Source organism: Haloarcula japonica DSM 6131, assembly GCF_000336635.1.
In the GTDB taxonomy this organism is placed as follows: Archaea; Halobacteriota; Halobacteria; order Halobacteriales; family Haloarculaceae; genus Haloarcula; species Haloarcula japonica.
This window is the reverse complement of the sequence record NZ_AOLY01000003.1, coordinates 1-46,458: the sequence shown is the minus strand read 5'-3', so window position 1 is coordinate 46,458 and position 46,458 is coordinate 1. Positions and strand designations below refer to the sequence as shown.

General features: G+C 64.7%; 56 protein-coding genes and 2 pseudogenes. 27 read left to right on the top strand and 31 right to left on the bottom strand.

All coding sequences use genetic code 11. From position 1 onward, the window contains the following. The 3 genes and pseudogenes from C444_RS00790 to hisH form a co-directional block, all read right to left on the bottom strand. Positions 1 to 212, bottom strand: a pseudogene (locus C444_RS00790) (acetoacetate decarboxylase family protein); the annotation flags it as partial. After that, complete coding sequence (locus C444_RS00785) at positions 209 to 1,054, bottom strand: SDR family oxidoreductase (protein WP_004590215.1); 846 nt, start codon at positions 1,052 to 1,054, stop codon at positions 209 to 211. The pseudogene C444_RS00790 and the gene C444_RS00785, both read right to left, overlap by 4 nt. 20 nt (positions 1,055 to 1,074) lie before the next feature. Next, positions 1,075 to 1,722, bottom strand: a complete 648-nt coding sequence (hisH, locus tag C444_RS00780) for an imidazole glycerol phosphate synthase subunit HisH (protein WP_004590214.1) — start codon at positions 1,720 to 1,722, stop codon at positions 1,075 to 1,077. A gap of 171 nt (positions 1,723 to 1,893) precedes the next feature. On the opposite strand from hisH, the gene C444_RS00775 reads away from it, so the two are divergent. Beyond that, a complete protein-coding gene (locus tag C444_RS00775; RefSeq protein ID WP_004590213.1) occupies positions 1,894 to 2,259 on the top strand; it encodes a hypothetical protein in 366 nt (121 codons plus the stop codon). Positions 2,260 to 2,286: 27 nt separating this feature from the next. On the opposite strand, the gene C444_RS00770 is transcribed toward C444_RS00775, so the two are convergent. The 4 genes from C444_RS00770 to C444_RS00755 all read right to left on the bottom strand — a co-directional run bounded on the left by C444_RS00770 (position 2,287) and on the right by C444_RS00755 (position 4,364). After that, positions 2,287 to 2,874: a uracil-DNA glycosylase gene (locus C444_RS00770; protein WP_004590212.1), complete on the bottom strand. Its 588-nt coding sequence runs from the start codon at positions 2,872 to 2,874 to the stop codon at positions 2,287 to 2,289. An 89-nt stretch (positions 2,875 to 2,963) separates the two neighbouring features. Beyond that, the gene (locus C444_RS00765) at positions 2,964 to 3,407 is read right to left on the bottom strand and encodes a RidA family protein (RefSeq protein WP_004590211.1); all 444 of its coding nucleotides are present in this window, start codon (positions 3,405 to 3,407) and stop codon (positions 2,964 to 2,966) included. A 223-nt stretch (positions 3,408 to 3,630) separates the two neighbouring features. Beyond that, positions 3,631 to 4,182: an endonuclease dU gene (locus C444_RS00760; protein WP_004590210.1), complete on the bottom strand. Its 552-nt coding sequence runs from the start codon at positions 4,180 to 4,182 to the stop codon at positions 3,631 to 3,633. Next, positions 4,179 to 4,364, bottom strand: a complete 186-nt coding sequence (locus C444_RS00755; RefSeq protein ID WP_004590209.1) for a DUF5786 family protein — start codon at positions 4,362 to 4,364, stop codon at positions 4,179 to 4,181. The genes C444_RS00760 and C444_RS00755 overlap by 4 nt, the downstream gene beginning before the upstream one ends. 160 nt (positions 4,365 to 4,524) lie before the next feature. On the opposite strand from C444_RS00755, the gene C444_RS00750 reads away from it, so the two are divergent. Together C444_RS00750 and C444_RS00745 are read left to right on the top strand one after the other, a co-directional pair. After that, a complete protein-coding gene (locus C444_RS00750; protein WP_004590208.1) occupies positions 4,525 to 5,136 on the top strand; it encodes an MBL fold metallo-hydrolase in 612 nt (203 codons plus the stop codon). 50 nt (positions 5,137 to 5,186) lie between these two features. Next, positions 5,187 to 6,092: a hypothetical protein gene (locus C444_RS00745; protein WP_004590207.1), complete on the top strand. Its 906-nt coding sequence runs from the start codon at positions 5,187 to 5,189 to the stop codon at positions 6,090 to 6,092. Positions 6,093 to 6,142: 50 nt separating this feature from the next. Here the strand turns inward: C444_RS00745 and C444_RS20955 are convergent, their stop codons facing one another. Next, positions 6,143 to 6,292, bottom strand: coding sequence for a 50S ribosomal protein L40e (locus tag C444_RS20955; protein WP_004515982.1), 150 nt, complete (start codon positions 6,290 to 6,292; stop codon positions 6,143 to 6,145). 304 nt (positions 6,293 to 6,596) lie between these two features. Here C444_RS20955 and C444_RS00740 point away from each other — a divergent pair, with 304 nt between their 5' ends. Next, positions 6,597 to 7,670: an enolase-like domain-containing protein gene (locus C444_RS00740; protein ID WP_004590206.1), complete on the top strand. Its 1,074-nt coding sequence runs from the start codon at positions 6,597 to 6,599 to the stop codon at positions 7,668 to 7,670. A gap of 169 nt (positions 7,671 to 7,839) precedes the next feature. Here C444_RS00740 and C444_RS00735 read toward each other — a convergent pair whose 3' ends face one another. Beyond that, positions 7,840 to 8,355 (bottom strand): DUF367 family protein, encoded by a 516-nt coding sequence (locus C444_RS00735; RefSeq protein ID WP_004590205.1) that lies wholly within the window; start codon positions 8,353 to 8,355, stop codon positions 7,840 to 7,842. A gap of 87 nt (positions 8,356 to 8,442) precedes the next feature. Here C444_RS00735 and C444_RS00730 point away from each other — a divergent pair, with 87 nt between their 5' ends. Beyond that, entirely contained in the window at positions 8,443 to 10,104 is a 1,662-nt protein-coding gene (locus tag C444_RS00730) for a redoxin domain-containing protein (protein ID WP_004590204.1), read from the top strand. Next, on the top strand, positions 10,101 to 10,478 hold the full coding sequence (locus C444_RS00725) for a nuclear transport factor 2 family protein (RefSeq protein WP_004590203.1): 378 nt from the start codon (positions 10,101 to 10,103) through the stop codon (positions 10,476 to 10,478). The genes C444_RS00730 and C444_RS00725 overlap by 4 nt, the downstream gene beginning before the upstream one ends. A 27-nt stretch (positions 10,479 to 10,505) precedes the next feature. On the opposite strand, the gene C444_RS00720 is transcribed toward C444_RS00725, so the two are convergent. The 3 genes from C444_RS00720 to C444_RS00710 all read right to left on the bottom strand — a co-directional run bounded on the left by C444_RS00720 (position 10,506) and on the right by C444_RS00710 (position 13,234). Beyond that, complete coding sequence (locus C444_RS00720) at positions 10,506 to 11,216, bottom strand: class I SAM-dependent DNA methyltransferase (protein ID WP_004590202.1); 711 nt, start codon at positions 11,214 to 11,216, stop codon at positions 10,506 to 10,508. A 112-nt stretch (positions 11,217 to 11,328) separates the two neighbouring features. Then, entirely contained in the window at positions 11,329 to 12,711 is a 1,383-nt protein-coding gene (gene serS / locus C444_RS00715; protein ID WP_004590201.1) for a serine--tRNA ligase, read from the bottom strand. 79 nt (positions 12,712 to 12,790) lie between these two features. After that, positions 12,791 to 13,234, bottom strand: a complete 444-nt coding sequence (locus C444_RS00710) for a universal stress protein (protein ID WP_004590200.1) — start codon at positions 13,232 to 13,234, stop codon at positions 12,791 to 12,793. A 107-nt stretch (positions 13,235 to 13,341) separates the two neighbouring features. Between C444_RS00710 and C444_RS00705 the strand changes: the two genes are divergently transcribed. The 3 genes from C444_RS00705 to C444_RS00695 all read left to right on the top strand — a co-directional run bounded on the left by C444_RS00705 (position 13,342) and on the right by C444_RS00695 (position 17,249). Continuing rightward, the gene (locus C444_RS00705; protein WP_004590198.1) at positions 13,342 to 14,250 is read left to right on the top strand and encodes an MBL fold metallo-hydrolase; all 909 of its coding nucleotides are present in this window, start codon (positions 13,342 to 13,344) and stop codon (positions 14,248 to 14,250) included. A 35-nt stretch (positions 14,251 to 14,285) separates the two neighbouring features. Next, positions 14,286 to 15,233 (top strand): mechanosensitive ion channel family protein, encoded by a 948-nt coding sequence (locus C444_RS00700; protein ID WP_004590196.1) that lies wholly within the window; start codon positions 14,286 to 14,288, stop codon positions 15,231 to 15,233. Between the two features lie 111 nt (positions 15,234 to 15,344). Continuing rightward, on the top strand, positions 15,345 to 17,249 hold the full coding sequence (locus C444_RS00695) for a cation:proton antiporter domain-containing protein (RefSeq protein ID WP_004590194.1): 1,905 nt from the start codon (positions 15,345 to 15,347) through the stop codon (positions 17,247 to 17,249). Here C444_RS00695 and C444_RS00690 read toward each other — a convergent pair. Together C444_RS00690 and C444_RS22130 are read right to left on the bottom strand one after the other, a co-directional pair. Next, positions 17,246 to 17,698: a PaaI family thioesterase gene (locus tag C444_RS00690; RefSeq protein ID WP_004590192.1), complete on the bottom strand. Its 453-nt coding sequence runs from the start codon at positions 17,696 to 17,698 to the stop codon at positions 17,246 to 17,248. The two genes, C444_RS00695 and C444_RS00690, sit on opposite strands and share 4 nt — an antisense overlap. Positions 17,699 to 17,786: 88 nt before the next feature. Further along, positions 17,787 to 17,933, bottom strand: coding sequence for a hypothetical protein (locus C444_RS22130; protein WP_004590190.1), 147 nt, complete (start codon positions 17,931 to 17,933; stop codon positions 17,787 to 17,789). A gap of 260 nt (positions 17,934 to 18,193) precedes the next feature. Here C444_RS22130 and C444_RS00685 point away from each other — a divergent pair, with 260 nt between their 5' ends. Continuing rightward, positions 18,194 to 18,661, top strand: a complete 468-nt coding sequence (locus C444_RS00685; RefSeq protein ID WP_004590188.1) for an NUDIX hydrolase — start codon at positions 18,194 to 18,196, stop codon at positions 18,659 to 18,661. 111 nt (positions 18,662 to 18,772) lie between these two features. Here the strand turns inward: C444_RS00685 and C444_RS00680 are convergent, their stop codons facing one another. The 3 genes from C444_RS00680 to C444_RS00670 all read right to left on the bottom strand — a co-directional run bounded on the left by C444_RS00680 (position 18,773) and on the right by C444_RS00670 (position 22,174). Beyond that, positions 18,773 to 19,906, bottom strand: coding sequence for a thiolase family protein (locus C444_RS00680; RefSeq protein ID WP_004590186.1), 1,134 nt, complete (start codon positions 19,904 to 19,906; stop codon positions 18,773 to 18,775). Between the two features lie 109 nt (positions 19,907 to 20,015). Beyond that, entirely contained in the window at positions 20,016 to 20,486 is a 471-nt protein-coding gene (locus C444_RS00675) for a pyridoxamine 5'-phosphate oxidase family protein (RefSeq protein ID WP_004590184.1), read from the bottom strand. An 86-nt stretch (positions 20,487 to 20,572) separates the two neighbouring features. Continuing rightward, positions 20,573 to 22,174 (bottom strand): YegP family protein, encoded by a 1,602-nt coding sequence (locus C444_RS00670; RefSeq protein WP_004590182.1) that lies wholly within the window; start codon positions 22,172 to 22,174, stop codon positions 20,573 to 20,575. 118 nt (positions 22,175 to 22,292) lie between these two features. On the opposite strand from C444_RS00670, the gene C444_RS00665 reads away from it, so the two are divergent. The 4 genes from C444_RS00665 to C444_RS00650 all read left to right on the top strand — a co-directional run bounded on the left by C444_RS00665 (position 22,293) and on the right by C444_RS00650 (position 25,276). After that, positions 22,293 to 23,642: an ATP-binding protein gene (locus tag C444_RS00665; RefSeq protein ID WP_004590180.1), complete on the top strand. Its 1,350-nt coding sequence runs from the start codon at positions 22,293 to 22,295 to the stop codon at positions 23,640 to 23,642. 82 nt (positions 23,643 to 23,724) lie between these two features. Then, on the top strand, positions 23,725 to 24,000 hold the full coding sequence (locus C444_RS00660; protein ID WP_004590178.1) for a hypothetical protein: 276 nt from the start codon (positions 23,725 to 23,727) through the stop codon (positions 23,998 to 24,000). A 44-nt stretch (positions 24,001 to 24,044) separates the two neighbouring features. Then, positions 24,045 to 24,920 (top strand): MBL fold metallo-hydrolase, encoded by an 876-nt coding sequence (locus tag C444_RS00655; protein ID WP_004590176.1) that lies wholly within the window; start codon positions 24,045 to 24,047, stop codon positions 24,918 to 24,920. A gap of 62 nt (positions 24,921 to 24,982) precedes the next feature. Further along, positions 24,983 to 25,276, top strand: coding sequence for a hypothetical protein (locus C444_RS00650; protein ID WP_004590174.1), 294 nt, complete (start codon positions 24,983 to 24,985; stop codon positions 25,274 to 25,276). Between the two features lie 15 nt (positions 25,277 to 25,291). Here the strand turns inward: C444_RS00650 and C444_RS00645 are convergent, their stop codons facing one another. The 3 genes from C444_RS00645 to C444_RS00640 all read right to left on the bottom strand — a co-directional run bounded on the left by C444_RS00645 (position 25,292) and on the right by C444_RS00640 (position 27,487). Continuing rightward, a complete protein-coding gene (locus tag C444_RS00645; protein ID WP_004590173.1) occupies positions 25,292 to 26,242 on the bottom strand; it encodes a DUF5787 family protein in 951 nt (316 codons plus the stop codon). A 42-nt stretch (positions 26,243 to 26,284) separates the two neighbouring features. After that, positions 26,285 to 26,461, bottom strand: a complete 177-nt coding sequence (locus C444_RS22125) for a hypothetical protein (RefSeq protein ID WP_004590172.1) — start codon at positions 26,459 to 26,461, stop codon at positions 26,285 to 26,287. A 138-nt stretch (positions 26,462 to 26,599) separates the two neighbouring features. Further along, positions 26,600 to 27,487, bottom strand: coding sequence for a DUF7351 domain-containing protein (locus tag C444_RS00640; protein WP_004590171.1), 888 nt, complete (start codon positions 27,485 to 27,487; stop codon positions 26,600 to 26,602). A 287-nt stretch (positions 27,488 to 27,774) separates the two neighbouring features. Here C444_RS00640 and C444_RS00635 point away from each other — a divergent pair, with 287 nt between their 5' ends. The 5 genes from C444_RS00635 to C444_RS00615 are packed head-to-tail and all read left to right on the top strand — an operon-like array spanning position 27,775 to position 30,698. Then, positions 27,775 to 29,004 (top strand): translation initiation factor IF-2 subunit gamma, encoded by a 1,230-nt coding sequence (locus C444_RS00635; protein WP_004590170.1) that lies wholly within the window; start codon positions 27,775 to 27,777, stop codon positions 29,002 to 29,004. After that, positions 29,004 to 29,378 (top strand): hypothetical protein, encoded by a 375-nt coding sequence (locus tag C444_RS00630; RefSeq protein WP_004590169.1) that lies wholly within the window; start codon positions 29,004 to 29,006, stop codon positions 29,376 to 29,378. The genes C444_RS00635 and C444_RS00630 overlap by 1 nt, the downstream gene beginning before the upstream one ends. A gap of 3 nt (positions 29,379 to 29,381) precedes the next feature. Further along, on the top strand, positions 29,382 to 29,960 hold the full coding sequence (locus C444_RS00625) for a DNA-directed RNA polymerase (RefSeq protein WP_004516007.1): 579 nt from the start codon (positions 29,382 to 29,384) through the stop codon (positions 29,958 to 29,960). Continuing rightward, positions 29,960 to 30,157: a transcription elongation factor subunit Spt4 gene (gene spt4 / locus C444_RS00620; RefSeq protein WP_004590167.1), complete on the top strand. Its 198-nt coding sequence runs from the start codon at positions 29,960 to 29,962 to the stop codon at positions 30,155 to 30,157. Before C444_RS00625 ends, spt4 begins: the two co-directional genes overlap by 1 nt. Position 30,158: 1 nt before the next feature. Next, positions 30,159 to 30,698: a GTP-dependent dephospho-CoA kinase family protein gene (locus tag C444_RS00615; protein ID WP_004590165.1), complete on the top strand. Its 540-nt coding sequence runs from the start codon at positions 30,159 to 30,161 to the stop codon at positions 30,696 to 30,698. A gap of 24 nt (positions 30,699 to 30,722) precedes the next feature. Here C444_RS00615 and C444_RS21650 read toward each other — a convergent pair whose 3' ends face one another. Beyond that, positions 30,723 to 30,878 carry a rubrerythrin-like domain-containing protein gene (locus C444_RS21650; protein WP_004590163.1) on the bottom strand — a complete coding sequence of 52 codons (156 nt, stop codon included), beginning with the start codon at positions 30,876 to 30,878 and terminating at the stop codon, positions 30,723 to 30,725. Positions 30,879 to 30,967: 89 nt separating this feature from the next. After that, positions 30,968 to 31,999, bottom strand: a complete 1,032-nt coding sequence (locus tag C444_RS00610) for an RNA methyltransferase (RefSeq protein WP_049909001.1) — start codon at positions 31,997 to 31,999, stop codon at positions 30,968 to 30,970. 87 nt (positions 32,000 to 32,086) lie between these two features. Between C444_RS00610 and C444_RS00605 the strand changes: the two genes are divergently transcribed. After that, entirely contained in the window at positions 32,087 to 32,476 is a 390-nt protein-coding gene (locus C444_RS00605; RefSeq protein WP_004590159.1) for a DUF7473 family protein, read from the top strand. A gap of 222 nt (positions 32,477 to 32,698) precedes the next feature. On the opposite strand, the gene hisG is transcribed toward C444_RS00605, so the two are convergent. Together hisG and C444_RS00595 are read right to left on the bottom strand one after the other, a co-directional pair. Next, a complete protein-coding gene (hisG, locus tag C444_RS00600) occupies positions 32,699 to 33,547 on the bottom strand; it encodes an ATP phosphoribosyltransferase (RefSeq protein ID WP_004590157.1) in 849 nt (282 codons plus the stop codon). 69 nt (positions 33,548 to 33,616) lie between these two features. Beyond that, positions 33,617 to 34,759 carry an MFS transporter gene (locus C444_RS00595; RefSeq protein WP_049909000.1) on the bottom strand — a complete coding sequence of 381 codons (1,143 nt, stop codon included), beginning with the start codon at positions 34,757 to 34,759 and terminating at the stop codon, positions 33,617 to 33,619. A 213-nt stretch (positions 34,760 to 34,972) separates the two neighbouring features. Here C444_RS00595 and C444_RS00590 point away from each other — a divergent pair, with 213 nt between their 5' ends. The 4 genes from C444_RS00590 to C444_RS00575 all read left to right on the top strand — a co-directional run bounded on the left by C444_RS00590 (position 34,973) and on the right by C444_RS00575 (position 39,480). Continuing rightward, positions 34,973 to 36,271: an amidohydrolase gene (locus C444_RS00590; RefSeq protein WP_004590154.1), complete on the top strand. Its 1,299-nt coding sequence runs from the start codon at positions 34,973 to 34,975 to the stop codon at positions 36,269 to 36,271. Positions 36,272 to 36,409: 138 nt separating this feature from the next. Further along, positions 36,410 to 37,414 (top strand): hypothetical protein, encoded by a 1,005-nt coding sequence (locus C444_RS00585; protein ID WP_004590151.1) that lies wholly within the window; start codon positions 36,410 to 36,412, stop codon positions 37,412 to 37,414. Positions 37,415 to 37,458: 44 nt separating this feature from the next. Next, complete coding sequence (locus C444_RS00580; RefSeq protein WP_004590150.1) at positions 37,459 to 38,736, top strand: adenosylhomocysteinase; 1,278 nt, start codon at positions 37,459 to 37,461, stop codon at positions 38,734 to 38,736. A 288-nt stretch (positions 38,737 to 39,024) separates the two neighbouring features. Next, positions 39,025 to 39,480 carry an acyltransferase gene (locus C444_RS00575; RefSeq protein WP_004590148.1) on the top strand — a complete coding sequence of 152 codons (456 nt, stop codon included), beginning with the start codon at positions 39,025 to 39,027 and terminating at the stop codon, positions 39,478 to 39,480. Positions 39,481 to 39,617: 137 nt separating this feature from the next. On the opposite strand, the gene C444_RS22120 is transcribed toward C444_RS00575, so the two are convergent. After that, complete coding sequence (locus C444_RS22120; RefSeq protein WP_004590146.1) at positions 39,618 to 39,770, bottom strand: hypothetical protein; 153 nt, start codon at positions 39,768 to 39,770, stop codon at positions 39,618 to 39,620. 277 nt (positions 39,771 to 40,047) lie between these two features. Between C444_RS22120 and priL the strand changes: the two genes are divergently transcribed. Further along, positions 40,048 to 41,124: a DNA primase regulatory subunit PriL gene (priL, locus tag C444_RS00570; protein ID WP_004590144.1), complete on the top strand. Its 1,077-nt coding sequence runs from the start codon at positions 40,048 to 40,050 to the stop codon at positions 41,122 to 41,124. Here the strand turns inward: priL and C444_RS00565 are convergent. Continuing rightward, positions 41,121 to 41,330, bottom strand: a complete 210-nt coding sequence (locus tag C444_RS00565) for a DUF7472 family protein (RefSeq protein ID WP_004590143.1) — start codon at positions 41,328 to 41,330, stop codon at positions 41,121 to 41,123. The two genes, priL and C444_RS00565, sit on opposite strands and share 4 nt — an antisense overlap. A gap of 129 nt (positions 41,331 to 41,459) precedes the next feature. Between C444_RS00565 and C444_RS00560 the strand changes: the two genes are divergently transcribed. Continuing rightward, positions 41,460 to 42,107, top strand: a complete 648-nt coding sequence (locus C444_RS00560) for an SWIM zinc finger family protein (protein ID WP_004590134.1) — start codon at positions 41,460 to 41,462, stop codon at positions 42,105 to 42,107. An 18-nt stretch (positions 42,108 to 42,125) separates the two neighbouring features. Here the strand turns inward: C444_RS00560 and hjc are convergent, their stop codons facing one another. Further along, positions 42,126 to 42,644, bottom strand: a complete 519-nt coding sequence (gene hjc / locus C444_RS00555) for a Holliday junction resolvase Hjc (RefSeq protein ID WP_004590132.1) — start codon at positions 42,642 to 42,644, stop codon at positions 42,126 to 42,128. A 192-nt stretch (positions 42,645 to 42,836) separates the two neighbouring features. Between hjc and C444_RS00550 the strand changes: the two genes are divergently transcribed. Then, on the top strand, positions 42,837 to 43,796 hold the full coding sequence (locus C444_RS00550; protein ID WP_004590130.1) for a DUF4382 domain-containing protein: 960 nt from the start codon (positions 42,837 to 42,839) through the stop codon (positions 43,794 to 43,796). Between the two features lie 13 nt (positions 43,797 to 43,809). Here C444_RS00550 and C444_RS00545 read toward each other — a convergent pair whose 3' ends face one another. The 4 genes and pseudogenes from C444_RS00545 to C444_RS00530 form a co-directional block, all read right to left on the bottom strand. Next, the gene (locus C444_RS00545) at positions 43,810 to 44,421 is read right to left on the bottom strand and encodes a DUF7139 domain-containing protein (RefSeq protein WP_004590128.1); all 612 of its coding nucleotides are present in this window, start codon (positions 44,419 to 44,421) and stop codon (positions 43,810 to 43,812) included. A gap of 36 nt (positions 44,422 to 44,457) precedes the next feature. Then, the gene (locus tag C444_RS00540) at positions 44,458 to 45,354 is read right to left on the bottom strand and encodes an alpha/beta fold hydrolase (protein WP_004590123.1); all 897 of its coding nucleotides are present in this window, start codon (positions 45,352 to 45,354) and stop codon (positions 44,458 to 44,460) included. A 6-nt stretch (positions 45,355 to 45,360) separates the two neighbouring features. Next, a complete protein-coding gene (locus C444_RS00535) occupies positions 45,361 to 46,104 on the bottom strand; it encodes a DNA polymerase sliding clamp (protein WP_004516027.1) in 744 nt (247 codons plus the stop codon). 159 nt (positions 46,105 to 46,263) lie between these two features. After that, positions 46,264 to 46,458: pseudogene (locus C444_RS00530) on the bottom strand (copper-containing nitrite reductase); the annotation flags it as partial.

Below are 46,458 nucleotides of genomic sequence, written 5' to 3'. Positions count from 1 at the left end.
CGCTCAGAGATGTGTATAAGAGACAGGAGCACGACTGCGGCCCGGCTGGCCGTCGCTCGAACCGGCGTCAGCCCGTCGGGCAGCAGCGACTCGGCAACGTCGTATCGCGCCGGGAGCACCGCGCCGGCGACCGTCGCCTCGGTGACCAACGGGAGCGTCACCTCGTGGCCGGTCGAGAGCCGAACCCGGTCGCCGTCGGCCAGTCGCGTCATAGCCACCGCCCCAGCAACGAACTTATTCGGCCGAAGCCGCGGTGAATCGGGTCCTGAAGTCGCGCCGGGAGCCAGTGGGTCCACCGGACGAACGTGGCGAACGTGCCGACGGGGTAGCGGGCCTTCGGAGAGGTGTCGGTCGCTGCCGAAAGGACCGTCGCGGCGACGGCCTCTGGCGTCGTCGCCAGCGGCCCGCCGGTGAGGACCCAGCCGGTTTCGAGTGCGTCGTACGTCCGGTCATAGGTTGGCGTCCGATCCTCGTCGGGCAGGCTCCCCAGCGCGCCGTCGGCGAACCCCGTGTCGACCCATGCCGGTTCGACCAGCGAGACGTGGATGTCGTCCGCGCCGGCGACCTCGATCCGGAGCGCGTCGGTCAGGGACTCGACGGCTGCCTTGCCGGCCGAATACGCGCCGAGTCCCGGCGAGGCGGTGTGGCCCAGCACGCTGGAGACAGTGATGATGCGCCCGCCGTGTTCTCGCATTTCCGGTAGCACCGCCTGTGCAAGTCGGTGTGGCCCGTGGACCAGCACGTCGAACTGCTCGCGAACGTCGTCGCTGGAAACGTCCTCGACCGGACCGGCGACGCCGTAGCCCGCGTTGTTCACTAGGCAGTCGAGCCGGCCGGTCTCCGTGATGATTTGACCAACGACGGCCTCAATCTGTGCGTCGTCGGTCACGTCGAGTTCGAGACACCGACAGCGCTCGCGGATGGCCGCTGGAAACTCGCTCTCGACGTCCGTCGCGTAGACCGTCCAGCCGTCGTCGGCGAACGCCCGCGCCGTCGCCGCACCGATGCCCGACGCTGCGCCGGTGAGCAGAACGACAGAATCACCTGTAGACATACGAATCCCGAGTCCAGAACTCAGTGGTCGAGGCAGTAGTCGACGTAGTTCCGGAGGATGCGAAGCCCCGTCTCGCCCGACTTCTCCGGGTGGAACTGCGTGCCAAAGACGTTGCCGGCGTCGTTGGCGACGATAGAGGCGAAGTCCGTCCCGTAGTCCGTCGTCGCCACCGTCGCAGCCTCGTCGTCGGGGACGGCGTAGTAGGAGTGGACGAAGTAGGCGTGCTCCCCGTCGACGCCCTCCACAAGCGGGGGGTCTCGCGTCACGTCGAGTTCGTTCCAGCCCATGTGTGGCACGGTCTGGTCGCGGCTGAAACGGACGTTCTCCCCGGGAATGAGGTCCAGCCCCTCGGCGTCGCCCTGGCCTTCGTGGTCGGCCTCCTCGCTCGTCGTCAGGAGCATCTGCATCCCGAGACAGATTCCGAACAGGGGCTTGCCGGCCTCCGCCTGCTCGACCAGCGCCTCGCGGAACGGCCCGGCGTTGTCCATCCCTTCGGAGAAGGCCCCGACGCCGGGGAGGACGATACCGTCGGCCGCGTCGAACTCCGCCGGGTCCTCCGAGAGGGTGACGTCTGCGCCGGCCCGCTCCAGGCCGCGCGTGACGCTCCGGAGGTTCCCCAGTCCGTAATCGACGACGACCACGTCCGCGGTCGTCTGTCTGACACTCATGCGGGGTTGTAGGCGAACAGGGGCTAAGTGACTTCCTGTTCGAACAAGCCTTCGGCATGCCCACTGTCCGGTGGGAGGTGCCGCTTACAGTCAGACACCCGGAACTGAGGAGAATATCAACTATGAAAATAGGCCGCCCCTGTTTTATTGATATACCCCATAAGCCCGTTGATGGTCGATATTACAGGCGTTCTGCACGTCGATGGTAACGTTCTCATTGCTGAATTTCCAGAAGAAATGGAGATGACGGACGAGACGTTCGCGAAAGTCAATGAACGGTTCGAGGAACTCGCCTCACAGCCGGCGGTCGATACGCACATCTCAAATCTCCAGATGGAGGCGTCACTGAACGACGACGTATTCGCGCGAGCACAGGAGGCCGCTGAGGCGGGCAAGGAATTCGGTATCACGAACTGGGTCATCGTCTCCGAGGGGATCAAGAAGATGGCGCTCAAGAGCCAGGTCGGCGAGATCTCGGGTGTCGACATTTCGCTGGTCGACACGAAGGCAGAGGCGATGGACATCGCAGCGAACTAGCGGTCCGGAGCGCACTATCCGACTCTCTTAAAACTCGCCGAGTCGCGACTGACCGCTCTGGGCGTCGGTAAACTCCGCGGCAGTCGTCAGCGCGGCCTCGAACGTCTCTTTCTGGCTCGGGTCGTACAGCGTCGCCGCCGGGTGGACGGAGACGAGAACGCGACGCGGCTGGCCGGCGATAGCCACGTCGAACACGTCGCCCGCTTCGCCGGTGACAGCGACATCACGCCCTAGCAGGTGCTCGGCCGGCACTTTCCCGAGCGTCACGACGACTTCGGGGTTGATCCGGTCGATTTCCGTCTCCAGATAGTCGCGGCAGTTCGCGAGTTCGCCTGTTCGCGGGTCGCGGTTGTCCGGCGGGCGACAGCGCACGCAGTTCGTGATGCGCACGTCGCCGCGGTCGAGGCCGGCATCGCGCAACCCATCGTCGAGCACGTCGCCGCTCCGCCCGACGAACGGCTCGCCCTGTTCGTCCTCGTTCGCGCCGGGGGCCTCCCCGACGAACAGCAGGTCCGCGTCCGCGGGGCCGACGCCGTTGACGATGCGCGAGCGCGAGCGACAGAGGTCGTCACAGCGCTCACAGCCGACGACGTCGAGGCCGTCCATCTGCTCCATGCACCGTCGTTTGCACCGGGGGCTCTCAAACGCAGCGGTCCGCCGGCAGGCATTCGACCGAGGCCGACGGCGGAAGACGCTGGCCGCGACTACCGCTTTACACCGGTTGCTTCGATCTGCACCGCCGCGTCGTTCGGCAGGCTTGCAACGCCGACGACACTCCGTGACGGTCGCTGCCAGTCGAAAAACGCCGCGTACGCCTGCTTGACCGCTGGTAGCTGATCCATCTCCGTGAGGTACACCGTCGTCCGCAGCAGGTCACGCGGTTCGAGACCGGAGTCGGCAGCCATCGCACGAATCTGATCGAGTGCGGCCAGCGTCTGTTCCTGCACATCGCCGTTGCGAGCCGTGTCTGCGTCCGGAACCTGTCCGTCGAAGAATATGAGCTGACTGTCCTGCTGGCGCTTGCCGTACACGCTGTGCTCTGTCGACTGGTCTCCCTCGTACCGGATCACATTACTGTCGATGTTCGTCTGTTCGTTCGTTTCTGCGGGCTCTACAGCATTCCTCACCTGTGTCTTGCTCTCTGCCATTGTATGCATACAAACACAGTGCCAGCTAATCAGGGTATGTTTAGCTATTACTAACTGTAGGCAATGATGAGGCAGTAATAGCTATCAAAATGCTTTCGGGCCGCAGATCTAACTTAGCAATAGATAACTTTAGCTGTGGCTCCTGACAGAGGGGTCTCCGGCTTGTTCGACTATCTTGGTGGACTGTGTCATCCGTCGCCGGTCGGACGCTACCGCATCCGACTCACTCCATCTCGGCCAGTCCCCGCGCCGCCAGTCGGGCGACTCGGAGGGGTTCCGGACGGCTCCCCTCCGGCGTGAACGCCCGGACCACATCTGCGGCGGCGCTGTCGTCGATACCGACACTCCGAATGTACACCGTCTCGCCGTTCACCGACACCGGTCGGCGCTCCGGCTGGGCACGGTAGGTCGCCAGCCGGTCCTGTATGGTATCAGGGTCGTCGAACGCCTCGCGGATGGCCCCTTCGAGCCCTGGCGAGGACTCGAAGGTGACCGAGACGACCGGTAGGTCAGTGTGATGGTGAATCTGCCGGAGGTCGAGTACATTGAACCACGCTGGCGCGAGACCAGCCACCAGCAGGTAGCGGATGTCCTCGCGGTCCAGTCGGTCGACCATTTCACACACTGTCTCGGTCGCATCGCTCCCGCCGACCGTGGCAGTACTGAAAACAAAGCCGTCAGCCACGCGACTGGCGCGGACGACAGCGCCAGCGAACTGACTGGTTTCCGCCCGGTACGACTCCGCAACGCCGAGGGCCCGTGCCCCTGATTTCACGTGTTCTGGTTGTTCTTGATGTCTTCCAGTCTATCGAGTAGTTCGTCGTTCGACGCGGTGAACTCGTACTCGATGTCGCCCTCGTGGGCGTTTTCTTCAGCATCGAGGCCGTCCTCGTCCTCGAAGTCTGTGTCGTACTCCTGATTGTCTTGTTCCGATTCGTCGTAGCTCCCGAACCCCATGGTACGTGTACAACTATGACGTTCATAGTAAAAAATCACTCGCCGACTCAAGCGTGTTAGCGCGTTAACACGACGTTCTTCGGTCTCAGTCTCAGAACCGCCTGTAGTGACTGGCGGTCGGGACAGTACACTCAAGCGGGCCGCGCCACAGAAGTCGTGTATGGACGTTCACAACGTCACCGCCGAGGCCGAGACGTTCACCTGCAACGCCTATCTCGCGACCGGCGAGCGGACGACGCTGGTCGACGCCGGCGCGATGCGTGGCGTCGTCGACGTCATCCGCAAGCAGACTGACGCGCTCGATGCCGTCGTGTTGACCCACCAGCACGGCGACCACGTCCAGCGACTCGACACCGTCCTCGACGCCTTCGACGCGCCGCTGTACGCCTACGGCTCCCATCCGCGTCGGGACCACGCACTCGCTGACGGCGACACGCTGACGGTCGGCGACGAGGAGTGTGAGGTCATCTACACGCCGGGCCACGCCGACGACCACGTCTCGCTCGTCTCCGAGTCATCCCTGTTCTCCGGCGACGTGGTCGTCCACGACGACGGTGCGTTCGACGACGGCTCCTTCGGCCGCACGGACCGTCCCGGCCAGTCCCGCGAGCGCCTCATCGAGAGCATCGAGCGCATTCTCGACCGAATGCCGGCAGGTGTCGAACACATGTACTCTGGTCACGGCGGCGTCTTCCACGGCGACGTTCGCGAGGTCGTCGAACGTGCCCTCGAACGGGCCGAGCGCCGCGAGCCGAAATATCCCGACGAGTGACCACTCGAAACCGGCACAACGCTCTAGTGGGAGGGCCGATATTCGACGCCATGAACCAGCGACTTCTGACGGGGACGGCCCTGGCGCTTTCCGGCGTCGTACTGGCCGCTATCCAGGTACTCCACGGGATTCAGCAGACCCGGATTCCGGTGGCGGTCGCGGTCGATGCGCTCCCCTTTGCGGCGATGGGGCTGGCGGTAGCGTACGCGGGCGTCTGGCTCGCTCGCGACACGGCATTCGAGGGAGCCACGTCCCGAGTGGCTGCGTGGGCCGCCGGCGGAACCGTGACGTTCGCCGCCGTGGCAGCACTCCTGTTGTTCAGCCAGCGCGTGACGTCCGGGTCACTCGCCAGAGCGTCGTACCTGACGGTGGACCTCGTCACTGTCGGCGCGCTGGCGGGCGTTCTGGTCGGCCTGTACGACGCCCGGAGCCGCAGTCGGCTCCGCGAACTGGCGGCCGAGCGCGACCGCATCGAGGCTTTTGCCGGGAAGGCGGCCGACGTGAACAACTACGGACGCGCTATCGCCAGCGCCCCCAGCGTCGACGGCGTCGCTGCCTTCGTCGTCGAGGCCTTCGGTACGATGACCGGTATGGAGGAGACGGCCGTCATCCGGCTCAGGGACGGCGATGCGGTGGCACTTGCGAATACGATTCGAACCGTCCCGGTCGACGTCGTCGGTTCGCTCGCACAGGAAGTCCGGACACAGGAACAGGGAGCGGTCACCGTTCACGACCGGCCGTTCCCCGTCGACATCCCCGAGTCAGTCACCGATTGCGTGTCGGCGGTGGTTCTAGACGACGAGGGCACGACGACAGTCGTCATCTCTGTCACGACGGACAAGACGACTGTCGGCGAAGAGGATCAAAAACTGCTGGAACTCATCGTCTCACACGCGTCGGTTCGCATGGCGACGCTCGACCGCCAGTCAGCCGATAAAGAACCCACTGGTCAGTAGCGGGCTGGCGACGAACTGCCACCGGGTGTCGGCGGCAACTGACCCGAAAATCAGGCGCTGCGGGTTTCTTTGGCCTTCGGACGCAGGTTGCCGTAGCCACACTTCCGGCACTGTTGTGCGCGCTCTGGGTTCCGAGCGTTACACCGCATGCAGATCTGCTTGTTGAGGAGTCGGTCGGACGCTGTCTCGAAGCTAGCCATGCGCGGTCATTCCCGGTGCGCGCGTTTAAGCTTTGAGTTTCGGCCTGGGTCTGTGTCTGGCGAACCGCCTCTGACTAGCAGTAGCCAGAAAGCCCCCGACGCGCTACGGTCCCGCGGCTCGCTGTGCTCCTCGGTCGTTCCGCTCCCTGTGGTGCTTGCTTCGCCGGGGTTCCCGTAGCGCGTCGCCCCCTTTCAGTCCCACCCGTGTCGGCTGGCTAAACGGCGACGGGGCTTTCTGGTTTTAAAATAGGAATACACCGCTAGCCGTCGCCGGCTTTAGATGCCCGAGCGGCGAAGCCGGAGTATGTACGATCAGGTGGCGGACCTGCCGGTCGCCGTCGAGAACTGTACGTTCGAGCGCCGTGAGCGGGCGACCTCCAGCGGATTCGACCGAGTGACGACGGTTATCCACCTCTCTGGTGCGGGCGAGACCGGCAGCGGGGAAGACGTGACGTACACGACTGAGGCCCACGACGCGTTGCAGGACAGCGATGCGTTGCAGGGCGAGGGCACTCCGCTGGCCGGCGAGTACACTGTCGATTCGTTTTCGGAAGCGCTGGCTGAGGCCGACCTGTGGCCCGCACCACCAGACGAGGAGCGGTTCCGTCACTACCGCCGCTGGGGATTCGAAAGCGCGGCGCTTGACCTGGCGCTGAAGCAGGCCGACACGGACCTCGGGACGGCGCTTGGCCGGCAGTACGACCCAGTGAACTTCGTCGTCTCGACGCGGCTTTCGAACGCTGACGACGACACGCCGCCGACGGCTGACAGACTGGCGATGCTGTGTGAACGCTACGGCGACCTTTCGTTCAAACTCGACCCCACACCGTCCTGGAGCGACGCCCTCGTCGACAAACTGACGGACTACGACGTTCGGGTGCTGGACCTGAAAGGGTTGTACGAGGGGACAGACGTCGATGTCGAGGCCGACCCCGAGTTCTACCGCCGTGTCGTCGACGGCCTCCCGGATGCGCTGGTCGAGGACCCCGACCTGACCGACGCGACTCGGCCGGTTTTCGACGGTCAAGAGGCGCGCGTCACCTGGGATGTACCCATCACCGGCGTCGAGAGCATCGAGTTGCTGCCGTTCGAGCCGTCGTGGCTCAATATGAAACCGTCCCGCTGCGGGACCGTCGAATCGGTGCTTGCGACCATCGACTACTGCGAGAAACACGGCATCGACCTGTACGGCGGCGGCCAGTTCGAACTCGGCGTCGGCCGCGACCACATCCAGGCTCTGGCGTCGCTGTGTTACCCTGACGGACCGAACGACGTCGCGCCCGGCGGCTACAACGACCCCGACCCCGACGCGGACCTGCCGACGAGCCCGCTCAGCCTACCTGACACGCCGACCGGAATCGGGACGGAGTTCTCGTAAGCGACCTTAGAAATGAAGCCGAAGCTACATTATTGTCCGGATACTAACTATTGTCATGCGGTGTCAAGCCTGCGGAGAACGCATCGACGACGTGCTGGAGGCACACGCGCGGCAGGCCTGTCCACACTGTGATGCGCCGCTCCTCGAAAAGCCAGCAACGCCTCAATGACTACTCCTCGGCGAGATAGTCGTCCTGTACGTCGATAACGTCGCTCGAATCTTCACAGTTCGCGTACCGTTCCAGCGGTTCCTCGTTCAGTTCCAGGAAGGTGTGGCCCCAGGAGAACGTCGAGAGAATCCGCTCGGCGTGGTCGCGCTCCCCGAGAATGGCGAGCGCGCCGGCGAACGCTTCGACGGTATTGAGTTGAAACGCCGTTCCGTAGTTGACCGGATTGCCGGCGACGAGAAACGGGAGCGAGCGGTGCACCCCTTCGAGATCGAACGCTTCCCGTTCGGCGGTCTCCCAGGAGCAATCGAGCGCGACCAGCCGGCTGTGGCGAGCGCCGTCGCCGGGAGTCGGTCGGTCCGCCGGAGACAGCGCCTGCTCGGCGAAGGGGTTGAGCACGATGCCGGGCGGCGTCGACCGCGTCGCGCGGTGGAGTTCGGCCTCGTCCATCCGGGCCAGCTTCCGCGCGCTACATTTGTCGGGGTCGTCGTCGCCCTCGTACCGGACGTGCAGTTCCACACGAGCCTTACCACCGTGGCGGATAAAAGCGCCTCGCTCCGTGATAGCGTGCAAACACTGTTATAGCCGGGCTTGGTTGTACAACGTGTGCTTTCAGAGGGGACGACGGCACCACTGTTCGAACTGCCGGCGCTCGTCGATGGCGACTCCCAGCGAGTCGAACTGTCTGACTATCTCTGCGAGGACGTAGTCATCCTCGCGTTCTATCCGGCCGACTTCAATCCGGCCTGTGACGAGACGTCCTGTGACCTGGACGAACTCGACCTCTTTACGATGCAGAAGGACGTGACGATTCTGGGTATCAGCCCGGATTCGGTGTACAGCCACCGGGCCTTCGCCGACCGCTACGGCCTGAAAATCCCGCTGTTGTCCGACACCGACCACGATGTCGCCCGCGAGTACGGACTCGACTTTATCGACAATATCGGCCAGCGGCTCATCGAGCGTGCTGTCGTCGTCATCGACCACGACGGCGACGTGCAGTACACCTGGAGTACTGACGATCTTCAGGCACTCCCTCGTGTCGGGGAGATCAAGGACGCTATCGCCGACACCGGTGGTGACGACACCGCGTTTGCCCGCTATCGCGTCGGCCACGCCCACTACACTGAGGGGCGGCGCGCGTTCACGTCGGCGATGAGTGCCTTCGGCGAGTCGGAGTGGATGGTCGCACAGGGCGACTTCCAGCAGGCCCGCGATGAGTTCGCTGACGCCGAGGACCACTTCGACACCGCTGTCCGGTTCGTCGACGACGAGTCCCTGAAACCGATCTATGAGGACGCAAAGACGAAGGCGAACTCGCTGTGGCAGGCCAGTGACTGGCTCACGCAGGCCGCCCGCGCCTACTCTAGCGGGAACGGAGCCGAGGGCCAGCAACTCCGCGACGATGCAGAGCAGCCGCTTGAAACCGCCCGTGGGTACGGGGAACCCCCCGACCCTGACGGTCCGTGGCCACCGGATCTGGAGACGCTGGAAACGGATACGGACGACGACCGGCCGGCGTTCCTCACACAGGACGAGACAGCTGTGGATACATCGCTCGACGTAGACATCGACGCGGAAGTCGAACGGACGGACAGCGAACTTTCCGAGACGGCGTCGTCGGCTACCGAGTCAATGCTGGATTCGACGCCATCGCCTGACCCCGCCGATGCAACTGACAACACCCGAGACACAGCTGATGAGCCGACGGCAGACTCAGCCGGGGAGACGACGGCGGAAGCAGCAGCAACGGCCCCGTCCGACGAAACGCCTGCTCCTGCGGACCAGTCGACAGCGTCTGTGGCTACTGCATCGTCGGCCGACGACGCGCCGTCGGAATCGGCGTCGCCGCCGGACGGAGAAGGAGAGATTTCCGACGTCGACGACACCGATATCGAGGAGATACAGGCCGAACTGGCCGCCAGCGAAGCCGAGACCGAGCCGACGGACCCGCTGGAGGAGACTCCGACCGCGATGGTCGAAGAGCCGCCCGACACGGTCGGCAGCGGGGACGACGACGCTTCGACACAGGACGCGCCGGACGGCGAACAGTCGACTGCCGGCCCGTCGCCGGACGCCGCCTCCGTGACGGAAACCGACGACGCAGTCGAACTGGATCTGGCCGACCCGACAGCCGCCGACGATAGTGATACCGAAGAATCAGCCGAGCCCGAGCGAACTGACGATTCGGTCCCGGAAGCTACTGACGAGCCATCCGACGCGGAGAGCGACAGAGACACATCTGACGAACCCGAATCAGACCCGTGACGCGACCTGCTCTCCGCCAGCGGACACGGGCCTATTATCACGCCATCGACGGTGACGACTACGACCGCCTAGCCTCGCTGCTCGCCCCGTCGTTCGTCCACGACCGTCCCGACCAGACCATCGACGGCCGGGACCGGTTCGTACAGTTCATGCGCGAGGAACGGCCCCAGACAGACACCACGCATCCGCTGGACGGTCTCTATTGTCGCCAGAAGGACACGGAGGAGTCAACAGACAGTGACGACACGGCGACGGCGGAAGTCGTCGCCCGCGGTCGCCTGCTCGATGCCGACGGCGAGCGAATCGTCGGTTTTGTCGACGTGTTCACCTTCGCCGGGGACGACATCGAGCGCATCGAGACGTACACGCGCTGATGCCTGCCCGCTTGCGGAGTTGCTATTTCACTGTCCCGGCAGCGACAGCTGAACGCCATACATCGACCCGTCGGTCTCGGTCCCGACGAATCTATCCACGGTCCACGGCGTCTCGCTGACTGCGTCGCGGAACCGTGACGGCGTGACCAGCAACAGGTCGGTCCACGGGCCGGCCAGGCCGTCGTACTCGACGCGGAAGGTCCGGTAAGCGACACCGGGCTGGGTGCGGTGGGCTGCGTCAGTCTCCGGGTCTGCCCGGTCGAGCGTGTCCATGTCGGCGACGAGTCGGCCACCGGGCCGCGTCACTGCCGCCAGTTCGGTGAGCGTCGTCCGGAGGTCGGCCAGTGAACTGCCGAGGCCGAGTTGTTTGCCAAGCGCAACGACCGTCTCGAACCTGTCGCCCGGCGGTCGTCGGAGGTCGCCGACCACGGGGCGCGTGACGCCGCGCTCGCGGGCGACCGCGATGGCCCCCGGACTCCGGTCGACGGCCAGCACGCTGTGGCCGCGCTTCTGCAGCGCAAGCGTGTGTCGGCCGACGCCACAGCCGGCATCGAGGACACGGCCCGTCACCGCCGGGAGCAGGTCCCGCTCGATGGGATGCCACGCCGATGGCGGCTCGAAGTAGCCCGCCAGATGCGCCTCGGTCAGATCGTCGTCGTCGCGTCGGTAGTGGGGTCGTTCGGCAAGTTCGTCGCGATGAAAGTCCAGTACTATCCGGCCGAAGGCGTCGTCAGCCATATCTCGACGGTGCTAACGAACGAATGTAATAGTGTAGTGAAATGTGGTTTCGTGTAACACACCGCATGCAGGAGTGACTGGACGCCGGCCGAACACAGCGGACCGCGGCGGCCTACTCCTTTTCGCCAGCTCCGACGGCGCTCTCGCCGATCTTCTCGGAGCCTTCGATGACTTCCTGGCCGCCCATGTACGGCTGGAGGGGTTCGGGCACGGTGATGGTCCCGTCGTCGTTCTGGTAGTACTCCATGATCGCCACGAGGACGCGCGGGACGGCGAGTCCGGAGCCGTTCAGCGTGTGGAGGTAGTCGGCGGACTCGTGCCGTTCGGGGCGGTAGCGTAGGCCGGCACGGCGCGCCTGGAAGTCCTCGAAGTTCGACACCGAGGAGACTTCGAGCCAGCGGCCGCCGCGGTCCGGGCCGTCCTCCATGTCGTCACCGGGTGCCCACACCTCGATGTCGTATTTCTTGGCCTGCGTAAAGCCCATGTCGCCGGTGCACATGTCGAGCACGCGGTAGGGCAGTTCGAGGCGGTCGAGCACTTCAGCAGCCTCGTCAAGCAGCCCCTCCAGCCGGTCGTAGCTGTTCTCGGGCCGGACGAAGTTGACGAGTTCGACCTTGTGGAACTGATGGACGCGGACGTACCCCCGCGTCTCCGTCCCGTGTTCGCCGGCCTCGCGGCGGAAGTTCGGCGAGAACGCTTGATGCTTGACGGGCAGGTCGTCGTCAAGCAGAATCTCGCCGCGGTACATGTTGGTGACCGGTACCTCCGCCGTCGGAAGCAGCCACAGGTCGTCGCTGTCGTAGTCGTCGTCCTGCCTGGCCCCGACGCGGTAGGCGTCCTCGGCGAACTTCGGGAGCTGGCCGGTCCCCTCCATCGAATCGGAGTTGACGGGAATCGGCGGGAGCACGTCGACGTACTCCTGCTCGCGGTGGACATCGAGCATGAACTGGATGAGAGCGTGTTCCAGACGCGCGCCCTCGCCCTTGACGAACTGGTAGCCGCCGCCGGACACCTTGGCACCGCGCTCGAAATCAAGCAGGTCCAGATCCTCGCCGAGGTCGTAGTGGGGCACCACTTCGTCGGGCAGGTCCCGCAGGTCATCGAACCCCTCGCGGTAGCGTTCGACGTTGTCGGCCTCGCCCTCGCCGGTCGGGACCGATTCGTGGGGGATGTTCGGCAGTTCGAGCAGGGCGTCTTCCAACTGGGATTCCAGTTCGTCAGCCCGCTCCTCAATGTCCTGCAGTTCGTCTTTGAGTTCCTGCGAGCGGTCGATGGCTTCCTGGGCCTCCTCGTCCTTGCCGTCCTGTTTGAGCTCTCCGATCTTGCTCGACACTTCGTTACGCTCCTGCCGGAGCCCGTCACCTTCGGCCTTCAGTTCCCGCCACTTCTCGTCGATTTCGAGGATTTCGTCGAGGTCGACGCCCGTGACGCCCTTCCGCTCGATAGCGTCACGGACCGTCTCGGGGTGCTCCCGGACGAACTGTCTCGATAACATGGCCGACGGTTCTCGACGGCAGAAATTAGTCGTGTCGGTCCTGTGGTGGGGCTACCCCAGCCGTCGACCTGTCGTCCTGCTATGCTTCGCCGCCAACCTTGACCGCAAGTACCGGTACTGGCGAGGCCCGAATTACCGACTCGGTGACGCTGCCGATGAGTTCCCGGGAGGGGCCAGTCCGTCCCTCTGTCGCCATCACGACGACGTCGATGTCGTGGCGCTCGACGTACTCCACGACTTCTTCGTGGGGGACGCCCTGCTTGACCGCCGTGGTCACCGTGTCGATATCGGTGTCTTCGGCCTGCGCCTGCAGGTCGTCGACGGCCTGCTGCCCGGCGTCGGCGAGGCGGTCGAAGATGCTGCTGTCCTCGAAATCGGGAATCTGGTCGACGACCTGCTCGGTTTCGAGGACGTGCAGCGCGTGCAGACTCGCGTCGTGACGCTGTGCGAGGTCGATAGCGTGTTCGGCCGCGGTTGCGGACCCCTCGGAGCCGTCGGTCGGAACGAGTACGGCGTCGTACATACAGTGGTGTTTCTGATTCCGGGTAAATGGCTTTGCCCTTCCTCATGGCTGACTGTCACGACAGCCACGGCACAACGGTTTTGCCCCCGCCGGTCACGAGAAGGTGTATGGGAATCGGTGACGTTTACGAGGTGACGGTCGGGGACTGCACAGACGTCCACTACGTCGACACCGGGATGTACGACGTAGCCGAGTACGGTTCCATCTACATCATCGACGCCGAGCGACCGGCGCTGGTCGACACCGGCATCGGTGCGCGACACGAGAACATCCTCTCGGCGATGGAGTCAGTCGGTATCGCGCCCGAGGACCTGGAGGTCATTGCGACGACCCACGTCCATCTGGACCACGCCGGCGGGGCCGGCTACCTCGCCGAGGACTGCCCGAATGCGACGGTGTACGTCCACGAGTCCGGCAAGCGCCACCTCGTCGACCCCGGGCGGCTCTGGGAGGGGACCAAACACGCCGTCGGCGACCAGATCGAGTTCTACGGGAAGCCGATCCCGGTCGCCGACGACCGCATCGAGACGCTAACCGACGGCGACGTGATCGACCTGGGTAATCACTCGCTGGAAGTCCTGCATGCACCGGGCCACGCCCCGCATCAGGTCGTCTTCTACGACCCCGTCGTCGACAGTGTGTTCACCGCCGACGCCGCCGGCATCTACACGCCGTCGACCGACGAGATGCACGTCACGACGCCACCGGTCAACTTCACGCTCGACGAGGCCCTCGACGACGTGGCGATGCTACAGGATCTCGACCCTGAGATCCTCATGTTTGGCCACTACGGCCCGGCCGAAACCGGCGACAAACTGGAGACATACACCGAAATACTACCCGAATGGGTCGCCGAGGTCGAGCGCAAGCGCGAGGAGCTCGACGACGACGAGGCGGTCATCGACTACTTCGTCGAGCGGGCCGACACCGACACCTGGGGCGAGCGCAAGGGCCGCGCGGAGATGCGCCTGAACGTCCGTGGGGTACTCGTGGCCCTCGACAACCGCGAGGAATAGGTGGGTTTCTCAAGGCAGGCCCACGGTGTCCTGGTATGCGCCGGACTGGCTTTGTGTCGCTGCTCTGTGCGGTCGTCCTGTACGCTGGCTCGCGATTCGTCCGCCGATTCGGCTTCGACGAGCGGCTGTTCGGGGTGGAACTCGAACCGCTCACACTGCTGGGGCTGACGCTGGCATCGCTTCTGCTTGCGTTCTACGGGAGCTACACTATCTGTCAGTCGTACCTCCTCACCCACACGCAGAACAAACGCCGCCGACATGACGTGCGGAACGTCCTCCGGCTGACCTTCGGCATCCTCGGGATGGTAGCGGTGTTCGGCGTCGTCACCCGGGAGTGGGTGAGCGTCCTGTTTTCTCTTGGCGTGCTCGGGTTCGCGGTCACGTTCGCGCTCCAGCAACCCCTGTTCTCGCTCATCGGCTGGCTCTACATCATGACCAAGCGGCCCTATCAGGTGGGCGACCGCATCGCTATCGAGGAGATGCGCGGCGACGTGGTCGCGGTCGATTTCTTCGTCACGGAGGTGTGGGAGATCGACGGCGATCTCGTCTCCTCGAACCAGCCGTCGGGCCGCATCGTCACCGTCCCGAACAGCACGGTACTGTCCTCGCGCGTCGTCAACTTCTACGGCGAAGGCGTCCAGTACGTCTGGAACGAGCTCTCGATACAGGTCGCCTACGAGACCGACCTGCAGTTCGCCTCGGAGGTGATGGTCGACGTGGCGACCGACCATCTCGGCGACGAAATGGCCGAACAGGTCCGTGAGTACCGCGACCGCCTCGCCGAGACACCGGTCGAACTCGATGTGAACGAACAGCCTACGGTCAACGTCGTCCAGTCGGAGTCGTGGGTAGAGCTTCGCCTCCGGTATCTCGTCCACCCTCGCCGGGGGACCCGGATGCGGAACGCGCTGTACGAGGATATTTTGGAACGGTTCAACGAGCATCCCGACCGCGTGAAATTCCCGGTGAGCCGGAACCGGTGAACTCGGGCCGGCTCACATAGTCGAGTGGCCTCTGATCGACCCTTGGTGTGCCGGTGAGTGAATGCGTTTATACGAGGCCGATGCGTTAGGAGGGACAGATGGAGGCCAACTGTGGCTGGTAGTTCGGGGCTACTGATTCCGCTCGTCGCCGGCATCATCGGACTCGGCGTCCTTGCACAGGTCCTCGCCGCACGCTTGCGCGTGCCCAGCATCATCTTTTACCTGCTGGTCGGTGTCATCATCGGCCAGCCCGGACTGAACATCATCGGTGACGGCACCTTCGGCGGGGCGCTGTCGGCAATCGTCGGGTTAGCGGTCGCAATCATCGTTTTCGAGGGCGCCTACCACCTTCGATTCGACCGTCTGCGTGAGGCCCCAGCCGCGACGTTCCGGCTCGTTACCGTCGGTGCGGCTATCGCACTCGTGGGTACCGCTATCGCCGTCAAGTTCGCGTTCAACTCCGCGGCCGTCTCCTGGAACCTCGCGTTCCTGATCGGTGCGCTGCTGGTCGCGACCGGGCCGACGGTTATCACGCCAATTCTCGATGTCGTTCCCGTTCGAGACCGCGTCGCCGCCGCGCTGGAGACGGAAGGGATCGTCAACGACGTGACCGCGGCTATCATCGCCGTCGTCATCTTCGAGACAGTCAACCCAGCCGTTGCCAGTGAGAGCCTGTTACGAGGATTTGCGCTCCGACTGGGGACGGGGCTACTCGTCGGCCTCATCGTCGCCGGCGTGGTGTACTACCTCCTCCAGTACGTCGACCTCTCGCCCGGTGACGCACCGCGGAACTCCCGACTGCTCGTGCTCGCCGGGGCGCTTATCGCCTACGCGGGCGCGAACACGATAGCGACCGAGGCCGGTGTCGCCGCCGCCGCCACGGCGGGGATGGCGCTCGGGAACGTCGATCACCCGTACGAGGAGGATATCGAGGAGTTCAAAGGCGACATCACGCTGTTGGTGCTGTCGTTCGTGTTCATCGCACTGGCGGCGCAACTGGAACTCGCCTCGCTCATCGATGTGGGGCTGGCAGGCATCATCGTCGTCCTCGCGGTCGCCCTGCTCATCCGACCGCTGCTGGTGTTCGTCTCGGCCATCGGTGACCGATTTACAACCAGCGAGAAGCTGTTCGTCAGTTTCGTCGGGCCGCGCGGTATTATTCCGGCGTCCGTCGCGACGTTGTTTGCCGTCGAACTGAACGCCGCAGCCGAGGAGGTCACCGGGGCGCAGGCTGAACTGCTGGGGACGCAAGCGGATATTCTGCTTGGCACTGTCTTTCTCGTTATCTTTGCGACCGCCCTGTTCGAGGGTGGACTGGCGCGATTCATCGCGGAAAAACTGGATGTGATACCAATGCGAGTCATCATCGTCGGCGGCGGACAGGTGGGCCGAGCGCTCGCCGCACGCCTCGAAGACCGGGGCGAAAACGTCGTCATCATCGAGGAGGAGGAAGAGATCGTCGAACGAGCCCGCAACGACGGCTACGCCGTCGAGATCGGCGATGGCACCGACACCGACGTGTTGCGGTCGGCCGGGGCTGAAAACGCTAAAACCGTCGTCGCGGCGACCGGTGATGACGACGCGAACCTGCTGGTGTCACAGTTAGCGAGTTCGAAGTTCGGCGTCGAACGGGTCATCGCCCGCGCGAACAATCCGGACAACGTCGAGGCCTTCGAGGACCTCGGCGTTCGAACCATCTCCTCGGCGATGGCGACGGCCTGGGCCATCGACAACCAGATCGAGCGCCCGGCCATCGCCCACTGGATGACCGATGTTGGTCGGAGCGGTGATGTTCAGGAGGTCGAAGTCAAGAACCAGAAACTCATCGGGAAGTCGATCCGCGAGGTCGGGCCGATGTTGCCCGACGCCTGTCTGGTCGCGCTCGTCAGCGGGGAACTCCACGAGAACGCCGAAGTGCCCACAGCGGATTATATCCTCGAAGAGGGCGACATGGTGACGCTGCTGGGGCGTCGAGAGTCTGTGCGCGACGGTATGAAGATGGTTAGCGGCGACTAGTCGTCGGTAAGCTGTGTGACGTCTGACTCGTCGACGCCTTCTGTCCACGGCGACTCGCCGCGGTCACCATCAGTTTTGTACGTCCCGCGAGCGCTCGCGATGTGATGGCCATCAGTGTCGTACACTTCCACATCGACCACGGAGACGCTCCCGCCGCTCCGGATCACCTCCGCTTCCGTCCGTAAATCGGCGGTTGCCGGCTCGAGATAATCGATCCGCATATCGACCGTTGGCGAGACGGTACCCGATTGTGAGACGACGGCCGCTCCGCCGACGGTGTCGACGAGCGAGTACGTGACCCCACCGTGTGCGATTATCGATTCGGGGTTCGAGGAGTGGCCGTCTTCCAGCGGGAGTTCGCCTGCCGCATAGCCGTCATCGACGGCCGTGATTTCCATCCCTAACTGCTTGACAAACGGGATGTCGTTGAACATCGATTTGAGGCTCATGGCTATCTTCACGGAACCGAGTCTGATAAGCCTCCGAGAACAGATAACAACGGGTCCGGTGTGGTCGTTCTTCAGGACCTGACTCTCGTCAGTCGCCTGCTACTGCTCCGTCTGCAGCCTCGTCGCCCTCCGTGGCTTCTTCCGGGCGCAGATGCTCCGGGCGACGCAGGTAGCTCGGTTTCTGTGCAAATGCTTCGATTCGCTCCCACTCTTCGGGTGTAATATGACTGCCCATACACAGTATGTGCGATTGACACTCTTTAAATCCTTGTAATAAAACACAAAATTAATTCACAGTGTGTGAGAATCTACTATCCGGGGCTGCCACTATCGTAGCGCCCGTCTGCCACCGATAATGAGCGCCCGGTGTACTGTGGCGGTCTGGTTCCCAGCGTCCTGCGCTCACTCGCACCCTTCTTTGCCCCCCGATGACCTAATATGATTTTAGGCAGATATGTGGGTACTACTATATGTTCGCCGTCGCTACCGGATGCCATGCAACCACAGCGGGCAACGTACGTCAAGAAAGCCTGTGCCTACATCACCAGAAACGGATCGGAACTTCTGGTGTTCGACGGGCCGGGCCACGATGGGCTACAGATACCGAAAGGAACCGTTGAAACGGGGGAAAAACCGCGGGTCGCCGTACAACGAGAGGCCGTCGAGGAGAGCGGTCTCGCCTCCTTCGAGCGCCTGCAACACATCGCAACCGATGTCTGGACGCGCCGCCAGTCGCCCCCGAAGCGGTACGTGCGGTCGTTCTACCACCTCCCCGTCCACGAGTCCCGGGATCACTGGGTCCACACCGTCACTGGCACGGGCGAGGAACGCGGCGCGGAGTTCGAGTTCTCGTGGGTCGACCTCCCGACCGATGCCACCTTCGCACTCGATCTCGACGACTATCTCCACTCGCTGATGAGTCCCGCCGAGGCGGCGACTGCTGGCGACGTGGCTGCCGATTAGCGACTGTCTTTTCTCAAATATCGTTCGCGCGAGCGCCTCGACGTTCGCAAATAACGGATTCACAAGCGACGTGCTGCGGTAGAATACCGAACCCACGCCGGCAGCGACTGCTCAGGGCAGTCGGAACTCGATGGCTGCACCCTGGCCGAAGCCGACACACTCCGTCGCCAGGCCAAGCTCCGCGTCGCGGCGGTTCATCTCGTGGACGAGCGTCACTGGAAGGCGCGCGCCGGAGGCCCCGAGCGGGTGGCCGATGGCGATTGCGCCGCCGTTGACGTTGTAGATATCGTCGTCGAAGCCGAGTTCACGCTGGCAGTACAGACACTGGGAAGCGAAGGCCTCGTTGAGTTCCACGAGGTCGTAATCGTCCGTCTCACGGTCCGTCCGTTCGGTGAGTTTGCGGACGGCGGGAACTGGGCCGATACCCATCACAGTCGGGTCGACGCCGGCGACTTCATGGGAGCCGATTTCCGCCAGGACGTCGAGTCCACGGTCCTCAGCGAACTCTCGTGACGTGACCATCAGTCCTGCCGCGCCGTCGGACACCTGCGAGGCGTTGCCGGGTGTGACTGACCCGTCCGACTTGAACACCGTCGGTAGCTGGGACAGCTTTTCGAGCGTGGTGTCGGGGCGGATACCCTCGTCCGCTTCGAGCTGTCCGTCCTCGGTATTGATCGGGACGATTTCGTCGTCGAAACGACCGGATTCTGTCGCGTCGGCGGCCCGCTGGTGGCTCCGGAGCGCGTACTCGTCCTGTTCCTGCCGGGCGACCTCCATCTCGCTGGCGACCTTCTCGGCGGTCATTCCCATCTGGAGTTCGCCGATATTGTAGTGTTCGGCCAGCCGCGGGTGGACGTTGTGGGTGTTTTCGTCCATCTGCACGCGGGACATCGACTCCACGCCGCCGGCGATGAGCACGTCACGCTGGCCGGCCGCGATGGCGTCGGCCGCCCGCATCAGCGCTTCGGCAGAGGACGCACACCAGCGGTTGATCGTCGATGCGGGGACGCTCTCGCCGAGGTCAGACAACAGCGCGATGACCCGGGCCATGTTGTTGCCCTGTTCCCCGCGCTGCTGGGCACATCCCCATAGCAGGTCGTCGACGTCCTCGGCCTCGACGCCGGTCGACGCGAGCAACTGGTTGATAAGCGGCACCGAGAGGTCTTCGCTCCGGACGCCGGCGAGTGCGCCGTCCTCCTTTCCCTGTGGCGTTCTGACTGCGTCCACGATGACAGGTGTGGGCATGGACAACGGAACGTCTCGGCCTATGTTAAAACCTGACAAACTCGACACAGTGGGGGAACCGTTGTCTCCGACCGGGTCAACCGCCCCCCGCAACAGCCGGGCAGTGGCCTCACTCCTGCTCGAACCCCGGCGGGAGACCGGCGTGTCTGAGCCCTTCCTTCTCGTCGATGCGGAACCGATAGACTGCGATGTCACCGTCCTCGATAGCGTCCTCGAACAGCTCCGGTCGCCACGCCGTATCGAGCACGTCCGCGAGGTCGTCCCACTCGGACTCGGGGACGGCCTTGATACCGCCCTGTAACAGGACGCTCTCCCAGTGGAACATCGACTCGACTTTGTACACGAGCACGGCCGCGTCCGCTGCCGCCTCGGTCAACTGCTGTTTGCGACTTGCCGACCCACCGATGAAGGTGAAATACAGCAGGCGGTCACCATCGTATCCGAACGACAGGGGAACCATGTACGGTCCGTTCTCGGTCGGCAGGCCCAGCACGCCGACCCGCTGGTTCGACAGAAACGCCGCGATGTTGCTGTCGTCCATGCGCGTGAGTCCGGCCGCTTCGAGGGCATCTATTGTCATATAGATATAACTTCGGCCGAAACCTGTTTAATTAATTCGCCTATTCCTCGCTACGGAGAACCGCCCGCCGGGGCGTTCGGTCGCCGCTATTCCTCCTGTGTTGCACCGGGGGCGTGGCGCTTGATCCGCTCGATGGCGGCGACAGCTTTGTTGCGCTCGGCGTACCCCTCGCCGGAGTCAGCGATGATCTCGCCGTTTCGGTGGCGGAGCCGCCAGCGCCACTCCTCGCCCTTGTCTTCGTACACCTCGAACGCCGCGCTCCCGATCTCCAGCAGGTCGGCGTCGGCCGAGTATGACTGGACCCGCTCGACGGCATCCATGGCTTTCGACCGATTTGCGTACCCCTCGCCGGAGTCGGCGACGAGTTCGCCGTTGTCGGCCCGCAGCCGCCAGCGCCACTCCTCGCCCGCATCCTCGTACACCTCGAAACGGTCATCGACCGCGGAGTCTGGTGCGAGTTCGCTGACTCGACGGGCCGCCCGCCGGGCGTTCGACCGGGAGCTGTACCCCTCACCGGAGTCAGCAAGGATGTTGCCGTTGCGGTGGAGGAGCCGCCAGCGGAACTGACCGGCGGCGTCGGCGTACACCTCGTAGGCCACCGGATCGACCTTGAGGTACGCCGCACCGGGGACGTACGCGCGGACGCTTTTCAGTGCCCGACGGACGTTCGACCGGGAGCTGTACCCTTCGCCGGAGTCGGCGAGGATGTTGCCGTTGTCGTGGCGCAAGCGCCAGCGGAACTCCTCGGCCGAATCCTCGAATAGTTCGAACGTAGCGTCGCTTTCGGGAGCCGGTACGACCGGCACGTCCTCGGCGGTGTCGTCCTCGGTCGCGTCCTCGAAGAAGACGACAGCCCCGCCGGCGGCGTTGGACTGCACGCTGCGGAGTCCCTGCATCGCCTTCTGACGCGAGGAATACCCCTGTGCGCTGTCGGCGATGACGTTCGAGTTCCGGTGGCGGAGCCGCCAGCGGTACTTCCCGGCGTTGTCCTCGTACAGTTCGAACGTCGCCTTGCTGTCCATCGCGGCTGCGATGGTGGCGTGGGCCGCAGCCAGTTCCGCCTCGGTCGCCTCGGTCACGGTCGACAGCTCCTCGCGGGCGGCCTCGCTGGTCGCCAGTTTCTTGGCCAGCGTGTCCCGCTCGCGGGTCGCCCGCTCGGCGACCTGTGACTGCTGTGTCGCTTCCCGCGAGGCTGTCTCGGCCTCGTGGGTGGCCGTTTCGGCCTCCTGTGTGGCTTGCTCGGCCACTTCGGTTGCTTCCTGTGCCGTCCGTACGGCCTCGTCGTACGCTTCTTTCCGGCCGGTCAACAGCGGGGAGACGACGGCACCGACGGCCATCAGCGCCAGGCCGACGATGTACAGCGTCACCGCCGGGTTCCCCTCGGGGCCGGTCCAGTTCGACGGATAGAACGTGGTGAACCACACCATCGCGACCAGCCCGACCACAGCGCCGAGATATGTGAGTATCAGCCCACGCCGTGTCAGCGGCAGTCTGATTGTCGGGCCCGCAAACAGCGAGATGAGACCAATCGCACCGAGGAGATAGCCGAACTGTCGGGGTGTACTCCGCGACGCTGTCAAATAAAACAGCAGTAAGCCAACGATACCGAGTACGATGCCGATGACGAACAGCCAGTACCCGTAAACCTCGTCGTCGGTCGTCGGGTCACCGATGCGGTTCCGATACACCGAGATTAATGCGTTATCAGTTGCCACGTTCGGAGTACACAGAGGGGGTACATTACCTTGGTGTCGGTCACCGGGGCTTCGAGTAACTTATACCGGTTGCGTGGTAACATCAGTGGGAATGAGCAATCCGGAACTGGATGTCGTTGAGTTTCTGCTGACGGCCACTATCTACAGCGAGCGGCGGGACTTCGAGCCGGACGACCTGCCGGCCTCGTACCGCTCCGTCTTCTGGAGCGACGGCGAGATCGAGCGGCCCCTGTCGGTCACCAACACGACCGCGAGCGAGGCCACCGGCGTCGAGCGCCCCTGGGCGGCCATCTCCGGCCTGATGTTCACCGACCGCGACGACTTCTCGGGGAGCATCTCCATGACGGACCGCGACCTCGCCGAGGAGTGGTTCCTCGAACGGGTCGACGCCGCGGACCTCGAAGACAACCCGGTCCTGGCGAAAGCCTTCGAGGACCAGGTCGAGGGCGCTGATTACGAGCGTGCCCGCGAGCAGAACCGACCGTCCCGCGCCGACCGCGCGTTCATCGACGCCAAACTGGAGGAGGCGTTCGACACCGACGACGAGGACGACGAGGAGATGCTGGACCTCGTGGACGTTCGCGCCCCCGAGGAGGTGGAGATGACGCTGGCGGACCTGGTGTTGACCACCGACCAGGAAGACGAGATACAGAAGATCGTCAAGGCCATCGAACACCGCGACTACCTCGCCCGGATCGGCCTGCGGGAGATCGGGAAGCTCCTCTTCGTCGGCCCGCCGGGGACCGGCAAGACCAGCGTCGCCCGCGCGCTGGCACACGACCTCGACCTCCCCTTTGTCGAGGTGAAGCTGTCGATGATCACAAGCCAGTACCTCGGCGAGACGGCCAAGAACGTCGAGAAGGTGTTCGAGGTCGCAAAGCGGCTCTCGCCGTGTATCCTCTTCATGGACGAGTTCGACTTCGTCGCCAAGACCCGCTCCTCCGACGAACACGCCGCCATCAAGCGCGCCGTCAACACCCTGCTCAAGAGCATCGACGAGATCTCGCTCATCCAGGACGAAGTACTGCTGATCGGCGCGACGAACCACCCCGACCAGCTCGACGCCGCCGCCTGGCGGCGCTTCGACGAGATCGTCAACTTCCCCAAGCCGGATAGCGGCATGCGCGCGGATATCCTCCGCATCGTCACCCAGCAGATGGAGATCGACGACTTCGACCCCGAGACGCTGGCGGAACTCACCGAGGGGCTGACCGGGAGCGACCTCCGGCTCGTGCTCCGCGAGGCCGTCCTCAACGCGCTAACCGAGGAACGCACCACGCTCACGCAACAGGACCTCGAAGACGCTATCATCGACTTCGAGGAGCGGGACAACCTCAAGAACATGGACATGATGGACGGCGACGCCGACGCGCTGGTCGCCGGGAGCGGCGGCTTCTCCGGCGACGGCGGTAGCGACCACGACCACGATCACGACCACTGAGCGACGGCTTACTCGCTCAGGTACCCGTTCTGGCTGTCGGTATGAGCGATTTACTTATCAATGTAGGAACCATTCGGTAGCCATGGCTGACGACGACGTATTCACCGAGACAGACGACCCCGCCGAGTCGTGGGTCGACGTTCGCATGACTGACCCCGACGAAGGCGAGTGGGACGTAGACGTGGTTATCGCGGAGAAACAGGTCGAATACGTCGACCTACGCATCCGACCGGCGCTGCTCGAAGGGTTTCTCGACTGCCTGTTCGACGACCTTTCCGACGAGCGCGCCCGGTCCCTGCTGGCGGCGACGATGGAGCGACAGGGCGTCGACCTGGCGGACCTGGCCGACACCCAGTAACGAAAGCGAGGGGCTTAGGCGAGTCGCCGCCTGAAGGGACAGTAATGGAGGTCACGCTGCTTGGGACCGGCGACACGACGGGGACGCCGACTGTCCAGTGCGACTGTGACACGTGCGAACGGGCGCGCAACCCCGACGAGGAACTCCGGGCCCATGCTCGCGAGCGCGGCATCGATCCAGCCGACGGCGTCGAGCGGTCGCGCTTTTCGGTGGCGCTGCGCAACGACGACACCGGCGAGTCGCTCCTGATCGACCTGAGTCCGGACTTCCGCCACCAGTTTCTCCGCGAGTCGGTCCCGCTGCCGGACGCGGCTATCGTCACGCACGTCCACTTCGACCACCTCGACGGCCTCGGCAACGCCTACCGCCTGTTCGACGAACTGCCGGTCCACGCCGCCGACGAGACTGACCCGGTGACCGGCGAGAGCGTCGCCGAGGGCGTCCGGAGCCGGTATGATTATCTCGACACGGTGTCGGTCCACGCACAGACGCCGTTCGAGCCGTTCACCGTCGCCGGCTTCGAAGTGACGCTCGTCCCGGTCACGCACCCGCCGCTTCTGTGCTACGGCCTGCGAATCGAGGAACCGGCGACCGGCGCGGTGCTGTCGGTCTCCGGGGACACCTGCTACGACGTGCCCGACCGGTCGAAAGCCGTCCTGACCGGGGCCGACCTCGCGCTCGTCGAGGGCATCGTCCACCCGGAGGCCTGCGAGTACCACCCCAAAGGCGGCACGCACCACGACGAGGACGGCGTCCCGCGGACCTTCGGGACGAAACACATGACTCTGGCCGGCGCGCGGGACTTCGCCACCGACATCGAGGCCGACGACTATCGTATCGTCCACACCGCACACTACGTCCCGGCGGACCGGGCCTTCGCTGATGACATCGGACTCGACGGCGAGCGGTTCACACTCTGACGCTACGTTCGGCGCCGTGAAACAGGCCGTACCTTATAGGTAATGGCGGCTAATGCCGTTGTATGGACAGGCGCGGCATCGCGGAGGTCGGTGGGCTGTCGCTGGTTGGCGGCGTCCTCGCAATCGCCGTCCAGCAGGGCATCGCGGGCAGTATCGACTGGGTGCTGGTGGTGGGACTGGTCACCTGTGTCGGTATTGCAGCCGCGGCGAACTATCAGGCCAGAACGAAACACGCGGCGCAGGTCGCCACCGAAGCGCCGGCGGTGACCGAAGACAACTACGAACAGCACGGCCGTCCGACAGCCGGCGACGGCGGCGTCCCGCCCGATGACGCGCCTTCAGGCGACGACCGGTAGCCGACTTCTCGCGACCTATTCAAACCGATCCAGTCCTGACTGGCGACGCCTGCGCCCGTCGGGGTCCGCCCGCCACGGCGTCCGCTCGGCCCGGAGCGACTCGCCGTCAACGGTCGGCGGATCGTCCTCATCATAGCCCCCGCAGTCCGGGCCGCAGTCGTCGCTCTCGCGGACAGCACGGTCCTTCCACTGACAGTACGGAATCCCGTCGCTGTCGGGTGCACAGCGTTCACACGCCGGGTAGTCGAAACTCCGCCATCCCTTGCCGTACGCTCGCTCGGCCAGTCGCCGGCGTGCGCGGGCCTTCTCCGAAGGGTTGACTATTCGCACGTCCGCCCGGACCGGTCGCTCTTCGAGGAGTTCGACGCCGGCATCGTCTGTCGGCAGCGGTGTCGCCTCCCGACGGACGTCTATCGTTCCGCTGTCGGCGTCGAACCGCCAGACGCCGACTTCCTCTGGAATCCGGTTGAGGTGCGCCCCAGTGACGTAGGAGGCCGTCGCCAGCACGACGCGGTCGGCGAGCGCGAGCGACACGTCGGTCCGCAACTGTGATTCTAAGTCGCCGGGCCGGTCCAGATCCGGCTTGTTCTCGATGGCAACGATTTCGCCGACCCAGTCTGGGTACCGCGTCGTCTGGCGGACGTACGTCCGGCCCCCGCGACGTTCGCGCTCGAAGAAGCCCCGCTCGACCGCCAGTTCGACGGCCCGCTCGGCGCGGTCAGGGTGACAGTCGAAAACGTCCTTCCAGTACCGCGCGCGGCCCGGACCGACGCTGCTTTCGATGGCCGCCGCCGGCAGCCGTTCGGGAGTGATGGCCGCCCGCTCGTCGAACTCGGGTCCCGGTTCGACAATGACGGTGTCGAGGACGCGCCGGCCGTAGACAGCGCCGCCGAGTTGGCGGCTCACCAGCCGACCCTCGCGCTCAAGATGGGCACACAGTGACAGTTCGAAGTCGAACTCCCGCACGACCGGAGGCAAGGCTGGGACGGGCAAAAGCCCCGCGCCCGGTTACCGGGTAGCGACAAAGAAACAGGTCAGCGCCGCCAGTGCGAGGACCAGACTCTGCGAGAGTAGCGTCAGCAAGCCAAGGTAGACAGTCAGAACGCCGAGGAGGGACCGAACGGTCAGCGGTGGATACGTCGGCCTGTACAGTTCTGGGTCGGCGTAGGGTGCGGGTTGGTACATTGCAATGAATAGATGGTCCCGAACCCCGATAAGTATAATCTGAATGACATTTCTGTAACAGACGCGGACCGAGACTCTCCTGAAGACGATTTCGGTCAGTGGGAAAACAGTTCGCCGCCGCAGTACCGATAGCCCGACTCAGCGCCCGCAGGCCTGTCGCTCGAACTCGACCGGCTGGAGGTCGCCGTCCAGATAGGCGGTCAGTTCCGCCTCGGCCAGCGGAATCCGGACCGCGAGCCGCCACGGGTCGGTGGCCTCGACGCTGGTGTACTGGTCGTCGACACACCAGGGCAGCGTCCAGTAGGGTCGACTTGACAGATCGACGCCGTGGTCGTCGTAGAACGCTGCGACGCGGGAGTTATCGAGTAGCGTCAGCCCGACAGGCGAACAGAGTTCGTGGCGACACCGTTCGCAGACGAACTCGGCGCGGACCGACACGTCGAGACAGCAGTCGCCATCGCGGGAGATTTCCGTTCCCATCCGGCCGGCGCAGTCGGGGCAGACGCCGTCGGCGGCCAGACAGTGGAGGTGTCGCACCCGTTCGGCGAAGGCCGTCGCAACTTCCGCTGGCGTCCGGTCCACCAGACCGCCCGGCGGGAACGGGTACTCGCCGTGGGCCTTCCCGCAGTCCTCGCAGTCGATGGCAAACTGTTCGTCGGCGTACTCTGCCAGTAGACCGCCGCCACATCGTGTGCAGGCCCCGGTCACCGGGAACGGGTCGATGTCGGGCGTCCGCGTGAACGTCCCTGCCCGCACTGCGCGGATGACCTGCGCCCCGGCGTGCCGGAGATCGTACCCGTCCGTTCCCTGGCTGACGAACTGGCCGGTGAGTTCCTGAAGGTGATAGTTAAACTGTCCGCTGTCGGCCAGTTCTACGGCGTCGAATAGCTCCGAGAAGCGAACTGGTCGGTCGTCTGCGCGCCACAGCGCCTCCAAGATGTCCAGGCGCGTCTCGCTCGCGATGACCGAGAACGCTGTCGCCGGATCGATGTCGGCATCAGTTTCGGGGGACTCATCGACTCGCATCGTACATGAATCTGTCTCCGCATAAACAAAAGCGTTCACAGAAACACAGTTACGTAACAGTACCGACAGGAACGGGCCACGATCCCCTCAGCGTCTGTATCTCGCATCGTCTGCGGCCCGCGCTCAGCGACGGGGTTGCGTCACTGTGCTGAGGTTGATTCCGAGCAATACGGTGACCGTGCCGCCGCCAGCAGGGACCAGATCGGCGATTGAACGGGGGTCGGCGGGGCGCAAACAGTAGGTTTATCAGTTGCACGCGGCGAAACTCCACCAAGATTACTCTCGAAATGACATCGAACAAACAACCGGAGGTGAACATCGGACTCGTCGGGCACGTCGACCACGGAAAGACGACGCTCGTACAGGCGCTGTCCGGCGAATGGACCGACCAGCACTCCGAGGAGATGAAGCGCGGTATCTCTATCCGACTCGGCTACGCCGACGCGACGTTCCGTCGCTGCCCGGAGGCCGAGGAGCCGGAGGCCTTTACCGTCGACGAGCACTGCGACGATCACGACGTCGACACCGACCACCTCCGGACGGTGTCGTTCGTGGACGCACCCGGTCACGAGACGCTGATGGCCACGATGCTGTCCGGCGCGGCCATCATGGACGGGGCCGTTCTCGTCATCTCGGCGACCGAGCCCGTCCCGCAGGCCCAGACCGAGGAGCACCTGAGCGCGCTCGATATCATCGGCATCGACAACATCGTCATCGCCCAGAACAAGGTCGACCTCGTCGACGAGGAGCGGGCGATGCAGAACTACGAACAGATTCAGGAGTTCGTTGAGGGCACCGTCGCCGAAGGCGCACCGGTTGTCCCCATCAGCGCAGGTCAGGAGGCCAACATCGACCTGCTCATCGAGGCTGTCCAGTCCGAGATTCCGACGCCGGAACGGGACCCGGACGAGGACGCCCGCATGATGGTCGCACGCTCGTTCGACATCAACCGTCCCGGCACGACCTGGGACGACCTGATGGGCGGCGTGCTCGGCGGCTCGCTCGTTGGCGGCCAACTGGACGTTGACGACGAGATCGAACTCCGCCCCGGCCGCGAGGTCGAGGAAGGCGGCAAGACGGAGTGGCAGCCCGTGACGACGACGGTCCGCTCGCTCCAGTCCGGCGGCGACTTCGTGGACACAGTCACGCCGGGCGGCCTGCTCGGCGTCGGGACCGGACTTGACCCCGCGATCACGAAAGGCGACGCGCTCGCCGGACAGGTCGCCGGGCCGCCCGGTAGCCTCCCGCCGGTCCACGAGAAGTTCACGATGGACGTGGACCTGCTGGAACGCATTGTCGGCGACGACGGCGGCGAGGTCGACGAGATCTCGACCGGCGAGCCGCTCATGCTGACTATCGGCACCGCCACCACGGTCGGTTCGGTCACCAGCGCGCGCGACGACGAATGCGAAGTCGCACTCAAGCGCCCGGTCTGTGCGGCCTCGGGCTCGAAGATCGCCATCAACCGCCGTGTCGGCGCTCGGTGGCGGCTCATCGGCGTCGGCACGCTGCGGTGATGATCGTGCTGGACACGAACGCGCTGATGATGCCGGTCGAATGCAACGTGCGGCTGTTCGAGGAACTCGAACGGATCGTCGACGCAACGGAGTACGTCGCGCCCGCCGCCGTCCGCGACGAACTGGCGAAACTGGCCGATGGCGCCGGCGCGGAAGCGACCGCCGCCTCGGTCGGACAGGACCTGCTCGACCGCTGTACGGTTCGCGAAACGGCGGCGGACTACGCGGACGACGCCGTCCTCGAACTGGCACAGGCAGACGAAGCGACACACGCGGTCACGAACGACAACCCCCTCAAACGACGCCTGCTGGACGCGGGCGTTCCAGTAATTAGTTTAAGGGGCCGGAACAAACTGGGTATCACTCAACCATAACACATGTATAAACGGGTACGCCTACGCGATACGGTCGAAGTCCCGCCACGCTTTCTGGCGGAGGTCAGTCCGGGGCTGGTCAAACGGCTCCTGCAAGAGAAGCTCGAAGGACGAATGGACGAGGACGTCGGCAGCGTCGTCTCCGTCATCGAGGTCCACGACATCGGTACCGGTGCCGTGCTGCCGAACAAGCCCGGCGTCTACTACGAGGCCGAGTTCGACGCGCTCACGTTCGACCCGCAGATGCAGGAAGTGGTCGACGGGGAGGTCGTCGAGGTCGTCAACTTCGGGGCCTTCATCGGCATTGGGCCGGTCGACGGCCTGCTCCACGTCTCCCAGATCTCCGACGAGTATCTGGCCTACGACGAGGAGAACCAGCAGCTCGCCTCTCGGGAGTCCAATCGGACGCTCACCGTCGGTGACGCCGTCCGGGCGCGCATTGTCACCAAGAGCATCGACGAGCGCAACCCACGGGACTCCAAGATCGGCCTGACGGCGAAGCAGGTCGGGCTGGGCAAGCACGGCTGGCTCCAGGAGGAGCGCGAGCGCCGCGAAGGCACGGCGGAAGCCGGTGATAGCTGATGGCGGACCGACTCGTCTGCCGCGACTGTCACCGCGTCCAGGGCGCGGAGATCGAAAGCCAGTGTGAGGCCTGCGGCGGCACCGCCTTGACCGAGGACTGGGCCGGCTACGTCGTCATCGCCCACCCGGAGCGCTCCGACATCGCTAAAGAGATGGAAGTGACCGAGCCGGGCAAATACGCGCTGAAAGTCCGCTAACGTGTCCGACGTCGTCCTCGAACTCCCGAGCGGCCTGCGAACGGAACTGAAAGAGCCGCTCGGACGGATTTATACTGATACAGCGGCGCTGCTGGCCGACGCCGGTGACCCGATCATCGCCGTCGGCGACATGGTCACGTACCACCTCATCGAGGGCGGCCGCGTCCCGGACCTCGCACTGGTCGACGAGCGGACCAAGCGCTCGGCCGTCGACGCGGACGTGACAGCGGCAATCGACGGCTTCGACCGGACGCGCTCGGTCGACAACCCAGCCGCGACGCTCACCGCTGAACTGCTTACTGCGCTCAGGGATGGTATCGACAGTGACGAGACGACGCTTCTGGATGTTGACGGCGAGGAGGACCTCGCCACGCTCCCCGCAGTGCTCGCCGCGCCCGCAGGGGCCAGTGTGGTGTACGGCCAGCCGGATGAGGGGATGGTGCTGGCTGACTGCGACGACACAGCCCGGGACCGGGTCCGAGACCTGCTGGAGCGGATGGACGGTGACGCCGAGCGAGCGATTGCGCTCGTGTCGAGCTAGCCGAGGAAAAAACGCGGACGAGTTTTATTCCGGTCGTGGGACGCTGAGGTTCTGCATCTCCGTCTCACAGCGATCACAGGTAACCGTCGAGCGTTCGCTACAGAGGCGCTTCCCGCAGTCCGGACATTCGAACAGCTGTTCATCGTCGTCACAGGGGGCGGGGTCTGACCACGTTGGCATACTTGAGACTAATTAGCATTTGTCACGGCATAAACTTTGCTCATACCGAAATAAAAGACAACACCTGTTCAGAGAAAGTGGACGTATGGTCACTCAAGGACGTGGACGTGCCTGACAAGTGAGCGATGGACTCGCCGACGGAAGTAGTCGGTGACGGCCCAGCCCGCACCGGTCGCGGCCTCGCGCCAGTCGCGGTCGGCGACGAGGACGCACCGCCCTGCGACGCGGTTCGCTTCCCCGAGCGCGCCGGATACGAGCGGGGCCAGTTCCCCTTCGATACGGGACTGGCGGCCGTAGGGGGCGTCGAAGACGGCGGCGTCGACAGCGTCGTCGGCCACCGGCAGTGCGGACGCGTCGGACCGGAACACCCCCCACTCACCCGGTTCGGGATAGGCGTCCCTGTTGGGGTGGCCGTCGCCGTCGAGGGCGTACTGGAGGTTCTCGCGCGTACCGTGGACCATCTTCGTCTGCGCGTCGCCGCCGACCACGTCGGCCCCGATCAGCCCCGCTTCCAGCAGAAGGCCACCGGTGCCACACATCGGGTCCAGTATTGTTGCGTCCGGGCCGGCTCCGGCGATATTGACCAGCGCGCGGGCTTCGAGCGGGTCCATACTGCCGGGCTGGAAGAACGGGCGCTCGGTCGGCTGGCGGCCCCCGAAGTCCCGCACGCTCTCGGCGGCGAGCCAGCCCAGCGCACAGCAGGCCTCACCGGTCCCGCCCTCCTCGTCGCCGTCGGGGTCCGAGAGATAGGCGTAGAGGACGTGGTCGGGGTCGTCGAGGTCGACGGGAAAGCCACGGTCGGTGAGCACGCCGCCCAGCATCCGTTCGGCCTGTTGGGTGTCGATACCAGTGCTCGCTCGCACGTCGACCGCACGCACGGCGACGCTCCCCTCGCGGTCGATGGTCGCGGCCGAGAGCAACTCGGCGGCGCTTTCGATGTCCGGGTCCGAGGTTCCGATCAGGTCACAGGCCCGGTGGGTAAACGCGAGGTGGCGAACGCGGTCGCTGATACCTCGTGCCGTCGCCAGTCCGGGGGCGAGCACGTCAACGGCGCTTGCGGCGCTTGCGGCTTCCCGCCGCGCGAACGCGTCGTCCTGCCCGCCGAGTTCGAGGACGTACACGCCCGAGCGGTGTGGGCGAGCGGCTATGAGCGTGCCGGTCGCGGCCGGGAACAAAACGCACAAGCGAGCGGCCGCCGAACCCCGAGTATGCTCCAGTCCGGGTTCTCCAGCCTCACCGGCGGTGGTATCCTTGCGGTCCTCGTGACCGTCCTTGTCACCTGGCTCTTTTACGCTCTGACGCTCCACCTGGCTGCGACGTTCTTTATCGGCGACGTGCCGAGCCAACTCGCCGCAAAGGCGGCCCTTGCGCCGGCAATCGTCTCGCTCATCCTCCAGCGCTGGGGCGTCGAATCCGGCGTCGTCTCGGCCGACCTCGGCGTCGCTGTCGTCCTGTTGCTCACTCTCGTCGCCGACGGGATCGCCATCAGCCTCTCCTATCGGCTGTCGACCCGTTCGACGGCCCCGCTCGTGGCGCTACATCTGGCGTTTGCGGCGGTGCTCGGGTTCGCGCTGAACAACATCTTCATGTTCTTCTGACTTGCCGATCCGGGAACGAAGCGAGAGTGGTGGTGACGAACGCCCTGGCCGTTTGCGGTGCGGGACGGACGCGACTGGCATACCGCGCCGGAGGCGCGGTTTCACTCCGAGCGCGGCCGCAGGCCGCGACTCGGAGGTCGTTTTTAGCGTAGATTTTTGCGAACCCGCTCCCCACAGCGCGCTCTACGAGCGCACGAGGAGAGGGGGTGACGTAAAAAGGTACTATTCAACCAGCCGCTCTATCTCTGTGACGAGAATGTCGCTCGCACCCACGTCCTTGAGCGAGCTAATCGTCTCGAAGACGGCGCGCTCATCGACGACGGCGTGAACGGCGAGCTGGTCGGAGCCGGCGATGTCCATCACGGTGGGGCCACCCATCCCCGGAAGCACGTCTTCCACGTCGTCGAGGGCGTCTTCGGGGGCGTTCATCATCAGATAGCGTTTGTCTTCCGCGGCGAGGACGGAGCCGAGCGCGGTGTCGACCTGCTGGACCTTCTCGTCGTCGGCGGTGTCCTCGCGGGCGAACAGGCGGACGGAGCTTTCGAGCACCTCGTCGACGACGGCCAGCCGGTTCATCCGGAGCGTGGTCCCGGTCGAGGTGATGTCGACGATGCCGTCGGCGATGTCGACGTGCGGGGTCAGTTCCGTTGCACCGGACACCTCGGTCACGTCGACGTCAACGTCGACCCGGTCGAAGTACCGGCGAGTGATTTTGGGGAACTCCGTGGCGATGCGGCCGCCCTCGAAGTCGTAGACGGTCTCGATATTGCTCTCTTCCGGTGCGGCGAGCACGAGCCGACAGCGCCCGAAATCGAGGTCCCGGAGTTCGACGAGGTCGTCGGTGTCGGACTCTCGAACCTGGTCGAGGCCGGTGATACCTACGTCGGCAGCGCCGTCCGCGACGTACTCGGGGATATCGGCGGCGCGGGCGTACAGCACGGTCACGTCCGGGTCGACGGTGTCGGCGTGCAGTTGGCGGTCGGCCCCGTCGACTAGATGGAGGCCGGCCCGTTCGAGCAGTTCCTCACTTGGTTCGTGCAGGCGGCCCTTGTTGGGGACGGCGATTCGCATACGCCTACTGGCAGGCCGCGGGGCAACTGTCTTTCCCCTCAGGCTGGCCGGAGCCTGTGGGCGGAACCGTCACAGGCGGTTCCGGCGTGGGAGGACAACGAAGGTAGCCGCAGCCAGCAGCGTCAGGCCAGCGAGACCGTAGAACGCGACGGCAAACAGGTTCCGGTCGGCGAGCAGGCCGACGGCCGTCGAGCCCAGCGAACTGATCGCGAAGAAGCCGGTCCGGAGCAGGCCCCAGCCGGTGCCTTCGGCGGTGTCAGGAAGTGTGTCGACGATGTAGGCGTTTGCCAGCGGGCCGACGCTCATCCGAACACCGATGACGCCGGAGACGATGGCCAGCGGCACGACGCCGCGGACGGACGGAATGAGCACGAGTGGAACGGTACTGACGAGCGCGACAGCGGTCAGAACACTTGGCGTTCCGTATCGGTCGGCCAGCCGGCCGGTGACTGTCTGTGAGAGCGCGCCACCGACGAACAGTACCGAGAGAAGCGCACCGGCGGTCCCCTGTGAGAGGCCCCGGACCGTGACCAGATACGTGGTGAGAAACGCCGTCACGGCCTGGAAGGCGAATAACATCAGTGTCTTGCCCGAGACCGACAGCACGAGCCGGCGGTTGCGAAAACCGGTGAGGACTGTTCGGAGGTCCTGCCGGAGGCTCCGTTCGGACTCGCCGGTCGGCCGGTCCGAGACCGAGAGCCAGAGCGCGCCGGCGACAAGCATGAACAGCGGGGCGGCACTGGCGAGCGCCAGCCGCCAGCCGTACCGTGTGGTGACGAACGCCGCGATGGCGGGTAGTGCGGCCGCGCCGAGAGAACCGGCCGCCATTACGACACCGAAGGCGGTCCCCTCGCGGGCATCGAACGTCCGCGAGAGGGCGGTCCCGCGGGTCGGGCCGTACACCCCCGTCCCGAACCCGAACGCGCCCGTTGCGATGAGGAACAGCGAGAACACCGGCGCGAAGAAGTAGCCCAGCAGCCCGACGCCCGACAGCAACGCTGCGGCTACCAGTAGTGTCCGCTCCCCGATTCGGTCGATCAGCACCCCGGCCGGAAACTGCACCGCCGCGTACGTGAGCCAGAGTACCGTGACTGCGAGCCCGGCCTCTGCGTTCGAGATGACGACCTCCTCGCGTATCGTCGGCAACACCGCAGGGATGACAAACCGCATCCCGAGAACGAGGAACCAGCCGGCAGCAACGGCAAGCAGCATCCGGCCTGGGCTTCCGTGCCGCATGGCGTTGACCCGCTGTCGGATGCGCTCTGCCGTCGCCATGCTCTTGACGACCGAACGCGCCGGAGCCGAAAGACCCCTGCGGAACAGGCACTGCTGTCACTGCGACATCGGGCCATAGACGTGGCAACACGCCACACAACGACGGCGTGGACCCAGCGAACTAAGGCCCGCGGTTGCGAAGCCACCGCCATGAGCGAACTTCTCGTCACCGGCGGGCAGGTCCTCCGGCCGGACATGACCGTCGAGCGTGCGGACGTACTGGTCTCACAGGACAGCGGCGACATCGTGGCCGTCGACGAACCGGGCACGCTAGACGGTGACGACGAACTCGACGCCAGCGACGGCTTGGTCATCCCCGGTCTGGTCAACGCCCACACGCACGTCGCCATGACGCTGCTGCGCGGCCTCGCGGACGACAAGCCCCTCGACGCCTGGCTACAAGAGGACGTCTGGCCCGTCGAGGCGGAACTGACTGCCGAAGACATCCGCGCCGGAGCAGAACTCGGACTGGTCGAGATGATCCGGTCGGGGACGACAGCACTGTCGGATATGTACTTCGAGGTCGAGGAAATCGCGGACGCAGTCGATCAGGCTGGGATGCGAGCAGTGCTGGGCTTTACTGCAGTTACCGTCGGCAAGGACGACGAGGCCGCGCGGTCTGACCTTCAGGAGAGCCTCGATGTAGCTCGGAGACTCGACGGTGCGGCTGGTGGCCGGATTCAGACGACGTTCCAGCCGCATTCGCTGACGACCGTCGGGGAGGCGTACCTTCGCGAGTTCGTCCCGCAAGCCCTCGAGGACGACCTTTCGATCCACCTGCACGCCAACGAGACACGCGACGAGGTGACGCCAATCGTCGACGACCACGGACAGCGGCCGCTCGCCTACGCCGACGACATCAGCCTGCTGGACGGCGACACGTACGTGGCCCACGGCGTCCATGTCGACGACAGCGAAATCGACCTGCTGGCCGAGACGGGCACCGGCGTCGCTCACTGCCCGGCCTCGAACATGAAACTCGCCAGCGGGATGGCACCGGTGCAGGACCTGCTGGATGCCGGCGTCACAGTGGGTATCGGAACCGACGGCGCGGCCTCGAACAACGACCTCGATATGTTCGACGAGATGCGCGACGCGGCAATGATCGGCAAGCTCGCGGCTGATGACGCCAGCGCGGTCGACGCCAGCACTGTCGTCGAAATGGCGACCGCAAACGGCGCGGCCCTGCTTGGTTTCGACAGTGGCCGCATCGAAACCGGCGCGAACGCCGATCTGGCTGTCATCGACCTCGACGCCCCACACCTGACGCCGGCCCACGACCTCGTCTCGCACCTGGCCTACGCCGTCCACGGGAGCGATGTGCGCCATACGGTCTGTGACGGCGAGGTACTCATGCGGGACCGCACTGTCGAGGTGTTCGACGAGCAGGCCGTCCGCGAACGAGCCAGCGATCACGCGGCCGCGCTGGTCGAACGAGCCGGCGACTGAACAGACGGAATAAACGCTGAGAGAGAATTTTAAACGGTATAATCACCTCTTAGACGGTATTTTTGACCGCGCAAACGGCCTGAACGGGATGAACGGGAGGGGGTGTTTATCGCTCTCTCGGCGAACATATCGGCTACGATGCGCACCAAACTCTTTGCACTGTACGCCGCTGTCGGACTGGCCCTGTTGGCCGTCGGTCCGGGTCTGGCGGCCGCTGCGGACTCGGCCGGCAACACTGGCGCGGGGAACACCCTCGCGGTCGGTGTCGCACAGTCTGACGACGGCAGCGCGACGGTATCGGTCACACAGAACGAGACGGGCGTCGAGAACGCCTCAGTTGCTGTGGCGACGGCTGACAACACCTCCTACGCCGGAACCGGCAACTACACCACCGACAGCGATGGGACGGTTGGACTGCCCGCCCCCGAGCAGAACGTGACGGTCGACGTGACGGCGACGGCCGACAATCACACTGCGACGACGACGGCGGACCTGACCGTCGCGCCGACGAACGCCACCAACATGACCGAGTTCGACACCTTCGGACTCGAAGTATCGGCCTACGTGAGCGACCTGTTGAGCGACGAGAACCGGACCGGCGGTATCGGCCCGGCTGTCGCCAGCTTCGTGACCGCGAACAACCCCGGCAACGCGCCGGACCACGCCGGCCCGCCCGCACACGTCACTGGTGAGAACGAGCCCGAGGACAACGAGACCCACCCCAGCGAACGACAGGGTCCGCCGACGGACATCTTCGGTGACGACGAGAACGAGACTGAAAACGAGACGGACGACCGTCGCGGTCCACCCGAGGATCGCGGTCCGGACCGCAATGATGACGAGACCGAGAACGAGACTGACGACGACAACGAAACGGACGACGACCGTCGTGGTCCGCCGGAGGACGCTGGACCGCCCGAAGACCGCGATGACAACGACGCGGAGAACGAGACTGAAGACGACGAGAACGAAACCGAGGAACCGGAAGACGAGACCGACGATGCGGTGGAGGGAGACGAGACGGAAGAGCAAGACGAGGACGACGATGACGATACTGACAATGACGATGAGAGCGACGACGGTGACGACGGCGACCGCGGCCGTCCGGACGACGCCGGCCCGCCGGACGACCGCGGTAACTGAGCGGCTTCGGTAGCGTTTTAGGAACTCTCTTCCTCTATCGTGGCATGACGACGCCTATTTCCGAGCGACTTGACGACCTCGACGAGGCTCGCGACTCCGGCCGCCGAAAGATGGACTGGGCCATCCAGCATATGCCCATCTGCGGCGCGCTCCGCGAGCAGTTCGAGGCCGACCAGCCCTTCGCTGGCGAACGAATCGGTATGGCGATGCACGTCGAAGCCAAGACCGCTGTCCTCGCGGAAATCCTCGCGGTCGGCGGCGCGGAAGTCGCCATCACCGGCTGTAACCCGCTCTCGACACACGACGACGTGAGTGCTGCACTCGACGCCGTCGACGGCGTCACTTCCTACGCCGAGCGCGGCGTCGACGACGAGGAGTACTACGCGGCTATCGAGGCTGTCATCGGCCACAAGCCGACCATCACTGTCGACGACGGGATGGACCTCGTCGCGGCCATCCACGAGGACTACCCGGAACTCATCGACACCATCGTCGGTGGGGCAGAGGAGACGACGACCGGCGTCCACCGACTGCGTGCAATGGACGATGACGGCGAACTCGACTACCCCGTGTTCGCGGTCAACGACACGCCGATGAAGCGCCTGTTCGACAACGTCCACGGCACCGGCGAATCATCGCTGGCCTCGATTGCGATGACGACGAACCTCTCGTGGGCCGGCAAGACCGTCGTCGTCTCCGGGTACGGTGACTGCGGCAAAGGTGTCGCGAAGAAAGCCAGCGGCCAGAACGCCGACGTGATCATCACCGAAGTCGAGCCCCGCCGCGCGCTCGAAGCGCACATGGAAGGGTACGAGGTCAAGCCGATGGCCGAAGCCGCCGCCGAGGGCGACGTGTTCATCACGACGACCGGCAACCGCGATGTCATCGTCGAGGAGCACTTCGAGGCGATGCAGGACGGCGTCCTGCTCGCCAACGCCGGCCACTTCGACGTGGAGGTCGACCTCGACGCGCTGTCGGACCTCGCCGTCGACACGTACGAGGCCCGCGACGGCGTCCAGACCTACGAGATGGCCGACGGCCGCCGCCTGAACGTGCTGGCCGAGGGCCGTCTGGTCAACCTCGCGACGCCCATCGCACTGGGCCACCCCGTCGAGGTGATGGACCAGAGCTTTGGCGTGCAGGCCGTCTGTGTCCGTGAATTAGTCGAGAACGGCGACGACTACGAGGCCGGTGTCCACGCTGTTCCGGACCGACTCGACAAGGAGGTCGCGGAGATCAAACTCGACGCCGAGGGCGTCGAATTCGATTCGCTGACCGATACGCAGGCCGAGTACATGGATTCCTGGCAGCACGGGACGTAGGGCGGGGCGCGACCGCAGGAAGCGGCCCGCCAGACGCGCAGCGGTGACCGAAGGGAACCGCGAGCAGTAGCGAGATTCTGAGCGGAGCGAAGAATCTCGCACCGGAACGGGGAGCGAAGCGACCCGTGGAGGACACAGAGTGGTTCGAGCGGAGCGAGCGGTCTCCAGACTACAACGTCGACGAGACTGCCACGTGATAACCGTGCTGGTAACCTTCTTGAATCGACTCAGGATTCAAACACCAGCTTTCGACACCACGATAATTACCGTCGGCGCTGACGTCCGAGTATGGCTGTCCACGAGACCGCGAAGCTCGAGAATGCGACGCTGGGAACCGTCGAGATTCGAGAATACGTAACGATCCACGACGCCGAGATAGAGGACGGCGTCCAGATTTACGAGGGGGCCTCGATCAAGAAGGCGACCATCCACGGGCCGACTGATATCAACGCAAACGTCTACGTCGAGAACGCAACGGTCGGCGAGTCCGTCCAGATCGGGCCCAACGCCTCTATCGTCGGCGTAACCCACGACCTCTCCGAGACGGGCATGGAGTTCCAGAACGACACGTTCGACGAGATTGTCATCGAGAACGGGGCTTTCGTCGGCGCTGGTGCGGTCGTCCTTCCGGGCGTCACGGTCGGCGAAAACGCCGTCGTCGGGGCCGGAACCACCGTAACCGACGATGTCCCGTCCGAGACTGTGGTCCGGAGCGCTACGGAAACGGTACAGCGCTCCCTCTGAGCGGCGGCGCAAAACACTGGTTTCCATCTCCCGGTAAACGGGTTGCCAACCGCGACCGACTGACTGGGTGGAGGGTACTTCCGCCATACAGACGCAAAACCGCTGGCCTCGTTGGTGTCGCCGACCGTCGACTGGTCCTACTCGGTTACGTCGACGAAGACTGTCGACTGAATCCACGCAGACTGGTTCTCGGGGTCGCCGATGTGGGCGACCGTATCCACGCCGACGTCGTACTCTTCGAACGTCGCTCTGATGCCCTCTTGTGAATTGGTGTCGTGCTCGTCCGTCATCGGTGTGTTCCGTGTGTCGTTTGGCAGTTACCTCGTCGCGAATGACCGCACCGGCCCAGTTGCCCGACCGGACCGGGTGCCGTCGCCGACCCGCGCGTCCTTACCACACTTCAGCAATAGCGTGTGGCGTGCATCCGTCTATCTACTAGCTGTATTCACTCGCCACCGGGCCACCTCTATATGTATAGCCCCACACTCTACCTTCGCTGTCGGGAATCCGACACCGACCGTCCCGGTGACGGCAATTTTATTCGCTCCCATCCGAAAGGTGGTGGCAATGGAACCGCTCCACGCACGCTACCCCTTTCTGGCGCGGTCGCGGGAGGCCGTCGAAGCCGCGGCGGTGGACTTGGGCGAAATCGTCGCCACGGACGAGACGGTCACGGCGCGCGCGCTGGAGCGGGTCGAGTCAGCAATCACGGACGGGACTGTTGGGGAGCCACACCGACGGACCCGCGTCGAACTGCTGTCGTACCCGGTCGCCCGCGTACTGGTGTCGCTCGTCGACGTACACATCTGTACCCGGAAGTACGCGCAGGCGGAGGCCGAGGCAGCATACGACCGGTTCACCGAGGAGTTCGAAACGACGACGGAGCTGAAATCGACCCAGCGCGAGACGCTTGACCGCACGGAACTGCTCGCGGAGTTCGACCTCGCGAGCGCTGTCAGAGACACTGGCGATGGCTACCGCGTCGAGGTCGGTGCGTATCTCGACTTGGCGGCCGACCAGCGGGGCGATTCCTGGCGGCTGGTCAATCGGCCACTGGCCGACGGCGAGGTCAGGGTCACCGCCGAGGAACTGAACGTCCTGTTGAAGCAGGCGATCCGTCACCGGGTCACCGACGGCCTGCCGTTCACCGTCCCCGACGCTATCGCCGACGAACTGACTGAGGAGGTCGACCGCTTAGAGGAAGTGCTCTCGGAACTGGAACTTACCCGCGAGATCGACACTGTCGTCCCGGAACTGTTCCCGCCCTGCATGAAGTCCCTCCTCGACCAAGTCCAGAAGGGTGAGCACCTCGAACACCACTCCCGGTTCGCCATCGCGACCTTCCTCGTCGGCATCGGGATGACGACGGACGAGATCGTCGACCTGTTCCAGGTCAATCCCGGTTTCGGCGAGGAAGCCACCCGCTATCAGGTCGACCATATCCGCGGGGATACCAGCCCGACGGAGTACTCGACGCCGGCGTGTTCGACCATGCAGTCCTACGGCGACTGTGTCAACATGGACGACCTCTGTGAGACGATTTCTCACCCGATGGGCTACTACGAGCAGAAGTTAGACGATACCGACGAGGAGGAACTGGTCGACTGGCGCGAGGACGAGGGCGATGAAGAGGCTGACGCCTAGAACTGCTGGCGTTCAAGCCAGAGGCCGGCAGCCGTCATAAACACGACGAACAGCCCGATTGCGCCGATGAGTGCGTAGCCGCCCGTTGCCTCTACGGTTGACCCACTCAGATACATCTGTGAGGCTGTAACAGTCGCGCCGACGAACAGCACGACGGCGACCGCCGAGATGACGATTTGCAGGAGCGTCTCCCGCTCGATATCCATGCTCTGCGATTTCACAGGGCCGGCAAAAAGGGTATCGAAGCGTTGGAGCCCGCTGGCCGAGCCATTTAGGATCGTGTAGCACCTACGTTTCAACTGGACGCATTGGAAAATACAGCCGCGTCCGCATCTATGACGCTCATCGAGCCAACAGCCGACCGGCAGAGTACCGCACTTGCACCGGACCTCCGTTCCCTCCCGGACCGGGCCGCCCGCGCCTGGACCGAGCGCATGGCCGTTCGCCCACGAGCGGGCAGTACGTACGCCGTGACGACGGAGAGCGACAGCACGTATCTCGTCGACATCGCACAGCACACCTGCTCCTGTCCCGACAACCGCATCCGCGGCGAGCGCTGCAAACACCTCCGGCGCGTCGCCATCGAAATCACCGCGCGGCGGGTCGCACCGCCCGGCAAGGAACGGGCGGTCTGTGACGCCTGTGGGACCGTTACCTTCGCCGCAGCGGACGCACGGACGCCCCACCTCTGTAGCCACTGCCGACTGGAAGCCGGCGACATCGTGCGGGACCGCGAGACGGACGACAGACTCGTCGTTACGGCTGTCACCGACACGTCGGCCGCCGACTGGACCATCGAGGCGACCGACGAGACGGTCGCCGACTACGACACCAACGACGGCTACCCGGCGGACGACCTCGTGGTGCTGGCGACGTATCTCTCGGATGCTGTCAGCGCAACTGAGCCGCGAGAATACGCCTTTCCCCTGTCGCGACTCCGTCGCGCCGAGGACGCCGAACTGGTCGACAGTAAGAACCAGTAATCGAGCGCCTGCGAACCGCTACTCCAGCATCGCTGCGGCTTCCTCCCTGTCGAGGTCGCCGCGTTCGAAGGCTGACAGCACGTCCAGTACGCTCTGGTCCGGGCCGTCGTCGCCCACTTCATCCAGCGTGACCTTCTCGGAGTTACCGACGAACTCATCGAAGTCCGTTCCGTCGGAGAGGGCTTTTTCCTTCTTGACGCGATAGTTGCCGCCGTCGGTCGTGTGGAGGTCCGCCGGGTGGAAGAAGTACCAGTCCTCGCGGTCGAACCGGACACCGATACGCGGTTTCGCGCCGAAGTTCCGGGCGAAAAACAGCAGTGCCTCGACCTCCTCGCCGGTGAGATAGATGGGGTCGCCGGCGCTGGATTTCGCTTCGATAGCGTAGAATGTCTCGCCGTCGCCCGAGAGCACGTCCGGCAGTTCCCGCTCGGTCGCGCTGCCGCTCGCCGGCGCGCGCATCACCGCAAAGCCCGCCCCGTCGAGTGCGTTGACCAGTTCGCGCTCGCGGCGGTCGCCCTTCGCGTTCGAGTTTGCCATTATCAGGACGTGGAGCGACGGGGGTAAAACCGTTCAGATACAGCCAGACCGTTCATTCCGTTCAGCGAAGCGCACACCGGTTTGATCTATCGCGGGGCATATACGGGCTAACACCATCCCACATCATGGAATGACTACGTACGCAACAGCAACGACGGTATCGACGGCGACCCACAGCACGGGATGTAGCCAATGAGACGGCGACGGTTCATCGCGACAGGCGCTGGCGTCAGTGTCGGTCTCCTCGCCGGCTGTTCTGGGTCGAGCGATTCCGGCGAATCTGACGGGACCAGCGGTGACGAAACCAGTGACGGCAGCTCCACTGACGAGGACACGATGACGAACGACGGAGGAACGGTTGGGACGTTCCGGCTACTGATCAGCGACCAGCCCGCGGCTATCGGCGACTTCGATTCGCTCGACGTATCGTTCTCCAAGGCTCGCATCTTCCACGCGAAAGACAGCGAGGAGACGGACGAAACCGACGACGTGACTGAAACCGAATCGACGGAAACGGCCACGGCCGACGTAACTGAGACGGAGACGGCCGAGCCTACTGGAACGGAGACGGTCGAACCGACCGAGACAGCGGACGACGACACCGCGGCTGAGGGCGAAGACGAGGGAGAGAACGAGGAAGCCGACGGCGGCTTCGAGGTTCGCGACCTCGACGGCGCAACTGTCGACCTCACTGAAGTCGTCGGGGACAAAGCCATCGGCGTCCTCGACGGTGAACTCGAAGCGGGCCGCTACAGCAAGATCGAACTGTACGCCGAATCCGTCGACGGGGTCGTCGGCGGTGAGTCGGTCGACGTGAAGATTCCCAGCGGGAAGCTCCAGCTCACCAAGCCGTTCGAAGTCGTTGCTGGTGAATCGGTTGAGTTTGTCTTCGACATCAACGTCGTCAAGAAAGGCAACGGCGGCTACAACCTCCTGCCGGTCATCTCGGAGAGCGGGGTTGCCGGGAAGGACGTTGCGGTGGAGGAAGTCGGCGGTGACGGCGCGGAAGACGAAGCTGCTGATGCGGAGGAGGACAGCGCCGATACCGACGACGAGGAGACCGACGGTGAGACAACGGGGATCGATGAAACTGAGCGCGACTCGACGCCGGAGTCGAACCAGCGCGGCAACGAAACGACGGCCGCCGAGTAGCGCTCAGGGACGCTCAGTCTTCGATTCGTGACTCCAGTTCCTGAATAACCTCGTCGGTCGTGCCGCCGTCGCCGCGAACCGCCTGCGTGTAGCGCCTGTATTCCTTGGGGGACACTTCGACGGTCTTGGTTTCGCCTTTGTGTGAAATCTCGAGTTTCACCGTGCCGTGTGGGTTGTTCCGTCGTCGGAAGCTCGCCATCGCCGTGAAGACGAACCAGAACGCCACGCACGTCCCGATGAAGTACGCCATCGTCGTCTCGAACGCCAGCGTCTGCGCACCGACGGTCCAGTTGTAGGGATACGCCGTTTGAAACAGCCCCACACCGACAAGACAGAGGAACGCGCCGACGCCGACACCGCCCTGCTCCCGGCGGCTCGACGGAAGTACGGCGACGACGCTCAGGAACATCGCAGGGATGCCGAGGCCGCCCAGCGTCCCGCCGAGTTTCTCGGCGGCGTGGGGTTCAGTTGCGCCGACGACTGCCGACAGCGGCGTCGTCACCAGCAGTATCGCGACGACCACCGTTAGCGCGCCGACAGCACCCAGGGTCGCGCCGGCAACGACGCGGCGGGGGTCACGGCCCTCCCACCGCCGCTCGCTGTACGCGTCCCCGAGGTTCTCCATACCGGCCCGTTGGTACCCGACCCACAAAACGCTACGTCAGACGCGCGTGCGACGCTGTACGGCGGCCAATGCGTCGTTGCCGGCAGCTGTCAACGTACCGAGATGGTCGCTGTCGACGGCTTCAAACGAAGCGTCTGGAAGCCGCTGTGCGATGGCGGTTCCCGTCGACGGGGCAACGTTGGCGTCGCTTTGCCCCTGGAACACGCTAACCGGCACTGAAATGTCTTCGAGGGTAAACGGCCACGGTTGTGAGAGCAGTCGCTGCTCACGGATAATTCCGCTCGGACCGCGTGCCATCGCGGTGAGCATATCCGCACGGACGATTCGTGCCACCTCGTCGGCCGCCAGAGCGTCAGTCTCCGGTATCTCCTCGGCAACGAACCCGACAGCGTAGGACGGGTCCCTGCGGACAGCGACCCACCGTTGTAGCCGGAAGATTCGCCCGAGCGCCCACGGAGCGTGTCGGGACAGTGCCCCGACGAACTGTTGGACGCGCCCTGTTGCGCCGACTGACGGCGGGCCGCTGCTGCCCAGCAGCGCGATTCGCTCTATCTCCGGCAGTCGGTGGCAGGCCAGCGCGAACGGACCGCCGCCGGAGAAACCGACGGCACCGGCCGCGTCGATATCGAGATGGGACAGAAGGTATGCGGCGTCGTCCGGCCAGTCTTCGAGCGTGACGGAAGCGTCTTCCGAGTTTCCGATACCCGGACGGTCCGGGGCGATGAGGTGTACGCCGTGTTGGCGGGCCGGTTCGGCGAGCAGCCGTGCGATGACGTGCGACCCCGGTGTGCCGTGACAGAAAAGGACCGGATAGCCGTCGGCATCGCCGTAGGTAGCGTAGGCCAGCCGCCGTCCGTCAGGGAGCGAGAACGACTCGGTTTCGGAGTCGTCTGGCAGCCAGTCAGTGGCTGGGATCGGCGGCGCGGACCCCATCCGTCGTTATTCGCTCTGGATACGCGGCGCGAGCATGTAGGTGACCCGGCCCTGTCCCTCGGCGAAGCTGAAGTGCATCTTGACGGGGAACTCCTCGCCAAGTTCCATTTCAACCTCAGCGTCTTTCGGGATGGCCTTGTTCATGTTCTTCAGGTAATCCAGCGAGAACAGCGAGTGGGCGTCCCCGGGGGTGAGATCGATGAGGTCGTCGCGGGTGAGTTCAAGGTGGACGTCGTCCGTGTCGCCCTCGGCGTCGACGTAGAACAGCTCCTCAGTCGCGTCGACACCCAGCGCGATATGGTCGCTGACCATGTCCGCGGCGGTGACCGACCGGTCGATGTCTTTCCCCTCGATGACGATGTTCGCCGAGAGATCCAGATCCGGGAGGTCGGGCTCCTGCCGGATGGAGTCGGGGTCGATCAGCGCGAGGGTGTATTCGAGGCCGTCGATAGAGATGTGGAGTTTCCGCGTCTCCTCGTCCAGATCGAGGTGGACGAGCTGGCCGGCGTCGGCCATGCCGGCGATGTCTTCGAGCCGGGAGAGGTTGACGCCGATGAGCCCACCGTCAGTCTCGTAGGACTCGAACGCCGCCGCGTCGAGCCGCAGGTCGACCATTCCAACGTTTGCCGGGTCGACTGCCCGGATTTCCAGCCCGTCTTCTTCGAGGTGGATCTTGCACTCGTCCACCAGCACGCTCACAGAGTCGAGAGTCGCCTGGAGCGTGTCTGCGCTCACGATGGCGTTGAACATCTTGAACCGGACTATGCCCCCATCCATTAAAAAGTCCCTCATTGAAACCGCGTGCGCGCGAGCGACCGCGGACGGGGCAGCGGTTACGAGCGATACCGGCTATCGAGTGACCGATCAGAACACGAAGCGGCAGTGCACAGCGTTACTCCGGCGAAGCGGTCAGGCCTCCGGTTCGAACACGTCGAGGTTTGCCGACCCTTCGCGGTTGATAACGGCCATCATGCCCTTGCGGGCGACTCGCGAGAGCGCGTGATCGACCAGCTTGATGGGACCGGGCACCTCGGCGTGGAGGGTCGCGATGGCACAGGACCCCGGCTTGACCGGCGTGGTCTGGACGTACTTGTTCGGCGGTCC

Excerpts from the sequence above, each read along its gene's own strand:
- C444_RS00785 (WP_004590215.1), bottom strand. The coding sequence starts at position 1,054 with ATGTCTACAGGTGATTCTGTCGTTCTGCTCACCGGCGCAGCGTCGGGC.
- hisH (WP_004590214.1), bottom strand. The coding sequence starts at position 1,722 with ATGAGTGTCAGACAGACGACCGCGGACGTGGTCGTCGTCGATTACGGA.
- C444_RS00775 (WP_004590213.1), top strand. The coding sequence starts at position 1,894 with ATGGTCGATATTACAGGCGTTCTGCACGTCGATGGTAACGTTCTCATT.
- C444_RS00770 (WP_004590212.1), bottom strand. The coding sequence starts at position 2,874 with ATGGAGCAGATGGACGGCCTCGACGTCGTCGGCTGTGAGCGCTGTGAC.
- C444_RS00765 (WP_004590211.1), bottom strand. The coding sequence starts at position 3,407 with ATGGCAGAGAGCAAGACACAGGTGAGGAATGCTGTAGAGCCCGCAGAA.
- C444_RS00755 (WP_004590209.1), bottom strand. The coding sequence starts at position 4,364 with ATGGGGTTCGGGAGCTACGACGAATCGGAACAAGACAATCAGGAGTAC.
- C444_RS00750 (WP_004590208.1), top strand. The coding sequence starts at position 4,525 with ATGGACGTTCACAACGTCACCGCCGAGGCCGAGACGTTCACCTGCAAC.
- C444_RS00745 (WP_004590207.1), top strand. The coding sequence starts at position 5,187 with ATGAACCAGCGACTTCTGACGGGGACGGCCCTGGCGCTTTCCGGCGTC.
- C444_RS20955 (WP_004515982.1), bottom strand. The coding sequence starts at position 6,292 with ATGGCTAGCTTCGAGACAGCGTCCGACCGACTCCTCAACAAGCAGATC.
- C444_RS00740 (WP_004590206.1), top strand. The coding sequence starts at position 6,597 with ATGTACGATCAGGTGGCGGACCTGCCGGTCGCCGTCGAGAACTGTACG.
- C444_RS00720 (WP_004590202.1), bottom strand. The coding sequence starts at position 11,216 with ATGGCTGACGACGCCTTCGGCCGGATAGTACTGGACTTTCATCGCGAC.
- serS (WP_004590201.1), bottom strand. The coding sequence starts at position 12,711 with ATGTTATCGAGACAGTTCGTCCGGGAGCACCCCGAGACGGTCCGTGAC.
- C444_RS00710 (WP_004590200.1), bottom strand. The coding sequence starts at position 13,234 with ATGTACGACGCCGTACTCGTTCCGACCGACGGCTCCGAGGGGTCCGCA.
- C444_RS00705 (WP_004590198.1), top strand. The coding sequence starts at position 13,342 with ATGGGAATCGGTGACGTTTACGAGGTGACGGTCGGGGACTGCACAGAC.
- C444_RS00700 (WP_004590196.1), top strand. The coding sequence starts at position 14,286 with ATGCGCCGGACTGGCTTTGTGTCGCTGCTCTGTGCGGTCGTCCTGTAC.
- C444_RS00690 (WP_004590192.1), bottom strand. The coding sequence starts at position 17,698 with ATGAGCCTCAAATCGATGTTCAACGACATCCCGTTTGTCAAGCAGTTA.
- C444_RS22130 (WP_004590190.1), bottom strand. The coding sequence starts at position 17,933 with ATGGGCAGTCATATTACACCCGAAGAGTGGGAGCGAATCGAAGCATTT.
- C444_RS00685 (WP_004590188.1), top strand. The coding sequence starts at position 18,194 with ATGCAACCACAGCGGGCAACGTACGTCAAGAAAGCCTGTGCCTACATC.
- C444_RS00680 (WP_004590186.1), bottom strand. The coding sequence starts at position 19,906 with ATGCCCACACCTGTCATCGTGGACGCAGTCAGAACGCCACAGGGAAAG.
- C444_RS00675 (WP_004590184.1), bottom strand. The coding sequence starts at position 20,486 with ATGACAATAGATGCCCTCGAAGCGGCCGGACTCACGCGCATGGACGAC.
- C444_RS00665 (WP_004590180.1), top strand. The coding sequence starts at position 22,293 with ATGAGCAATCCGGAACTGGATGTCGTTGAGTTTCTGCTGACGGCCACT.
- C444_RS00660 (WP_004590178.1), top strand. The coding sequence starts at position 23,725 with ATGGCTGACGACGACGTATTCACCGAGACAGACGACCCCGCCGAGTCG.
- C444_RS00655 (WP_004590176.1), top strand. The coding sequence starts at position 24,045 with ATGGAGGTCACGCTGCTTGGGACCGGCGACACGACGGGGACGCCGACT.
- C444_RS00650 (WP_004590174.1), top strand. The coding sequence starts at position 24,983 with ATGGACAGGCGCGGCATCGCGGAGGTCGGTGGGCTGTCGCTGGTTGGC.
- C444_RS22125 (WP_004590172.1), bottom strand. The coding sequence starts at position 26,461 with ATGTACCAACCCGCACCCTACGCCGACCCAGAACTGTACAGGCCGACG.
- C444_RS00640 (WP_004590171.1), bottom strand. The coding sequence starts at position 27,487 with ATGCGAGTCGATGAGTCCCCCGAAACTGATGCCGACATCGATCCGGCG.
- C444_RS00635 (WP_004590170.1), top strand. The coding sequence starts at position 27,775 with ATGACATCGAACAAACAACCGGAGGTGAACATCGGACTCGTCGGGCAC.
- C444_RS00630 (WP_004590169.1), top strand. The coding sequence starts at position 29,004 with ATGATCGTGCTGGACACGAACGCGCTGATGATGCCGGTCGAATGCAAC.
- C444_RS00625 (WP_004516007.1), top strand. The coding sequence starts at position 29,382 with ATGTATAAACGGGTACGCCTACGCGATACGGTCGAAGTCCCGCCACGC.
- spt4 (WP_004590167.1), top strand. The coding sequence starts at position 29,960 with ATGGCGGACCGACTCGTCTGCCGCGACTGTCACCGCGTCCAGGGCGCG.
- C444_RS21650 (WP_004590163.1), bottom strand. The coding sequence starts at position 30,878 with ATGCCAACGTGGTCAGACCCCGCCCCCTGTGACGACGATGAACAGCTG.
- C444_RS00605 (WP_004590159.1), top strand. The coding sequence starts at position 32,087 with ATGCTCCAGTCCGGGTTCTCCAGCCTCACCGGCGGTGGTATCCTTGCG.
- hisG (WP_004590157.1), bottom strand. The coding sequence starts at position 33,547 with ATGCGAATCGCCGTCCCCAACAAGGGCCGCCTGCACGAACCAAGTGAG.
- C444_RS00595 (WP_049909000.1), bottom strand. The coding sequence starts at position 34,759 with ATGCTGCTTGCCGTTGCTGCCGGCTGGTTCCTCGTTCTCGGGATGCGG.
- C444_RS00590 (WP_004590154.1), top strand. The coding sequence starts at position 34,973 with ATGAGCGAACTTCTCGTCACCGGCGGGCAGGTCCTCCGGCCGGACATG.
- C444_RS00585 (WP_004590151.1), top strand. The coding sequence starts at position 36,410 with ATGCGCACCAAACTCTTTGCACTGTACGCCGCTGTCGGACTGGCCCTG.
- C444_RS00580 (WP_004590150.1), top strand. The coding sequence starts at position 37,459 with ATGACGACGCCTATTTCCGAGCGACTTGACGACCTCGACGAGGCTCGC.
- C444_RS00575 (WP_004590148.1), top strand. The coding sequence starts at position 39,025 with ATGGCTGTCCACGAGACCGCGAAGCTCGAGAATGCGACGCTGGGAACC.
- C444_RS22120 (WP_004590146.1), bottom strand. The coding sequence starts at position 39,770 with ATGACGGACGAGCACGACACCAATTCACAAGAGGGCATCAGAGCGACG.
- priL (WP_004590144.1), top strand. The coding sequence starts at position 40,048 with ATGGAACCGCTCCACGCACGCTACCCCTTTCTGGCGCGGTCGCGGGAG.
- C444_RS00565 (WP_004590143.1), bottom strand. The coding sequence starts at position 41,330 with ATGGATATCGAGCGGGAGACGCTCCTGCAAATCGTCATCTCGGCGGTC.
- C444_RS00560 (WP_004590134.1), top strand. The coding sequence starts at position 41,460 with ATGACGCTCATCGAGCCAACAGCCGACCGGCAGAGTACCGCACTTGCA.
- hjc (WP_004590132.1), bottom strand. The coding sequence starts at position 42,644 with ATGGCAAACTCGAACGCGAAGGGCGACCGCCGCGAGCGCGAACTGGTC.
- C444_RS00550 (WP_004590130.1), top strand. The coding sequence starts at position 42,837 with ATGAGACGGCGACGGTTCATCGCGACAGGCGCTGGCGTCAGTGTCGGT.
- C444_RS00545 (WP_004590128.1), bottom strand. The coding sequence starts at position 44,421 with ATGGAGAACCTCGGGGACGCGTACAGCGAGCGGCGGTGGGAGGGCCGT.
- C444_RS00540 (WP_004590123.1), bottom strand. The coding sequence starts at position 45,354 with ATGGGGTCCGCGCCGCCGATCCCAGCCACTGACTGGCTGCCAGACGAC.
- C444_RS00535 (WP_004516027.1), bottom strand. The coding sequence starts at position 46,104 with ATGTTCAACGCCATCGTGAGCGCAGACACGCTCCAGGCGACTCTCGAC.